The organism is Pseudomonas caspiana (assembly GCF_002158995.1).
Classification (GTDB): domain Bacteria; phylum Pseudomonadota; class Gammaproteobacteria; order Pseudomonadales; family Pseudomonadaceae; genus Aquipseudomonas; species Aquipseudomonas caspiana.
The window spans coordinates 1-57,671 of record NZ_LOHF01000025.1 but is presented as its reverse complement, the minus strand read 5'-3'; the positions used below and the strand labels follow the sequence as shown (position 1 = coordinate 57,671).

The following is a 57,671-nucleotide window of genomic DNA, read 5'->3' as shown; positions in this document are numbered from 1 at the left end:
GAAACGGTGTTATCGGTTGCAATGTCGTCGGCACGAACCAGACCCGCGATGCGCACCAGCTCATCACCGGTGTTCAGGGTCATCCACTTTTCCCCACGAACCGCGAGGATGCCATTGGGCATCACATCAGCAACGGTCACGGTGACCGAACCGGTCAGGCTGTTACTTTGCGCAGCCTTGCCGTCACCCTCAGTGGAACGCGCGCCGTTATAGCCAGCGCTCAGGCTCAAATCGTTACGACCGATCGGGTTGTTGGTAACCAGACTGGAACCGAACAGCGAGGTCAGACCGATATTGGCCGTGCTGTCTTTGGTAATAGCCGAACTGGCTGCCTTACTCGCTGCCATACGCTCGGACAGGGTGATGGTAATGATGTCGCCCACACGGAAAGCCTTGCGGTCGCCATACATGTTCTGCTCAAAACCCGCCTGATAAATCGAACCGTTGTTCGCCGCAGCCGGCAACGGTGTACGCGGCATCACCGGCGCGTAATAAGGGTCATTAGGCTTGGCATTGGGCGCAACGCAGCCTGCCAGCAGAGCAACTCCACAGAATGGCACCACCAACATTGAAAACCGCAGAACAGATAGCCGTTTCATGACACTTAAAACCTCGCGGTGTAGCAGGCGCCGGGCAGACGCCTCATCGAATTGAGCGGGTACAGCAACAGGTCAAACAGATGGATCAAGGTGTTACAGATTCTGCGTCAGGTTTTGCAGCATCTGGTCAGCGGTGGAGATGACTTTGGAGTTCATCTCGTAAGCGCGTTGAGTGGTGATCATGTTGACCAGCTCTTCAACGGTGCTGACGTTGGAAGCTTCCAGTGTGTTCTGCAACGTCGTACCCAGACCGTTCAAGCCAGGCGTACCGACTTGCGGTGCGCCGCTGGAGGCAGTTTCCAGGAACAGGTTGCCGCCTTGAGCCTGCAAGCCGGCCGGGTTGATGAAGTCAGCTGTCTGGATGTTGCCGATGATCTGTGGCGTTGCAGTCGCACCGGCCAGCGTGATCGATACGGTACCGTCCTGGCCGACCGTGAAGGTCTGGGCGTTTTGTGGCACGACGATGGCTGGCTCCAGCGCATAGCCGTTGGCGGTCACGATCTGGCCGTTGCCGTCCAGGTGGAACGTACCGTCACGGGTGTAAGCGATAGTGCCGTCCGGCTGCATGATTTGCAGGAAACCACGACCGTTGACCGCGATATCGAGCGGGTTTTCAGTGGTCTCAAGGCTGCCAGCGGTGAAGCTCTTCTGCGTGCCGACGATGCGCACACCGGTACCCAGTTGCAGACCGGACGGCAATTCGCTGTCCTGAGTCGACTGAGCGCCCGGCTGACGCTTGATCTGATAAAGCAGGTCCTGGAATTCGGCACGATCACTTTTAAAGCCTGTGGTCGACACGTTTGCCAGGTTGTTGGAAATGGTCGTCAGGTTCATGTCCTGAGCGGCGAGACCGGTTTTTGCAACGTACAGTGCTGGAAGCATTCTTGAATCTCCTCGAGCGTCGGATTATCGACGCAAGCTATCAATCGTTAGCCTTGCAAGATGCGAGTCGCGGACTCGTCATTGGTCTCGGCGGTTTTCATCATCTTGACGTGCAACTCAAACTGGCGGGACAGCGCCAGCACGGCGGTCATTTCTTCTACGGCATTAACGTTGCTGGCTTGCAGGAAACCTGACTCGACCTGAACGTTGGCATCTGCCGGAGCAGCAGCCCCGCTCTTGAGGTGAATCAAGCCATCAGGACCTTTCTCCATGGTGGATACGTCAGGTCTGACCAGCTTGATGCGGTCTACCTGAGCCATCACCTGAGCACTTTCACCCAGCGACCGAACGCTGATTGTGCCGTCAGCGCCAATTTCAATCTGCTGCTGAGGCGGCACGGCAATCGGACCGCCGTTGCCCATGACCGGCAAACCGTTGCCAGCACGCAGCACACCAAGCGCGTCAATATTCATGCCTGCGCTGCGGGTATAAGCCTCGCCGCCGTCAGGTGTCTGAACTGCGATCCAGCCGTCGCCTTTGACTGCGATATCCAGTTCGCGACCGGTTTCGATCAATGCGCCGCCACTGAAGTCAGTACCCGGACGTTCGCTCATGGCGTAGGCACGCGAAGGCTGAACCTCGCCAAATACCGGCATCGAACGCGCCTGCTCCAGGTCACGCATGAAGCCATTGGTCGAGACGTTTGCCAGGTTGTTGGCATGCGCCTTTTGCGCAACGGCGTTTTCAGATGCACCGCTCATCGCGACGTAAAGCAACTTGTCCACAGTCATCCTCCTCTGACAGACGCTTGCCGCCTGTAGCTGTTCTGACAGAGAGATAGCAATATCCGGACCAACTTGTCAGACGCGATACAAAGCACTGATTATTCAGCAAAAACGGACACGCCTGAGCCACTCGCCAAAGTCAGTTGCCCGAATGCGGCGGAGGATTGCCACATTTCCAGAAATGCAGCGGACTGGCCGCCAAAAAAACTGCGCTGATGATCCGACCGCGCCAGAAAATGACTCTTAATCCAGCCAGCGTGGTGATAGGCTTGGACCCAACCGAATCCCGAGAACGCCAGACAACCGACATGAAAACTCATGCAGGTTTTGCCCTGATCATCGCTGCAATCCTTGCGATGACCACAAACGTCACCCAAGCCAAGAACGCCCGCTATTACAAATGGCAAGGCGCAGACCGCGTCGTCTGCGCGCAGACCAGCCCCGGCAAGGGCTGGACACGACTCAAAGGCTCCTTTATCAAGTCAGATTGTTCGATCTGATCAGGTCGACTGAATCAAAGGCTGCATCAACGTCACTCAGATGGAATCGCTTTCGAATTGGCCTGACAGGCTGCCTGCGCCTGAATCAGCGCGGTCAACTCGTCAACGAGCGTGACATTGGAACCTTTCAGCACTTTTCCGATAATCCCACCCAGAACATCCGCGCCCGGCGTATCGCAATCCGTCGCGCCCGAAACAACGGGCGGAGTCCAGCAAGCATTACCGTTATCGGTTTTTAGTGATGAGGTTTTATTCTCACCTCATCGTGCGAGGAAAATGTCCGTAGTAAGTGCGTGATCAACCCTCAATTCAAGACTCGCCGTAGGGCCACTTTTTATTATTTAAACGCCCATAAAAAAGCCCCTTCGAAAAGGGGCTTTTGTGCAGCTTAAACAGCGACTTTCATCAAGCCATCTGAATAGTGGTCTGCATAATGGTGCTCTGGGTCGAGATGGTCTTGGCGTTTGCCTGATAGTTGCTCTGCGCCTTGATCAGGTTTACCAGTTCCATGGTCAGGTCGACGTTGGAGTCTTCCAGCGCCTGCCCGGTGATGTCACCCAGGGTGCCCGACTGAGGAGCGCCAGTTACCGCCACACCCGAAGCGAAGGTTTCACGCCAGTTAGTACCGCCCGCAGGGGACAGACCTTGAACGTTGGCGAAGTTGGTCAAGGAAACCTGACCAATCACTTTCGACTGGCCGTTGGTGTAGGTCGCGAACATGTTGCCGGTGGCATCAACGTTCATCGAGCTGATCTGGCCAGTTGCATAGCCATTCTGGCTCTTGGTAATCGCACCCGACACCGACGCGGTTTGAGTGGTCGCCAACATATCCAGCTCAATACCGCCCGTTGCAGCGACAGCACCATTCCCAACCCAGTTCGGAACAGTTGCGGTACCTGTGTTGAGCGCCGGCTTCCAGTTGTTGATCTGGAGAGTGCCGTCAGCATTGACCGAAACGTTGGCCAGCGCTGGCGGGACAGGAATAGGCGACTTCACTGTCGAACTGGTCAGCTTCCCGGCGGAGTCGAAGGTCAATGTAGTCACATCAGGAGTTACCACATCCGGGCTGGTGGTTTCCGGACTGTTAATAGTACGACCGTCAATCAGGGTATACATGTCCCAGGTATTGGTGCCAGTCTTCACGAAATACTGGTTCAGTGAGTGCTCATTACCTTGAGAGTCATACACCGGCGTGCTGAACGTGCTGTTGTAAGACTTGGTATTGGACGGACTGAAAGGGCTGACAGTAGGAGCCACTTCGGTAGAGTTCAGGTTCGACGCAATCGTCACATTGTTGGTCGGGTTAGGTGCCAGGTTGGAAGAGTCGACACGCAGGTTCGACAAAACACCCGTCACGACGTTGCCGTTGGCATCTACGTTGTAACCTTGCAGATTCATACCCGAACTGTTGACGATAAAGCCTTCTTTGTCGGTATGGAATGCTCCAGCACGGGTATACAGACTTTCGCCGTTGTTGCTGAGCATGAAGAAGCCGTTACCGTTGATCGCCAGGTCCAGGCTGTTCGCGGTACCGGTGGTCAAGGTGCCCTGCGTGAACTGCTGGGAAACCGCAGCAGTTCTTACGCCGCTGCCGACGTTGGTATTGCCGGAAGTACCGCGGATGGATTGCGCGTATTGGTCGGCAAACTCCACACGGGAAGCTTTGAAACCCGTGGTCGCAACGTTGGCAATGTTGTTGCCTGCCACGTCGAGGCTTTTATTTGCCGCGTAGAGCCCACTAAGACCGGTATTGAATGACATGTAACACTCCTTCGCCGTCGAGTCGGCTCTAAATTCCGATTGTTTTTACTTGGGACAGACCGATACTTTGGCCGCCGGCCAGATTGAGTACCATTTCTGCACCGTTAACGCCGGTCGTTACGCTATTGACCGTTGCAGGGAGGTAAGTCGCCAGCGAGGTGGACTTGCCTTCCAGAGAACCGTTAGCCACGAAGCTGTAGTTACCCGCAGCCACTTTTTCACCGGCATCATTGGTGCCGTCCCAGGTGAAACTTGCATTACCGGCAGACTGAGTCCCCATATCAATGGTCTTGACCAGGTTCAGCTGAGGGTCATAAATCTTCACACTTGTAACGGAGCTGGCCGACGGCACAACAACCGAGCCAGTCATACCTTTGGTGGTATCGACGGTGGTCGAACCAGCATTGACGATGACCGAACGCCCGACCAGCGAAGAGGCTTGCAGCGCTTGCGACGACTGATAGAGGCCAGCAATGCTGTCGACCGTGGTGGTCAGGTTCTGCATGCTTTCCAGACTGCTGAACTGTGCCAGCTGAGCAACGAACTCACCGTTGTCCTGCGGCTCCAGTGGGTTCTGGTTCTTCATCTGCGTAACCAGCAACTGCAAGAAAGCATCTTTGCCCAGCGCGTCATTCTTCGACGAAGAAGACGCTGCAGGGTTTTGCAGCGCATTTATAAAATTCGTTGAGACATCGTTTTCAACGGCCATTTATTCGCCCCTTATCACTGACCGAGGGTCAGAACCTTTTGCATCATGGATTTGGCGGTGTTCATAATTTCCGCGTTGGTCTGGAACGAACGGCTGGCAGAAATCATGTCGGCCATTTCTTCAACGACATTCACGTTCGGGTAGTACACGTAGCCATTGCCGTCAGCAGACGGGTGATTGGGCTCGTAGCGCGCTTCAAGGTTGGAAGCATCTTCGATGATGCCGTTGACCTGTACGCCCTGCCCGGCTTCACCCTGCTCTTGAAACAAGGAACCGCCACCCTGTTGGCTTTGCTGGAAAACCGTCGCGAACACCGGGTGACGGGCGCGATAGGTTTGATCCATGCTCGAAGACACGGTTTCGGCGTTGGCGATGTTACTGGCAGTGGTGTTCAACCGAGTGGTCTGAGCACTCATGCCACTACCAGCAATGTTGAAGACGTTAGCTAGAGACATGAATTACTCTCCGCGAAGGGCTGCAACCAGCCCCTTGAATTTACTGTTGAGCAGAGTGAAGCTGGCCTGGAAACCTACGGAGTTCTCCGCGTAGTTGGCGCCTTCAACCTGAGCGTCGACGGTGTTCTGATCCAGCGACGGCGCAGACGGTGTGCGGTACATCAACGTACCGTCTGTGTTGCCCAGACCTTCAGCTTCGATATGACGGCTATTGGTCATGTTCAGGCCAAACTTGCCGTTTTTTGCCTTGTCGCTCTCAGCGGCCAGCACGGACGAGAAGTCCAGATCGCGAGCCTTGTAATTAGGCGTGTCGGCGTTGGTGATGTTGTTGGCGAGCACTTCGGCACGCTGAGCGCGGAAGCTCAGTGCCTTTTCGTGAATGCCTAGCGCTTTATCGAAGCTGATGCTCATTTCGGGAAACCTTTACCGGTTGACCAGATTTTCTTGATAGAGACATAGCAATCAGCGTGCCAATCTGTGAAAAGCCCATTTTCAAAGGGCTGCGAGACTGGGAGACGGGCGTGATGCCAGAAAAGCGGCAAGCCATTTCCGCCGAAAGCGGCATAAGCGGCAAGGTGAGTGCCGTAAAGTTGCCAGTTGCCGGGGTATGCCTGCGATTTCCGCTTTAGCCACATCGACGCCTTCGCGGGCAAGCCTCGCTCCGACAGTCGCTATCCGTTAGAGCGAGGCTTGCCCGCGAAGGCAATGGAACAGCTAGCAAATCAACATCTGGCACATCCAGGCTCACCGAATGCGCTCAGTCACTGCAGGGTAAAAACAAAAAAGAGACCCGAAGGTCTCTTTTTCTGAACAGCAAAGAAGCTTATTTGGCCTGGTAAATAATGCCCGGGCTGCATTGCACCATCTGATAATGGTCCGGCAAACCGTTCAACGCCTCGGAAGCACCGAGGAACAAATAGCCACCCGGCTTGAGCGTGCCGTGAATGCGCAGCAGGATGTCCTTCTTCACTTCAGCCGAGAAGTAGATCAGCACGTTGCGGCAAAAGACGATGTCGAACTTGCCCAGGCTTGCGTAGCTGTCCAGCAGGTTAAAGGCGCGGAACTCGACCCGACTCTTGATCGGAGCCTTTACGACCCACTTTCCCGGCCCCTTGACGTCGAAATAACGTTGCAACCGGTCCGGAGACAGCCCCCTGCCGATTGCCAGGCTGTCGTACTCCCCCGACTTGCAGTTGGTGAGCATCAAGCCTGACAGATCAGTGGCAACAATTTGCGCTCCGGACTTGAGCTGACCAGGATTGCTGCGCTCGAACTCATCGATAGTCATCGACAGCGAGTACGGCTCCTGCCCCGAAGAGCAGGCGGCCGACCAGATGCGCAAACGCTGACCAGGGGCCGCCTTGATCGCCTCTGGCAACACCTTGTTCTTCATCACTTCGAACGGATAGGTGTCGCGAAACCACAAGGTCTCGTTGGTCGTCATCGCATCCACCACCTGCTCACGCAAACCGCTGCGTGGCTGAGACTGAATCCGCTGAATCAACTCCCCCAGAGTTTTGATGCCTTGTTGTTCCATCAACTTGTTGAGGCGACTGGAAACCAGGTACTGCTTGTTTTCACCCAAAAGGATGCCACAGGCTTTTTCCAAAAATACCCGGAACTGCTCGAAATCCAAATTACCCGTAGCCAAAATGCCGCCTCTCAAATCATGTAAAACCACCAGGAACGACGCCCCTAGCTGATGTCTGCTGCCTTGATTCTGTCCACGACTCGCGCCGCCAGGTCGTCAGGCCGGAATTTGGCAAGGAAGTCATCCGCGCCAACCTTCTTCACCATAGCCTGATTGAACACACCTGACAGGGATGTATGCAAAACGATGTGCAATTTCTGCATCCGGGGATCGTTACGTATCTCGGAGGTCAACGTGTAGCCATCCATTTCCGGCATCTCGATGTCGGAAATCATCATTAAAAATTCTTCTTCAGGCTTTTTGCCCTCAGCGACCAGCTGCTTCAGATACTCCAGAGCCTGACGACCGTCGTTAAGCGCTACCACCTCCACACCGACGGTCTGCAGGCAACGGCTGACCTGCTTGCGCGCCACCGAAGAGTCATCGACTGTCAGTACCCGCAAGGAAATAGCCTTGTGGTGCGTCTCTTCGTCGATAACGCCAATGGAAACCGACTCCGACATAGGCGCTACTTCGGCGAGGATCTTCTCGACGTCAATAATTTCCACCAACTGGTTGTCGACACGCGTCACCGCCGTGAGGTAGTGATCGCGGCCAGTACCCTTGGGTGGCGGATGGATCTCTTCCCAGTTCATATTCACGATGCGCTCAACCGAGTCCACCAGAAAGCCCTGAACCTTGGTGTTGTACTCAGTGATGATCACGAACGCGTTATCAATCGACATCTGCCCTGGCAAACCGGTTGCCATGGCCAGATCGAGAATAGGGATCGTGCCGCCACGAATATTCGCCACACCGCGTACGATCCGACTCGATTTGGGCATTATGGTGAGCTTGGGGCATTGCAGCACCTCTTTCACCTTGAAGACGTTGATCCCATAAAGCTGTTTTCCGTTCAGACGGAACAACAACAGCTCAAGGCGATTCTGTCCAACCAGCTGCGTGCGCTGGTTCACTGAATCCATTACACCGGCCATGCTCCGACTCCCCTATCAAAGTAACCATCGCCCCAGCACCCGATCAGGTAAGCGGCACGGGCCTTGCTTTTTATACGTCATGAATGCAAAAACGACAATTTCCCGACACACGATTTCAATGAACCGCAGCCTGCTCTGTTCGTTGGCCTTGTTGTGCCTGTCCACCCTGGTCAATTTCGGCCGGGCGGACAGTTTCACAATGCCTGAACAGCTTATCGGCGTCACTCAGGGGTTTCTTGAATTCACAGTCGAAGAGTATTTAGCGACCGCCCAGATCGAAGGTCGCTATGAAATTGAAGTGCGCCAGCTAGACCCGCGCATGCGCATGCCTTTTTGCGACAAGGAATTGACAGCGAGCCTGGAGAGCCCACGCCCCGTAGGCCGGGTCTCAACCCGCGTACGCTGCGATGGCTCGTCACCGTGGACGGTGTTCGTGCCCGCCCAGGTACGCCTGTTTCGCAACGTTGTGACTGCCATTCGCCCGCTCAAGCGCGATGAAATCATTACCGAGCAGGATATCGCCATGCGCGAGCGAGATATCGGCCTGTTGGGTCAGGGCTTTTTATCCTCGGAAGATCAGGCGCTAGGACAGAAAATTCTCCGACCAATGGTCATCGATCAGATCATTGCTCCCAATTTTCTGGAACAGCCGCAGATGGTGCGCAAAGGCGACCAAGTGGTGATTACTGCGCGAAGCGGCTCCATTGCTGTACGGATGCCTGGAGAAGCGCTCTCCGACGGGACTTTCAACGAGCAAATACGGGTGCGTAACCTCAATTCAAAACGAATTATAAAGGCCAATATCACGGGCCCTGGACAGGTGGAGGCACCTATGTGATCCGATAGAACGCTGGCGTCAAACGCTTGTTTTTCCTAGACTGCGAAACAACGTCTGAGGTTTGGGGTCCATTTTCTGCGTATACGCAAATGGATTTCACTTAGCAGGCTAAAGTTTTTCTGCATTTGGTCGAAACCATGGCAAGCGTCCAAACACCAGAGGAGTTTCTATCATGGTCATCGACTTCAACCGACTTAACGGCGGCACAGCAGTAAGCGGCGCAACCCGTACCGGTAGCGCCAAAGAAGCAGGCAAGACAGATGCAACGGTTGCGACCGCCGCATCAGAAAAAACCAGCAGCACCGGCGAATCCGTAAAGCTGAGCAGTGAGGCTCAACAGTTGCAAAAGATCACTGATAAGTTGGGCGACCTGCCAACCGTCAACAGCGCCCGCGTGGCAGAGTTGAAACAGGCAATCGCCGATGGCAGCTATCAAGTGGACAGCAAGCGCGTAGCCAGCAAGCTGCTTAATTTCGAAGCCCAGCGCTAGCCCCATGCTCGCGCTGGATCTTCTGGACGCTTAAAAACCAGAGCATGCGATGCAAGACACTACTTTGCTCCAACTGATGATCGACGACATGGTTCCTGCCCAGCAATTGCTGGAAATTCTGCAGGCCGAATCTCTCGCCCTCCACGGCCGCGACATGGTCGAAATGGAGCATGTGCTTGCCAAAAAGCATGCATTGGTGATTTTACTCGAGCAACATGGCCGCAAGCGCAGCCAGATTCTCAGCGGGTTGGGATTAAGTCAGGATCGTCAGGGCCTCAGCACACTCGCCGAAAATTCGTCTGTGGGCGAGCAGTTGATGAAGGCTGGAGACGAGTTGAGTGCACTGATCAGTCAGTGCCAGCTTCTGAACACTCAAAACGGCAGTTCAATCCAGATGCAGCAGGCCTCTACTGCGCATCAATTACGGATACTGACCGGCGATATGCCGACGCTGTATGACAGCCGGGGATCGACATCGGGGCGTGCAAAACCACGTCCGTTAAGCCAAGCGTAGTTTTCTGTATCAAGGCGCTCTGCATGCTGGCAAAATGCCTGCCATTGCGTTGCTGTCGTATTTTGCCTGGAGATGGAAAAAAGTGAATGGCTCAAGCGCGGAAGATGCTCCGCAGCCTCCGAAGGTACTGAATACGCCTTTGGAAATTGCCGCCAACCTGCGGCTGCTACTTGAAAGTCATGATCCTCTGATCATTACTTTTCATGAGCGCACACAGCGCTTTCAAACTTATCTGATCGAGGTTGATCGCGAGAGCGATGTCATCGCCCTCGATGAGATGATCCCGCGCGATGGCGAAAAATTCCTGGCCAATGGCGAACCGTACCGCATCGAAGGCTTCCACGATGGCGTGCGTATAGCCTGGGAAAGCACTCAGCAGATGACGATCCACGAAGTCAATGGCGAGCGCTTCTACCGCGGCCCCCTGCCAACGGAAGTCATCTACCATCAACGTCGCAATGCGTTTCGTGCGGCACTGAAGCTGGCTCAACTGGTCAGCATCGAGATGGGCGGTGATCGGCTCAAATTCCCGCTAAGCGGCAAATTGCTGGATATCTCGGCGACTGGCTGCAAGCTTCGTTTTGAAGGCGATGTTTCAGAGCGTATGCAATTGGGTCAGGTATACGAGCGCTTTGTCGCTCAGTTGCCATTTGGCACCATGACTGCCCCCGTTGAATTGCGTTATCTGCATTTCGAAGAAAGGGTCAACACTACGTTTGCCGGGATTCGCTTTCACAATATGAGCGGATTGGTGCAGCGCCAGGTTGAACGCTTCGTATACCAACTGCAGCGTGAAGCGCGTCGCTTCGACAAAGACGACTTCTTCTGACAGCGATTTCAAGCTGCTAAAAAGGCGATTGCGCGGTGAGCGTAATCGCCTTTTTTTGTTTATACGAATCTATTGATCAAGGCTTGCCTCTGTAGGAGCGCACGAGCAACGCGAGGCCGCGATGGCGGCGGGTCAGGTATACCGCCATCGCGCCCTCGCGTTGCTCGTGCGCTCCTACAGAAAACATATTTCAATTCAGTTAAAAGAGCCTAGCTTGCTCGCGATCGCGATGATGCAGGGCAATCCTAAGGCCGATTGATTTCTTCGTCTTTCACATCCACCACAGCCTCGTCTTGCGCCCTGGGCTCAACCGGCGGTTCAACTTCAACCTCAGGCTCAACCACAGGTTCAACCGTGGTCTGCATCTGATCCTGAACCACCTGCTCGTCAACCCGCGGATCGAGCGCAACCACCAGCGGCGAACTGGACATGCTGTCCGGCATCGCCACGTGATGAAGCGGCGCATCGTCCACCTGGTGCAAGTGAGTCACAGCTTTAGGCCTGATCAGAAGCACCAACGCCAGCGACGTCAGGCACACGAACGCATAGAGCATGTTGGCCCCGAACGTTTTCATCAGAGCACCAGCGGCCAGCGGGCCGATACTTGCGCCAATACCGAAGGTCATCAATAACATGGCCGTCAGCGAGACACGGCGCTCGCCCTCAACGTGGTCATTGGCAAAAGCGACGGCAAGCGGATAAAGGCTGAACTGGACCAGCGATACTACGAAGCCCACTACAAACAACACTTCCAGCGGCATGCTTGGCAGCAACGCCAGTGGCAACGCCGCCAAGGCCAGAACCCCGGCAAACGCCCGCATCAATTGCGCACGATCATAGCGGTCTGACAGCAAGCCCAGCGGCCACTGCACTAACAGGCCAGCCATGATGCAAAAACCCATGAACATACCGACATGCTCGGTAGACAGCCCCTGCTCCGCCGCATACAGCGGTGCCAAACCGTAGAAAGCGCCGACAATCAGTCCAGAGCCCAGCACAGTGGTCAACGATTGCGGCACCCTGCTGATAAAAAACCGCGGCTCCAGCGGAGCCGGATGCAGTGGCGCCGGGTGAATGCTGCGCGTCATGGCCACAGGCACAAGACACAAGGCAAAGCACATGGCGACCAGCATCAACAACTCAGGCCCTAATCCTGGGTGAACGACCAGGATCATCTGCCCCAGGACCAACCCCAGGTAAGAAGCAATCATGTAGCCGCTGAACACCATGCCGCGCTGCTTGGCAGCAGCCTGCTCGTTCAGCCAGCTCTCGACCACCATGTATTGGCACATCATTCCGAGGCCGACAATCATCCGCAGAAACAGCCACGCCGGCAGCCAGTCAATCAGACCCAGCCCCAACACGGCCGCGCCGACAATCCCCGCACAGGTCGCATAGGCACGAATGTGCCCGACACGACCGATCAGGCGGTGACCGACCTTGCCACCCAGCACCAGGCCCACATAGTTGGCGGCCATCAACGCACCGATCCACAGACCGTCAACCTGATCGGCGGACAATCGCAAGGCAAGGTACGTACTCAGAAGACCGGAGCCGGTCAACATCATCAGGGAGGCGAAATACAGACCCTGAAAGGACTTCCAGATTTGGCGCATCGACTTTCCAAAAATTAGGAGCCGTCAGAATGGACAGCTCCTGAAACACGATTCTTAAGCCTGGGCAGCCAGAATGCGCCGTTCCCAGGGGGTGATTTCATCAAAGAAACTGGTCAGCTCCAGGGTCTTCGATGCGATGTAGCCTTCGATGAACTCAACGCCAAACAGTTCCTTGGCCAACTGACTGCGTTTCAGACGCTCCAGAGCGGCATGCAAGGTACATGGCAATGACAATTCATCCGGTACATGGATATCTCCTTGAGTCGCAGGCGTCGGCTCCAGTTGCTGCTCGAGGCCATGCAGCCCCGCCGCAAGACTCGCGGCTATCGCCAGATAAGGATTGGCGTCAGCACCCGGCAAACGGTTCTCGACGCGTCTGGCCGCCGGTTCACTGGCGGGAATGCGCAACCCTGCTGATCGGTTGTCATGTGACCAGCAGGCATTATTCGGCGACGCAAAAGGATGGCACAGGCGCTGATACGAATTCACATTTGGCGCAAACAGCGCAGTGAAGTCAGCCATGCAAGCTTGCTGACCGGCAATAAAATGCCGGAACAGCGCGGTCGGTTCGCCGTGCTCGTCGCTGAACACGTTCGCGCCTGTCACGCAATCAACAACGCTCTGGTGGATATGCATCGAACTGCCTGCCGTTTGCGCCAATGGCTTGGCCATGCATACCACAATCAAACCGTGCTTGAGCGCAACTTCCTTGAGCAGGTGCTTGAAGAGAAACGTCTGGTCGGCCAGCAGCAACGGATCGCCGTGGAGCAGATTGATCTCGAACTGGCTGACGCCCATTTCATGCATGAAGGTGTCGCGGGGCAAACCCAGCGCCGCCATACATTTATAGACTTCGCTGAAGAACGGCCGTAAACCGTTGTTGGAGCTGACACTGAAGGCCGAGTGCCCGTCTTCACGACGCCCATCGAGACCGCTGGGAGGCTGAAATGGCTTGCCCGGATCAGGATTCGGCGCGAAGACGAAAAACTCCAGCTCGGTCGCCACCACCGGTGCCAGTCCACGCTCGGTATAGCGGGCAATAACCGCTTTGAGCTGTGCGCGGGTCGACAGGTTGCACGCCCCGCCGCTTAGCTCCTCGGTATCGCAGATCGCTAACGCGCGGGGCTCGACACTCCACGGCAAACGATGAATCTGTTGCGCATCGGGGACCATTGCCACGTCACCGTCATCGCTCCCGTAAAAACGCGACGGCGGGTAGCCGCCCATGATGCATTGCAGCAGCACCCCACGCGCCATCTGCAAACGGCGCCCTTCGAGGAAGCCTGCTGCAGTCATAACCTTGCCGCGTGGCACTCCATTCAAATCCGGAGTGACGCATTCGATTTCATCTATGCCCGTCAGCTGTTGCGCGAGATGGGCGTCATAGCCTGTCATCAGTCAATCCTTGAACCGTCAGATCGCCTGCTGGCGAGCTGTACAAAATACGCATCGGCTGTTCAGGATTTCAAGCATCGGATGAAAAAATCTGACCGATCCAGTCAGCGTCCGACATTTGCACAACCACTCCCCAACCACACCCCAATATTGGCCGATTTTTTGCTTTGTTCAACCTGGATTCTTTGGCTGCCATTTTTATGTCAAAGAGCAGGGCCGGAAGATTCGATCGCTGCACTGCCGAGACCGCAAGGTCCACATAATTAGAGATTTGCCCATGAGTAAAACGATTCCGGTTACCCGTCCTCTGCTGCCTCCCCTAGAGGAGTTCATGCCCTATCTGCAGCAAATCTGGGACAGCAATCAACTCACCAATGGCGGCCCCTTTCACCAGCAGCTTGAGCAAGAACTGGCGCAGTATCTGGGCGTAGAACACCTGTCGCTATTTTCCAACGGCACCCTGGCTTTGCTCACGGCGCTGCAGGCGTTGCGCATCACGGGAGAGGTGATCACAACGCCCTACTCGTTCGTAGCCACTGCGCACTCTTTATTGTGGAACGACCTGAAGCCGGTGTTCGTTGATATCGACCCCAACACCTATAACCTGGACCCTGATCGCATTGAGGAGGCCATTACCCCGGCCACTACTGCGATCATGCCCGTGCATTGCTATGGCATCCCTTGCGATGTCGAACGTATTCAACAAATTGCCGACCGCTACGGCCTGAAAGTCATTTACGACGCCGCCCATGCCTTCGGTGTGCGTCATCAGGGCCAGAGTCTTTTACGACATGGCGATCTTGCCATCCTGAGTTTCCATGCGACGAAGGTATTCAATACCTTCGAGGGCGGCGCTATCGTTTCTCACGACGCCAAAACCAAACAGCGCATCGACTATCTGAAAAACTTTGGCTTTGCCGATGAAGTCACCGTCGTTGCGCCTGGCATCAACGGCAAGATGAGTGAGGTCAATGCGGCCTTTGGCTTGTTGCAGCTCAAGTACATTGATGACGCACTGGCCAAGCGCAAACGCATCGACACACTTTATCGAGAAGCACTGGCAGCGATTCCACATGTTGAAGTGGTTTGGGAAACCCAGGATCAGCACAACTATTCCTATTTTCCCGTCCTGATCAAACCAGACTTTCCACTGAGCCGCGATGCGCTGTATCAGCTATTCCGCGATCAGGACATTCTGGTTCGCCGCTATTTCTATCCGCTGATCTCTGAATTCCCGATGTACCGAGGCCTTGAATCCGCCAGGCCGGGACGGCTGCCCATTGCAACGACCATCTCCAGCCAGATCTTGTGCCTGCCCATTTATGACAGCCTCACTGATGACGCCTTCGAGAGCATCATCGCCGTGCTCGTCTCCGCCAGTAACGAGAATAAATAATGCGAACGTGCCCCGTCTGCTCAAACCGCTTCCCGAACTTCTACCCACTGGCAAGACACTATCTAGAGGTCGGCAATCGTCTGAATGTCCATTATTCAGCCGAAGACTTTGAAACTATCAACGTTGGTCAATACAGCTGTCCGGAGTGTTCAGCGTCTGATCGCGACCGACTTTATGCGCTGTTCGCCATGCACTTGCTCAACCCTGCCGCCGGGCAAACGTTGCGCATTCTGGACATCGCGCCGGCACCGGTATTGTCCGCATTTTTGCGCAGCCTGCCCCATGCCCGGTACCGATCGGCGGACCTATTCTCGCCGCTTGCCGACGACATCGTGGACATAATGGACATGCACATCTATGCCGATGAATCCTTTGACTTCATCGTTTGCTCCCATGTGCTCGAACATGTTCGCGACGATGCTCGAGCGATTTCGGAGTTACACCGTGTTCTGGCTAAAGGTGGTTCAGCCATTCTGATGGTTCCGATACTGCTTACCGCTACTGAAACTGATGAAGATCCGGACGAAAAAAGCGTTGATGAACGCTGGGCACGCTTTGGCCAGGATGACCATGTACGCATGTATACAAAACACGATTTTATCGCCCGACTGGAAAAGGGTGGTTTTCAGGTAGACGCCTTGGGCACGCAAGCCTTCGGCGAAGGTGTGTTTAAACAGCACGGTATTACAGAACAGTCAGTTCTATACATCGGCCGCAAATGTTGAGCGGAACGTCTCGACGGCCGGTGCGAACACACCTCGACAGCCAGTCTCTCCTCACCTTTTCAAACTTGGTATCGCGATGAGCTCTTCACGTTTGGTCAGTATTGTTATTCCGGCTTATAAACCAACCTTTTTCGAGGCTGCGCTTAAAAGTGCACTTCGCCAGAACCATGACGAGATTGAGATTCTGGTCTGCGATGACTGCCCTGATGATGCGATAAAACAGATCGTCGACCGACTCAGCCCTGAGAGCCGCTGGCCAATCCGCTATCTGAGAAATGCGACTGCACTGGGAGAAGTGAACAATATTGCGTTTGGCGTTCAGCAGGCACGAGGCGAGTACATCAAGTTTCTATACGACGACGACATTCTACTTCCTGACTGCACGCGACTGCTTTTCGATACGCTACATAACCATCCCGACATAAAACTGGCCTCAGCGACGCGCAAGCGAATCGACGAAGACGGCGAGCTGATGCCAGATAATCTTTACACCCTTAATCCCTTCGGGAAAAACGTCGTCCTGAACGGCCCGGATCTGGTGTCTTTTCTAGCGCAGAATCCTGTTAATTTCATTGGCGAGCCGAGCTCGATGATGTGCCGGCGAGCAGACGTGCTTGAATTTGGCCAGGACCTCATGTCACTCAAGCAGATCGTCATCGTCGGGCTTGGCGACGTCGCGCTGTATCTGAAGCTGTTGCGTCACGGCAACCTGGCACTACTCGCTCGCCCGCTTTCATACTTCAGGGTTTCAAACCTGCAAACCAGTGAAATGCTACGAAGCAATCCTTCAATGTCGCGCGATGGACATGCAAACCACTACCGCCTGACCAGAGAGTTGGGTTGGATACGCCCGGATGGGCTGAACAATAAAGTGAGAATCGCGCCACTCGCCCGCCGTCAGGAAATTCAGGAACTGGACCTACTGGCCCATTTCGATAGAAGGCCTGAAGCCATTCGCCGTAATAACCAGGTCGCTGCCTGGCTGAGCAAGCGTAAGCCCACTCCAGCGGAGCAGCTGCTGCTTAGAGAATATCTTCAAGAGCACAGCGGAGGGCCAGCGATCGCTATTGTGGTTTCCGACTTCAATCAAAATGCGGAAAGCGTTCTGACGACCTTACAGAGCCTGTCTTCTGAGGCGCCGATACTGGAAAATGTAAAAGTCTTTATTGTCGCCGACTACGATAAAGATGCCCAAACACCCCTTCAATCCCAACTGCCGTGGCTACCCGCAACCTTCCAGACCCGAGCGTCTGTAATCAACAGCCTTATGCAGGACACCCCCCATCAGTGGTGGATTCTGGCTGATGCGGGGACTACTTTCACGACCAGCGGTCTGCTGAACGCAGTCATGAATATTATCGACGCACCACAAGCCAGTGCCGTGTTTTGTGATGAAGTCACTCTGAATGGCAACGGGGGAGCGAGCCTGGTATTTCACCCGGACTTTAGCCTTGACTACCTGGTGGCTCACCCTCAAGCGATGGGCCGTCACTGGCTATTCAATCGTGACGCAGTCCTGGCCACTGGCGGCTTCGACTCACAGTTCGCGGATGCAATAGAACTCGATCTGATTCTGCGCTTGATCGAGCATCCAGACTTTAGCGGCTTCCTCCACTCATCCGAACCGCTGGTTATTGCACCTGCCCAGGAACCTCGCGACAGCCCGGATCAGGTTCAAACGCTTCAGCGACACCTGAAGGCTCGTGGATTCCCGAACAGCTCGATTCAAAGCAGTGAACCCGGCGTTTATCGAATCAACTATGGTCACGATGATCAACCGCTGGTGTCGATCATCATCATTTCCGACAATGATGTGGCGATGTTGTTGCCCTGCGTCGAAAGCCTGCTGGAGAAGAGCACTTACCAGAACTATGAAATTCTGATCGCGGACAACAACAGTCAGAACGAGGAAACCGTTCATTGGCTGAAATCCGTGGATGCCATGCAATCTGAAAAAATCCGGATTCTCTGGCACGACCAAACCTTGCGCCACTCTCCACTCCTGAATGCTGCTGCCCAACAAGCGCGGGGTGATTACCTTTTGATCCTGGGTAGCGATACCTTGATCATTCAAGAGGACTGGCTCCAGAATTTGCTCAATCATGCACAGCGTCCCGAGGTGGGCATTACCGGCGCAAAGGTGCTTGGTACGGATGGAAGCGTGAAGAGCGGCGCAATCATTCTTGGCATCCAGGGAACCGCAGCGGCCGTTTCCTCGAAAGAGGCAGCTTCATCCACGAGTTTTAACAAGCGCCTGGATGTGGACCAGAATTACAGTGCGGTAAGTGGCAACTGCCTGATGATCCGGCGCTCACTGTTCGACGATGTAAAGGGCTTCGATGAGCACCTTTTTCAGGACCACTTTTACGATATTGATTTGTGCCTGAAAGTACGTGACAGCGGTCACCTGATCGCCTGGACACCACATTGCGTTGTCGTTGGCAGGGACAGCGAGGTCTTTACTGACTCACAAGCTCATGAGTTCGCCGCACTAGGTCTACAGCACCGATGGCTGCATTACCTTGCATGGGACCCGGCCTACAACCGAAATCTGGCATTGCAGGGCACACCCTTTGCGCCCCAGGCAGATCGTGAACTGAGTTGGCGGGGATTGCTTCATCGTCCCTTGCCCGTCGTGTTGATTAACCCTGCCAATCGTGGCGACGCAGGTCGCCGTATCGCTGCCCCGCTGACAAGCCTGCGCGAACAAGGCACAGTTGATGGCATTATTAGTCACACCCGTCTGATCCTTCCCGAACTGGCGCGATTGAGTGCGGATACTGTGGTGATACAAGGCTCTGCAAGTCAAGCAGACGCTCACCTGATGAGCACTGTCAAAGCGCATACCAACGCCCGGATAGTCTATGACCTAACGGAACTACCGGATGTGGTGGAAGGCGCGGATAACAAGCTAAGTTCGCCTACTGCAATTCAGGTTCTGATGCATCAGCATTTGGCAAACGCCGATAGAGTTACCGTACCAACCGCAGGGATGGCCGAGCTGCTGACAGGTCTGCACCAGCACGTTCAGGTTATAGAAACCCGGCTTTGCCCACACACCTGGCTTCACTTGAGACATGAACGCGTATTGAAGAAAAAACCTCGCGTGGGATGGGTAGGTACGTCACGACAAGCATCGGAGCTGGAGATTTTGACCGACGTTATCAAGGCGCTGGGTGATGACGTCGAGTGGATAATCATGGGCCCTTGCTCCCGCTGGATTGAGCCGTACATTCACGAAGTGCATGCAACCCCCGAGGAATCACTTTATCCGGGACTATTAGCCGAGCTGGATCTGGATCTCGTGCTCGTGCCTGCTCACCCCACACTCACGAATCGGGTCAAGGATCCGGTTTCCCTGCTTCAATTCGGCGTTTGCGGTTATCCGATAATCTGCAGCGATACGCTTTACCATCACAATCTGGGAGTCACCCTCGTCAGTAATCAGACTGGTGCCTGGATCGAAGCGATCAGGTCACATCTAGACCAGCCAGAGGCCAGTGCTCATTTCGGTGAGAAGCTCAGAAATGAGGTGCTCCAGAACTGGATGCTTGACAACGACGCTTCGCTTGAATGGAGAGATGTCTGGAGCCAATAAAGCCGAGCAGGAAACCAGCTGGCACTGCTTGCTCAAATGAGCAGTGCTGCCTGGATATGGCCAGTTTTTTGCTTTAGACACCCTGAGTTACCATAGCGCCATTTTCGTGGCAGAAATCAAGCCACGTTCAATGGCCTGTGCAATGGGATACTTACGAAAATCAGTCTCGAACTTGAGCCATGTCCTCCATGCCAAATCCGCTGACTCTTGAATTAACGCCTACCTTCCCATCAGAAATCGTGGTGCCAAACCACGTTGACTGTTTATCAAGTGCGCGCGAGGAATAAGGCCGTGATTGCTGAAAGCGAAATGTATACGTCCTGGCAATACAACGTCCTGTTCCCGAAGCCAAACACGATGTGTAAGCACTTGAATTTGACGGACACTGATTCTAGCGTTCTGGGAGGGCATCTTACGCAGGCAAAATATCGCGTTTACTTCAAACCCTCTATCCAGGTCATTCAAGCGCGCGTGGCTGCCCCATTGCATCAACTGGTGGCGACCGACGTCTTGAGTCACCTGGCGCCCAGGCAAGCCTCGCTGTGATGGAACGCCAACCTACAGACCTCGAGGCAAGAGCGCTTCGCATACACTTTTCGCATGTGATATCTTGCACTGATTATTTAATTACTTTATACGTGAAGTTAAGGTATTTTATATGGGCTTTCTAAATAAAACACAAATCGAAAAAATGGGCTTCGCAAGTGTCGGAGAAAACCCTCAACTTTCAGATAAAGCCTCATACTATAATTGTGCCAAAATCATAATCGGTGACAATGTTCGTATCGATGATTTTTGCGTACTGTCTGCCGGGGCAGAAGGAATAGTACTTGGGAATTATATTCATATCGCTGTTTCTAGTTTACTGATAGGTGCAGGAAAAATCACCATGCGTGATTTTAGTGGCTTATCATCAAAGGTTTCTATATATAGCAGCACTGATGACTACAGCGGTATCTCGATGACTAATCCGACAGTTCCTGATGATTTTAGGAAAGTAAAAAACGCGGATGTCAATATCGGCCGACATGTCATCATCGGCGCAGGAAGCGTTGTGCTCCCTGGGGTTGTTCTTGAACAAGGCGTAGCAGTGGGAGCGTTAAGCCTGGTTTCCAAAAGCTGCAAAGAATTTGGTATTTATTCTGGGGTGCCCGCCAAGAGAATTAAAGAACGAAAACGAAATCTACTGGAACTGGAGCAACAATTCATCGCAGAAAGAGAATCTGAACTCAGAGTTCAGATGCATTAACTTTAAAGCGGCCAATACTATTAACGGGCCGCTGCAATGGATGATTATCCGTCAAGAAAAAGCATACGGCTTTGCAGAGTTAACCTACCCAATATCCGCTCAACGCCAGCTTCGCATGATGAGCGGGCTCAAAATCGGGCAATACTATTCCCCGCACTAGTGCCCACCTGTGAGCAAGGCAGCTGCCCTCGTGCCAGCCAGCTCTGACAATTTTTGACGCGCTCATGCTTAACGAGGTGCAAGCTGTTTCAGCGTGGGTTCATCGGGGTGAATACCATTCCTCATAGCCCTTACCGCACATAAAATTGCGCCCCTATTATGTGCCGCACAGCCAATGGGCGAGACACGAACCTTAAGGCGTTAAAGGATGAGCGCTGAAATCCCCCGCAACCGCGACTAGTGGAAGTCTGCATTATCCCATCAAGGCAAGAAGATACTAAACACGCCCCCGCCCAAACGCCCACCATTCGCCAGCTCAATACGTCCATGCACGCCGTTACGCTGATGCTGCTCAGCAATGCGTGCCGCGAAATAAAGTCCCAGGCCCGTGCTGCCGCTGACCTGGTTGATACCCAATGCATAATCCGCCTGCTTTTCAATCATGCTGGCCGGATAGCCTTCGCCGTCATCATTGATAACGATGCAAAGCTGCCCCTCGTCTTCTCTGACGCTGACGGCGATGGTTTTGTCCGCGTGGCGAATAGCGTTCACCAGGATGTTGCCCACCACTGTGCCAATCAGCTCACGATCAAAGAAACCCAGCGGGATGAGCGCATCCACTTCACTGGTGGCGACGATACCGCGACTGTTCAGCACTTCCTGATGATGCGCCAACTGGCTTTCGATGAAATCATCCATCTCGTGGTAATCAGGACGCAGCGGCAGCTGATTGACGCCCAGCTTGTAGAGGCCAAGCAGTTGCACGAGCATGCCGTTGAGCCGGGCAAACTCGTACTCGATGACGCCATGCTCGGGAGTATCGCGCTGCTCCTCGGTCAACTGTTCGAGCCACCGGTTATGGGACTGGCTCAGTGTCGACAGGGAGTTCTTCATGTCATGCACAGTCGAGGCAATCACCATGGAGAAATCCATACTTGCTTGGTTGTCGCTCATACTCCAAACGCCTTGCTCTGCAGTTTTTGATAGCGCTCGAAACGCGGATCGCTTTCGGGCATCTTGCCGACCATTTTCAGGCAACTGCGACACTCTTCCAGCTTGGCTGCATTGGGAGCCGATGCCATGGAGTGAAGTAATGCTTGCGCCAGGTTCAAGGCAATACTGATGTTCTGGGCCTGCAGCGCCAATGCGCGACGGAACAGGTCCTGAGCCTCGTTAAGATTGCCAGCCTTGTAGGTGCGAACGCCCTGAATATTGAGTTCAATGGCGGCCTTGTTGGCACCGAGGATCGCCGGATCGTCAGTTTGCTTGGCGATGCTTTGCATCACCGATGGATCATCACCGTAAATCTCGGCGCAGCTCTTCAACACATCTGCACCTGCCTCGGCCTGACCAAGGCTCTGCAACTGGGAGGCGACAGCCAAAGCGGCATCAGCACTGAGAAATTGCTCCATGTCCTGCAACCGGCCCACCGCATCTGCGGTCAGCTTGGCGGCCATCTCTGGATCGGAATGCTTCACGCTGGCAGCTTTCATCAGCCGTGTGCGGACTTGCAGCCCCTGATCTGCACCGTTTTCTTTGGCAACCTCACTGAGCGTCTGGTTGATCTCTACCCGTGTACGCGCATCAAGCCCCTGATCGCCGCCCCGGGAAATCAACGCCTGAGCAAAACCAAGATTGGTCTCAGGGTTTTTGAAGCGAGAGAACTGGCCTTGATTGACCGCCTGACGATAGGCCTTGGAAGCCCCTTCAAAATCGTTGTTATCCAGCGCCAGCTTGCCCAGCAGCGTTTGCCGGCGCACTGCCAGAGGCGAAATTTTCACCGCGTCTTCCAGCACCTTTTGTGCGCGGACTACATCGCCGCGCGCAACCAGCGCTTCGGCAAGGCCGTCGTAAAGGATTGGCATGCCCGGAAAGGCTTTTACTGCCGCATCGAAAACCGCTTGCGCATCGGCGTGCTTGTTGCGCTTGAGCATCAAATTGCCGAGCGCGGCATACGCCCAAGGCGCAGGGCGATCGGCAAGAATGGATTTGAGCAACGCTTCAAGCGGCTCATATTGCTTCAGGTCACGCAGCGCATCGGCTTTATAGCGCAGGCACAGCGGCGCATAACGCGGGTCCTGTTTGGTCAGCGCCACACAGGCGGCAAGTACTTCGGCAGGCTTGCCGCGGTCGAGCGCTTGCAGGATTGGCTTGAGCAAGCCCTTGCGCTGCACCAGTTTTTCAAGACGTTGCGCCAGCCCTGCACGGTTGAACGGTTTGGTCAGGTAAGCATCCGGTTCCCATTCCAGCGCGCTCATCACCATCGCCTGGCTGTTCTCGGCCGTGACCATGACAAACACGCTTTCGTGACTCAGCAACCGGTCAACCATCAGATCTTCGAGTACATGCTGGCCGTTTTTCTTGCCGTCACCGAGATTGAAGTCATGCAGGACAAAATCGTAGCGCTTTTGCGAACACATCTTCAGCGCCTGCTCTCCGGTGTCGGCGGTGTCCACATCCCTCACCCCCAGTTCGCGCAGCATAGAGCGCACCGAACTGCGGAAGTCGGAGAAGTCGTCGACGATCAGAAAACTCTTTTGGTTGTACGCCAGCATCAGGGGTCCTGTCGGGGAAGAAAGAAGATGAGCCCAAAGGCAAACATATAGACGGGTCCAGCTTCGCTGCCCACTTTTGGCGTGCAATAACCACCCAATAGCACTAAGCCATCACGTAAATTCTACACCAAAGCCTTGTTCCATGGCTCTGACCGGCACCTTGCAGCCCCTGCTCATTTCACTCATATCAACGTCGCGTGAAATATAGCGGGTTATCGCCGATAGGGAGTTTATCGGCAACGTGCCAGTTTTCTGGAGTCAGAATAATGACTGCGGATGATGTTTGATGGATATTCCTGACGGGGGCAGATGAAATCATGCAGGGCCCTGATCCCTGAATCTCACACAGGTCAATTGTCTGCGTGCCAGCGCTGTACCGAGAACACCAGGCGATAGCCCTTTAAAAACGCCATGCAGGCCACTGATTTTCTGTTAGAGCTGCCGCAGGCTACGATGCAATTTTCTTGACACACGCCATCGCAGCCTTCGGCAGCTCCTACAGGCCCAAGTATTCGCTGTGCGGTAGCGCTGAGCGAGGGACACCGTGGTCCCACCAACAAAAAGCTGCCCCTCAAAAAAGCTCCTTCGAAAAAATTTGCATAAACCCTGTCCCCTTTTTTCGTCTCACCGGTCATCACAGGTAAGTGAACAAATATGAGAGCTTACTTCCATGCCCCCAGCGTCGCCTTATCGTTTGCGCCCCTTGCTGCATTTCAGTCTTTTGCTGACTTTGAGCTCCAGCCCGCTTTTCGTCTCGTCCAGCTGGGCCGAAGGCACAGACCGTCGCACCTACGAGGTACCAGCAGGCAGCCTGAGTGCTGCGCTGAACCGTTTTGCAGGTCAGGCTGGCGTCAACCTGTCCGTGGATCCGGCACTGGTCAGCGGTCGTAACAGCGCCGGGTTGTCTGGCGACTTCGCGGTGGAAGAAGGCTTCTCGCGCTTGCTGCAAGGGTCTGGCCTGCAGCTGGTTCCGGTGGCCGCTCAGTCTTACACCTTGATCCCCGCGCCGGAGGGTAGCAGCCTGCAACTGGCCCCCACCTCGATTCTCGGTACCGCAGGCTCGACAGGTGAACAGGCTTATGCCGGTGGCCAGGTCGCTCGCAATGGTTCGCAAGGTTTGCTGGGTTCGCGGGACTTCATGGAGACGCCGTTCAGCATGACCACCTACACCAGCAAAACGGTGAAGGATCAACAGGCAAGAACCTTGGGCGATCTGATTGCCAGCGACCCTTCGGTGCGTGCCACCAACCCGGCAGGCGGGCGCTATGAACAGTTCACCATTCGTGGCTTGAGCCTGTTCAACAGCGACGTTTCCTATAACGGTCTCTACGGCATTTTGCCGACCTACACCATCGACATGGAAATGGCCGACCGGGTCGACATCCTTAAAGGTCCGAGCCAGTTGATTAATGGCATCTCACCACGAGGCAGCGTCGGTGGCGGCATCAACGTGGTGCCCAAGCGTGCCACGGAAAAACCCATCACCGAGATCACGGGCAGTTACGCCTCCAACAATCAGTTGGGAACGGCGGTGGATGTTGGCCGCAGGTTTGGCGACGAAGACAAATTCGGGATTCGCTTCAACGGCGTAAAACAGTCGGGTGATACCGAATGGGACCACCAGAGCGTCGACCGTGAGATGGCCGTTTTAGGCCTGGATTTTCGGGGTGATCGCCTGCGTCTCTCGACAGATATCGGGCACACCGAACGCGACACCGATGCGCCGCAGGAACGTGTGCAAATCGGTGCAAACGCGAACGTGCCAAACGCCAATGATGTTCGTCGCAATTACGCTCAGGCCTGGAGCAAGGCGCGTACCAAAGATACATTCGGAGCAGTCAATGCCGAGTATGACGTTAGCGATTCAGTGATGGTGTATGGCGGCGTAGGCGCCCGTAAAAGTAATCACGACTTCCTTCGCCACGCTGTTTCAATCACTAATAACGCCGGGGATTTCAGCGTCCAGCCACGCGACTTCACCCGTGATGAAAACGTCCGTACGGCCACTGCCGGTGTGCGCAACTGGTTCCAGACCGGTCCTGTGAGCCATGAAGTCAATCTGGCCGCCAGCTACTTCTACATGGATTTCGAAAATGGCGGCGCGCGCTATGCCGCGTCACCGAGCAATCTGTTCGATCCAGTCGACACGCCGACACCCAGCAACCCCACTCGCCAGGACGACAAGGTCTATACCGAGAACCGCTACAGCGGCCTGGCCTTGTCCGACACGCTGGGTTTCTTTGATGACCGCTTGCTGTTGACGCTGGGCGCACGCTGGCAGCGGGTAAAAGTCGATGACTGGACTAACAACGTCAAAGGTGACACGGCCTACGACGAGGAAAAGATCTCACCGTCGGGCGGCATTCTGTACAAGGTGACCGATCAATTGTCGGTCTATGCCAACTACATGGAAGGCCTGAGCCAAGGCAAGATCGCACCGTCCACCTCGATCAACGAAGACGAGATTTTTCCACCCTTCATCAGTCGTCAGGTCGAGGTCGGGGCCAAGTATGACCTGGGCACCTTCGCCTTCACCGCCAGCGCCTTCAGAATCAAACAACCGGCTTACGAGACTAACGCGACGACTCGAGTCTTCGGGCCAAACGGCAAGCGCGAAAACAATGGCGTGGAATTGACCATGTTCGGCGAACCGCTCAAGGGCTTCCGCCTGCTTGGCGGTGTGATGTATATCGACAGCGAACTGACTGACACCCTCAACGGTACTTTCGACGGTAAACGCGCCCCCGCAACACCCGAATACAACGTTAATCTGGGTGCTGAATGGGACGTGCCAACGGTTCAAGGTCTGACCCTGACCACCCGCGGCATTTACTCCAGCTCACAGTATCTGAACCAGGCCAACACCAAGGAAATCGATTCCTGGGAGCGGTTTGACGTAGGCGCACGTTACGCGTTCAAGGTCGACGACAAGGACGTGACTCTGCGCGCCAACATCGAAAACGTCATGGACAAACGCTTCTGGAGCTCAGCGGGGGCGTCGGATGACAGCGAGCCAGGTTTGACGCTGTCTACGCCACGGACTTATCTGGTTTCGGCGACTATCGGGTTTTAAGCGACCCATCCTGCCAAGCGCCCAAGGACGGGCGCATGCAGATCGATCTTTTTTGCTCGCACGTCTTATCCCCCACACATCCAGCTCCGTTTTCCTCGATCTGCCAGTGTGTTGACTATCGCGCCAGCAAAGATCGTCTTCCACTCACTTGCCTGACGGGCCGCGTCATCACCACGTCGCTGCCATGGCGCAATCCACGCATCTGCCATCTCTGTGATCCCATACCGTGACTTTGCTGGTTCCCTTCCCATCAGATAACGAATTTCACCTTATCCAATAAAAACAACACGGGTTCGACAAACACGATATGGAAAAGACATGCAGAGTATTTCCCTCACGTTCGCCCGTGCCTTGGCAAGCGCGCTATGCACCGGCGACGAGCGCATGCGCTCAATCGCAGTAGAGTTTGAAAAAGAAGCTGCTTCATGTGCGGCTACGCATCTACCGATGAGCGAGCTCTGCCGTTTTTTTGACCAGACACAATTACGGAGTGGTAATGAGGACCTGGGATTGCTGGCTTATCAAAAAGCCCATCCGGGCCATCTTGGAGTACTGGGCTACGCAATCATGTCCAGCCCCACACTCGGTGACGCCATGACACGCATGGTCGAACATCACTCCATGATCGGCACTGGCTTCTGCATGTTTCTGGACAGCAGTGCAACCACCCTCAGGATCGCCGGATTATCGGCCGACACGCAAAGCGATATTCTGCCCAGAGCCTTTGTCGACGCCGTGGCCGCTATTACCCTGGGCCTGCTGCATTGGCTAACCCCTTCTGTACTGATCAGGCCGGTCAGAGCCGAATTCACCTATGAAAAACCTCGGGATACGCGACAACTGGAGCAACTGTTTGGCCCCGACCTGAGGTTTTCCTGCGTCGTAAACGCGATGACCTTTCAGAGAAGCGACGCAGATTTTGCCGTCGCCACCTTCGATCCATCTCTGCAACAACTGCACGACAATTACTTGAAGCGACGCCAGGACGAGCTACCCACCGACAGCACCGTTGTGAAAATCAAACGTGCGATCTTGCAACACCTCAATCAGGCAAAGCCAATCGGCATGGCAGACATCGCTCAAACGCTGGGGATGTCCACTCACCAATTAATCAGGACACTGGAAAAAGACGAACAGAGTTTTCAGAAACTGGTAGACATCGTTAAAAAACAACACAGTCACCAACTGCTGATGAATACAACACTCAGCCTTAAACAGGTTTCTTACAACATAGGCTTCAAGCACCCCAGTGCCTTCAACAAAGCCTGTGAGAGATGGTTCGGAATGTCCCCTGGGAGTTATCGCTCAAGCAAACAGCTGTGAGGGTTGGCGTGGTTTCATTCACGGGTACGTATCGTCGACCACGGCTAAGGCCGCGTTTAAGCCACGTGTCACCTGCGCGCCTGTATCTAGGACAGCTCTTTTTGGGGATGAAGAGTAGCGGCTAGACATCGGGCACCTCGTATAGATAGAACAGAGGCAGGTACTTCACTCCATCTCACTCAAGACCTGCCTACGCCAGCCGAAACCACCGTAAGTCCGCCGCCTAAAAAAAATCATCGCCTTAAAGACTCAGTCTGCGCAGTCGATAACCAATGAATGGCCAGAGCGGGCAGCGTTTTAAGTGCCCGGTTGAACAGCACTTCGCTTCAAATCAGGTTTCTCTGAATGTACCGAGCACGAAAGCTTACCTGTGAAACAACTGCACTAAATACGCGATCCATTTCATCCAGGTTTTCCAGGTATTTGGTGTTTATGACGCTGACGATCAGCAGCCTGCTGTTCGACACATCTACAGCCCATGCACTGTCTGCGAGCTGTGCGACGCTCAATGGATTGAGTGGCTCGGGCTCCTTTTCCCGCTCCTTTGCTGCTGGATCCTTTGCCGCAGGTGAAAGTGTCTCGGTGACGTTCAGCGATAACGGCGGCAACGTAGGTAACAACAATCCGTCGTCTGCCGATAGCGTGATCATGCGCAATCCGACCACGTTCACGCCTTATTTCGATTACCGCAGCAACACCGGCAGCGCGGGCAGCCACGCTGGCAGCGCCTCGGCTGCGAATCTGACCAATGGCTTGTTCATTAGCACCAAGGTCGGCACCTATCTGAGCACAGTAACCATCAACTGCGGTGCAGCAGTCTCCAGTGATGCCACTCTGTCGAACTTGATCGCGTCATCCGGCACGTTTTCGCCTTCATTTTCATCGGGCACCAGCAGCTACAGTGTGGCGGTCGCCAGCAACGTATCGTCGATCACTTTTACGCCGACTGCCAGCGACAGCAACGCCACGATCACGGTCAACGGAATCACCGTCGCCTCGGGCGCCACATCGCCAGCGATCACTTTAACTACAGGCCAGAACACGATCAGCGTGACAGGTACCGCCCAGGACGGCAGCACTACCCAGCTGTACACCATCACGGTTACCCGGGCGCTCGCTGCACCAGATGCGAACAATGTCACCGCAACCGTGGCCGCCAACAGTTCCGGCAACCCGATTACCCTCGCGCTGACCGGTGGAACGGCAACATCCGTCGCCGTCGCATCCAACCCCTTGCATGGCGTCGCTACGGCTAACGGCACGTCCATGACTTACACACCGACCGCAGGCTACTCGGGCACAGACAGCTTTACTTACACGGCGAACAACGCGACGGGCAGTTCTTCGCCCGCGACAGTTTCTATCACCGTGACGCAGCCAACGCTGGCATTAACACCATCGTCCTTGCCTGGCGGCCAGATTGGCACTTCCTACAGTCAATCGTTCAGCGCAGCAGGCGGAACTGCACCTTACAGCTACGCGAGTTCGGGCACTGTTCCGACAGGGTTGAATTTCGATTCAGCCAATGGCGTGTTGAACGGAACGCCCACCAGTGTCGGCAGTTATAACTTCACAATTACCGTTACTGACCATCATGGTGCGACGGGCAGTACCGCCTATTCGGTCAATATTTCCGCAGGGGCGTTGCCTGTTGCAGGTGCTGTGTCTGCCACCGTTGCTGCCAACGCAAGTACTCCGGTCATCCTTGCCCTGTCTGGGGGGAGCGCCAGCTCGGTCGCTGTTGCCTCTGCCCCGTTACACGGTTCAGCGATCGCCAGTGGCACTTCTATTACCTATACACCCATGACAGGTTACTCAGGCACAGACTCTTTCACTTACACAGCCAGCAATGCGTCGGGTACCTCCTCCTCTGCTACGGTTTCCCTTACCGTGACGGCCCCCACACTGGTGCTGACCCCAGCTGCCGGTACATTGCCCAGCGGCCAGGCCGGAATGACCTACAGTCAGTCACTCAGTACATCCGGGGGATCCGCGCCCTACAGATATGCTGGCACCGGAGTTCCCACAGGGCTGAGCCTCGATAGCGTCAATGGAACCCTGAGCGGGACGCCCGTCAGCGCCGGCACCTACAACCTTTCAGTTAGTGTGACCGATCAACATGGCGCTGTAGGCAATGCCAATTACAGGCTGAACATCGCTGGCGGGCCACTACCTGTGGCGAACCCGGTTTCTGCAGCCATCGCAGCTAACAGCAGCGCCAGCGTTGCGCTGTCACTGGCGGGCGGGACGGCCACGTCGGTCGCCGTCGCTTCGGCGCCGACGCACGGCACTGCAGTCGCCAGTGGCTTGACGATCACCTATACGCCTGTAGCCGGCTTTTCCGGTGCGGATAGCTTCACCTACACCGCCAGCAACGCCTCGGGCACCTCGCCAGCAGCAACGGTCAACGTGACAATTTCTGCCGCGTCTCTCATCGTGTCCCCCGCCCCTGGTTCGCTCCCGGCGGCAACGGTCGGTGCGAGCTATGCACAAGCGCTGAGCGTGAGTGGTGGAACCAGCCCATATCGTTTCAATGCCACCGGTCTGCCGTCGGGGCTGAACATTGACGCCTCCTCCGGAACGATCTCCGGTATACCTTCGAATGCCGGGCCGGCTACCTTTACGGTGCAAATCACGGACGCCTCCAGTGCAACGCTCAATGTCACCTACAACCTGAGCATCGCAGGCACGCTGCCTAACGGCGCCGATCGCAGCGCCTCTTTGAATGCTGGGCAGACCGTCACCGTGGAACTGGCCGATGGCATCAGCTCAGGGCCTTTCACTGGTGCGACGTTGCTGGATATACCTTCCAAATCCATCGGGCAAACTACTCTTAGCGGCACGAGTCTGACGTTCGTGGCAGCCGCAGAAGCTTCGGGTGCAGCAATCATCCGCTATACCTTGAGCAATCGCTGGGGCGCCTCGCAACCCATTACCCTTACGCTCCAGATCACGGGGCGTTCTGATCCCGGCAAAGACCAAGAAGTGGTCGGTATGCTCAGCGCCCAGGCACAAAGTGCCGGACGTTTTGCTCGCGCGCAGATCGACAACTTCAATGATCGCCTTGAACAACTGCACGATAATGAGCACCGCCGCGGCAGCAACTTCAACCTGCAACTCGGTTTGCCGCAATCACGCCAATCGCGCATCGGTAACACCAGTGCTTCGGACATGTATCAGGCACTGTCGTCACTCGGTGGTCCCGATCGTTCAGCCTCCCCGCAATTATCCGCAGCACCTGGCTCAAACTCCGGCTGGCTGGGAGACGATAATCTGTCGCTCTGGAGCGGTGGCTACGTCAACGTCAGCGATGCCCGCCGTGACGACGTCAAACTCGATAGCACCATGGTCGGCATCAGTGCCGGTGTCGATTATCGCTTCTTCGACACGTTCACGGCCGGCATCGGCTTTGGCTATGGCAGGGACTCCAGCGATATCGGCTCCGAAGGCAGCCACAGCAAGGGCGAGTCCTTCAGTGGCGCCCTGTACGGCAGTTTTCACCCGGGAGGCGTATTCATCGACGGTTTGCTCGGCTACAGCAACCTGTCGTTCGACAGCCGCCGCTACGTCACCGATAACGGCGGATACGCCAAGGGCTCGCGTGACGGCAATCAGTTGTTCGGCTCGCTCAGTTCGGGTTATGAGTTCAGAGAGGAAGCCTGGCGCGTCGCTCCCTATGGACGTGTCGATGTTTCGTCGACAAAACTCGATGGTTTCCGCGAGTCCGGCAGCGGCGCATTTAACCTGGCATACGCCGAACAACGAATGAACGTCATGTCCGGAAGCGGTGGTCTGCGGGGGCAATATGGTCTGTCGCTGAAGCCGGCCGAAGTGACCTTGCGCGGTCGCATCGAATACAGCCACACCTTCAGCGGTGACAGTACGGCAAGAATGGGTTACGTCGACATCAGTGACTCCACCTACGGCGTTTCTACTCAGGGGCAAAGCGAGAACCTGATGACCGTTGCACTGGGAGCTGATTTCGCCCTGCCCGGTGGCGTAACGACTGGCTTTACCTATCAAGGCTCTTACGGGATGGGAGACGACTCCAGATCTCATGCGCTGATGCTCAGGCTGGGCAGTCGATTCTAAAGATGACGATTCGCTGCTTAAAAGATTTGACCAGGAGTGAAAGATTTAGCCAGAGAATCGCAGACAGGAACGCAGAAAATAGAGTGTGGCGATTACTAAATAAAGATAACCAGGAGGTGCCATGGAGTACGAGGCTAAAACCATTATAGATTGTCTGAGGCGCGTGCTCGATAAGGAAGTAGACAAACCTATACTTTGTGAAAGCGAGAAAGAAGACAAGGTCCTTGATCATGATTTTTTATGGACAAGCGACATATCAGCTCTGTACAAAAATTGCAGACTAAAAGCCACTGGGGATACACATGACCTGAATTCAAAATTGACATCACTGAAAATCAACTGCAGCGACCCGCTCGGCACCTGGATACTCGCTAAAAAGCCCGACAATACGACAAGAGCATACTGCACCAGTGACTTTTCGTACTTCTATATACCTGTAACATTAACATTCCCCGCCAAGCGCAACAAAGGCGATTTGCTGACAATCTTTGCGAAAATAGCAAAAGAAATTGACGATCATTATAAAGCCAGCATCGAAACCTGTCGCAATGACCTTATCAATCAGATAAGTGCAAACAATCCGCCTTCATTTAACGCTGATGACATTGTACACATTCCATTCTACGGTCTAGTGGGGCTTAACGGCTCTGGCTTTAAGGTTTTTGATATTTTTAATCGTGAAAACATTAGAGGCATCCAAAAAAATGACGTTCTTAAACTAAACATTGGAAATTGCCCGATACTGTTTGCTGTCAAGGACAACAAAATTCAGCTGAAATCAGATTATAGTGTAAATAATATATCGGACAACGAAGAACAAGACGCAAGGCCATTCAGACTATTCCTTAATAACTTTCTGACTTACGAGCCAAGATTTCGCCAAAATCACGACCCCATCAAACATGCCTCCCGCCCCTCTATAATATCCAGTGACAATGGTCCCACTTTTTTAGAAGTTTTACGTTTAAAAAACAACTCCGTCGAGCACTTCTTGATGCCCGCTGCCGTTATGAACAAAGGTGGAGGTTTTAATCTTATCGGCAGGGCTGATCCTTTAGAGGATGTCGATTATCGATTTTTTTCGCGAAATTTCGATGATCTTCCGAAGGACTTGAAAATAAGCAGAGAAAATTTCTGTCTACTCGATGACGAAACAATCCGCGATCTTGATACTTACATAGGCCACACCACTTTTCCAAATAGAGCGGCCAATGATCGAGCAGACATTCTCACCCGCCTCAAAACAAAACTAAACCTTACATATTTCCTGACCGACTCGACGCGAATTAAACGCTACAAAACTGGCAAGCAGAACGACGAACTCTACACGCTCATTTATTACGCAAAAAATGCCGTTTCAGCAGATAGAAGAAACAAACCAAAGCAGAATCCCTTGCCATCTTTTCCAAGTCATAATTACAAAGATGACGCTATCGGCGTGCGAGCTTTTTTAAACAAAGCACATGCTCACATTGCCCGGCAAAAACCAATAGACAGACACACCCAGAAACGTGAAGTCGCCCTTGAATATCTGGACAGGGCTCGAGAAAGTGTAAATCTCAGCAAAATCATCCGTGAGAGCCTTTTCGAACTAGGGGATCACCTGAAGGAACAAAGGGGTCACCTGAAGGAACTAAGTGCTACGGATATGATTAGACACGCCTATTCTATTCCAGAAGCGAAACACTTCTATAAGGCGTATAAAACTGAGTGCCTCAGAACGGTGCCGAAAGATCTCCCCGAATGGCCAAGGGCCGACCAAGAGTGGTGCCATCTCATTGCTCATAAAGACAGCTTGGGAAACAACAGCGCCAAAAACCTGGTCGCCGGCAGCTATCATGCCAATACCGAGCAGTGCGCCATTGAAAGCGCTATCCGTGCGAGTAAATACTACAATTCGATAGGGTTGAAAATCACTGCTTACCTCGTACCAAACGAACTATGGGTAAGGTCGTTCCCCGCAGGGGAACTCTATAACTACCTCCAAGAACATCCTCTGCTGAACACTGGTGCGCCCCCCTCCCCTGCAGTTGAAATAGAAAATGCTGAAAACGGCCCTATGGAGGAAGAGAAAGATGATGGAACAACGACGCAAGGCGATTCAATCTCCCCCGAAAACCTATACAAATTAATAATGTACGGTGAACCTCTACCGAACACAAACAACGATCGAGAGAAATTTATCTACGCCATCTGGAGAGAGCTGCAAAGTCGAGGAAAAACAGATTTCACAGCTAAAAATTTAGTTGGTTATTACTCACATCAACAAGAAGACAACAACGTAAAACTTAAAAATGCGCTAAGAAGCGTGTTTGACGATATCAGCAGCAAATACTATCTACACCCTCCTGCCGCTGCTTTTATCAGGTACCGCATTTTCGTTAACGGAGTCCGAAAAATCGACTACGTGGTCGATGCTATGCGTGACGAGTTTGATGTCAATGAATATCGACTTACACGCTGGCTCATTAGTACTGCTCTCAAAGAAGATCTGAATGAACTCAACGAATACGAAGACATCGAAGAGTCTGACTTTGTACCTGAAGAAACCGACATGGATGCGGGAGGTAATCGCCCTCCCAAGACCGATGGGACTGAAAACCAAAAAATTGGGAAAAAGACCATAGCAAAGATAAAAAAAACAACCCATACAAAATATTCAACCAAAATATCAACAGCAAAAAAAAGATCAACACAGAAAACGCTTAACTTAGCCAACGTATAACCAATAACAAATTCAAGGTATTTATTCAGTCGACAGCAATAGCTACTTGGTGAGCAAAAATGGAATTTAAATTTCTGGACACTGCACATCTCCCTGACTTCCCCACTGAAAACGGTGGCCTTGATGATGCTTTTTTGCGTGCTCACAATCTTATGGATGAGAATTGCGAGCTTATTAGAGATCTGGCCTCAAGTACTTCACTCTTCGATGCCCCCTCCATTCGACTCTTCAACTGCGACCCGTCCGCCCCTGACGTGGTTGACTGGGTAATTGAATTTGGCAAGGCGCCTGCTGGATGGACACCCAAATCGGCCTATCCAAGTATCGACTGCGATGAAAGCGTTCTGGCCTCAGCACTTGGGTTGACGGATATCAAACTCTGGTATTCCTCTGTGGATTTCGAGGCGCAAAGCTGGTTCGCAGGATCCAACGCCGATAGGCTGCTGATTCGATCGTGGGCTCAAGACATCGCACCCGATTGGCCCACTGACCTCGGATTAATGCGGGCCGGGGTCAACTTCACTGCGAACGCGATGCTTCTGGACTCACTTGATCAGCAGGTGCGCCAGCACTTTGGGCTGCGTGACAACCTGCGGGTCAATGGCGCTGTCGGCGTTGACGAAGATGGGATATTCATCGAGCTGGAAGGAAGTATCAGTACTTTCGAGTATCCGATGCTCAGTGGAAAATTGAAGCCCAGCTTGACGGGTTTGCGCGTACGAGTCAGTGGTCTTAATGAGACTAATAGCCTGCCGGTGCTGCAGTTTTCGTTGATTGGGGAGTTGCAGGTCGAGGGCAATAAAGCCAATGTCACGCTGGATATCTCAAGCAACGGCAAAATGCTGGATCTCTTCATCGAGACAGGGAGCCCCGACCATTCCTGCAAAGGTTGGCTAGCAAGCCTTATTCCGGACTTCGAACTTGATTTAAGTGATCTGGCAACAGGGGCTAAGAACTGGATACCTAACTTGCGGAGTTTTCACACTCGCCTACCAATGAAAGGTAAAGAAAGCACCTCGGCGACAATTGAACTGGGCTTCAACGACGATCTCGTTCTGTTCGACGAAATGGTCAATCTGAAACCCTCTCTCATACTGCGCACGGACTTTACGGCCAAGGGAACGGAGGTTGTTTTGGCCAGCCAGTGGATCATTGGCCCGAACGATGATGAAGCCGTATTCGACCTTTCAATTACCTTGCCTTCGGGTGATGCGTACATGGCGTTGGCCCCTGGCTGCACGCTGCATCTGCCCGAAAAGATCACTCAATTGCTCTCCCCGCTTCGACAAGACCAGGAAACGCTGCACATTGCGCATCTGGAACTCGAGGGCAGTGTGAAAGATAAGTTTTTCTCGCTGGAAATCCTGACGATGGGGTTTCTTGCATTCAAGATCAATGACAGTGCCTTTGAAGTGGGAGATGTCGAGCTGACGCTCGAGATTGATGATGGGCACTGGTACAGCCGGCTTCAGGCCACACTGGCTATCGGGCGATATACGTTCTTGCTGTCGGCACACTTCGATAAGACCGCGAATTTCATGGTCGAAATTCCAAGCTTGTTTCTTTCTGATCTGGCCAACGACCTCTTCAAAATCGAATTGCCCGCTGAACTCGCCGACGCGCAAATCAACGCTTTTAAGATGAGCCTGAGTATTGGCACTGATACCCAATTCAAGTTCTCAGCAACGTCAAATGCCGTACTGAAGATAGGCGGTGCCGCCGTCCATTTGAAAAGCCTTGAAGTCAGTTACACGCGAAACCCCGGTCATTCATTCGAGCTGAACGGTAAGGCCGCGATCAAAACCGGTCAAACGAGTGCCGACCTCGATCTTGTCTACCAGGCGGGAACCTGGCACCTGACCGGTGATATCAAAACCCGCATCGACCTGGCAGCCTTGCTCAATGACATGGCGAGCGAGATTGGCTTCCAATCACCGCTGGGGCAGAGCACGGTCACGGTCAGCTCACTTTACCTCGACATCCGCCTCGGAAAAGCCGGCACTCGTTTGGGGATTCGTTGCGAGGTCGAGATCAATGACGCCCGATACTCACTGGTGTTGATCGCCGCCAAGCCGATTGCCGAACACGGTACGACGACTGCTTGGCAACACTTCTTGCAACTGGATGTGCCTACCCTGGATCTGTTCAAGCTGCCTCTGGTGGGGGGCCCGATGAAAGCAGCGACTCACGCAGTTCGGTCGATCACTCAAGAGGCTGGGAAGGTCGATGTCGCCGCCATTGATGACCTGAGCTTGCGCTTGTCCAGCACTTGCAACGACGTCGAACTCGGTACCTTGTTCAAAGGACTCGACGACCAAGTGTTTCCCGCCCCGAAAAAGCTGGGAGGCAAAGCTTCGGTGCGGGCGAATCTGACGCTGATAGATTACAAAAAAGTGATCGATTACCCCGTGGAGAAAGAAAAGCCTGCCCCGTCAGAATCGCTGGCCCCTGTACCAGAGGACAAAGCTGCGAAAGTGCCCGTCGTATCGACAACGCCTGCCACCGCCGTGACAGACCCGGAGATACCCACCAATCCATCAAAACCCGTCACAGCCCCAGGGTTTACGCCACCCGTGGGAGCCGACCGGGGATGGTGGCTGCCATTGGGGCGAAATCTGGGGCCCGTCACGTTCGAGCGTCTGGGGATAGCAACTGATATCGCGAGCGTCAGCTTCATGCTTGATGCCTCCGCCCGCCTTGGCCCGCTCAAACTGGGATTGCTGGGTCTTGAGATGAAAACCCGGATCGGTTTGCCGATAAAACCAGACTGGGGCCTCAAAGGGATGACAGTCAGTTGCACGACCGACGCCTTGAGGGTGTCCGGCGGGCTGGTGAAAAGGCAAGAGAACGACTACGCGGGCACTGTGATGATCGGCTTCGGCCAAGTCACACTCAGCGCAATCGGCTCCTACTGCCAGACACCGGCAACTGACAAAGAACTGGCAACCACCCACGTGGCCATTTTTACCGTACTCGACACGCCCCTGGGCGGTCCGCCCATGTTTTTCGTGACCGGACTGGCCGGCGGTATTGGCTACAACCGAGACTGGAAGAACGTGAGTCTGGCGCAGGTCGCCAATCACCCAATGATTACCGCCCTGGAAAACGGTACCGTCGATAACAGTGCCATCGACCGGTTTGAAAAAATCAGCAGTCCGTCCAGGGGCGATCACTGGGTGGCAGTCGGGGTCAGGTTCACCTCGTTCAAGATTCTCGAGGGCAAGGGACTGTTGGTGTTGTCGCAGGGTGAGCAAACCCAGGTCAATGTGATGGCCAAGCTTGACCTCAACTTCCCCCCTGCCAAAACCGCTGGTTTAAGCCTCGCACCTCTGGTGCATGCTGAAATCCTGATGCAGGCCCAGTACCACCCCGCAGTGGGCGAGCTGAAGGTCGACGGGATGCTTGCGCCCGGCTCCTTCCTGCTAAGCAAGGATGCGGTCATCAGTGGCGGCTTCGCCTTGTATTGCTGGATGCAGCCCAGTCAGTACGCTGGCGACTTCGTAATGACCCTGGGCGGCTACCACCCTGGCTTCAAAATTCCGGCCCATTACCCTCGGGTAGGGCGACTGGCGCTCAACTGGCAAGTCTGCGATCAGGTACAGATCAAAGGGGAGCAATACTTCGCACTGACGCCTTCAGCGGTAATGGCCGGCGGACTGTTGCAAGTCGACTATCGCTCCAGTTGGGGCACAGCAACGTTCAAGGCGCAGGCGGATTTCATCATCTTCTTCCAGCCCTTCGCATACGCCGCTAACGTCAAGATCGCCGTACATGTAGAGGCAGAAATCGAGGTCTGGCCCATCACGCTTAAACTGGCTCTGGACCTTGCGGTGTTCATGGAGATTTGGGGGCCTCCTTTTGGCGCGCTGGCAAGGGTCAGTTTTTATGGACTCAGCAAAGACATTTTGATCGGTGAATCTAAAGCTCTTGCCCTGCCCGAGGTAAGCTGGAGCGATTTTCGCGGCAGCTTCCTGCCATTAGCCAACGCTGGAGAACGGAAAAATGAAAAGCCCGAGGTGGTAGGGACGACGACCGTCACTGACAGCCTCATAACACTCACCGCGCGTTCAGGGCTATTGGGCAAAATCGATCCACTCACGAATCTGCCGCTCGGCCCGGATGCAAATGCCGAACAAAGCGCTGCTGCCCACTGGCTGGTAGATCCTGGGACGCTGGAGATTGATCTGACGTTGTGCATTCCCACCAGGACCCTTGATGTCGACGGGCAGACACACGGGCCAGGTCATGAATTCGGCATCGGACCGATGAACATCGCCGCGCAGGATCTGGAAGTCGTTGTCACGGTACAGACAGCGAATGCCGGCCACTGGGTGGTTTGCCCGACACTCACTTCGGTCGCGATGGGCCTGTGGAATCCATCGGGGCGCCCTGCCCCCGGAACCTTACCCAAAGACCAAATCCTGACCGATTTGCTTACGGGTGCACTGCTGACGCTTGAAAAGACGCCTGCGGCCGAGCATGCGCCTGTTGTTGTGAGCGATCTCAGCGAGCATGACAAGCAAGCCTTCTGGGTACGCCCCGTGCACCGTCCTGTCGTTGCAAACCCTGACATGAGCCAGTTGAATGACTCGATCCATGCACCGAACGTTGCAACTCGACGCATGGAGCTGCTTCGGGCCATTGCTGTCGTGGATCAGCAGGTCGCCAATGACCTGTCCAAGCGGGCCTCTCGTGATGGCGCCATCGTGCAAGCAAGCATCCCGGTGCGCAAGACGCCCACCCTGGCGGACAACGCAGTCACCACGCCATCACGTCTACTGGTCGATGCACCGCGTATATGCCGCTGGAGGATTCAGTAATGGACAATTCAAAGAAAAAAACGGTTTACCTGCCCTCTATCCGGCCAACGCTTGTGTCAGGCAAACACACAATCAGAATTCGGCAAACCGTCAAGGACACGCGAGGATCGGTCAAACCACTGGAAGTTTTCGAACGTTCACAAACCATCGTCGTGGAGACGCTCAGACACCAGATCGATCCGCAAGGGGTCCACGCCTGTTACCCACCGGACGGACATCAGGGGCGTTTTGAAGGAACGCTTCCGTATGTGCTGTTGAATCAGGCAACCCTGCCCTGGCAATTAAGTGCCGACGCCTGGCCCGGCCCTGAGAGCCCGCCGTGGCTCGCACTGTTGGTGTTCGACGAACTGGACCCGCCACCTCTGACACGCCTCGCGATGCCTGAAACCCCGGTAAAACCTAAAGCTGGCGAAGCCGAAATCAAACCGTCCGGACAGATCATAACCCTTTCAAAAAGTCAGTTCGAGCGTCTGGCGCCGACACTCGATGACTTGCCTTGGCTCGCACATGTGCGACGGGTTTCAGTCGCCGATAAGGCGGCAGCCAGCGATGATTCGCCCGATAGCGAATATGCGGTAGTCGTCGGTAACCGGCCCTGTCAGGCCGGCCGCCGTTACGTTGTGCACCTGGTGGCGCTCAATGGCCTTGGCAAGTTTTTGCCTGGTGGTGAAACACAAGACGGTGAAATCGAGTTATCAAGCTTGTTGTCCTGGAGTTTTGGTTGTGCGGATAACGATCACGATTTTGCCAGCCTGCTCAAGAACGTCGATCACGGCCCAATGGCGCAGCCTGTCAGCGTACCGCAAGCGGATGACTCGCCAGATGTAAGCCTGGTCAAGGAGTCCTACGCCAAAGGGTACAGCGCGCTGGATCATCAACTTCGCGATGGGATCAACACGGTTTCTTGGTATCGCGGGCCGCTACTGCCAATACGAGCCAATCCCCTTGAAGTTGCCGTCTCGACCAATAGCGCTGACGCCCTGCTGCGCTACGACCCTGAACTTGGCATGTTTGACACCGGATACGCCGCGGCTTGGCAGTTGGGCCGACATCTGGGGTTAGCGAACAATGCGTTCAGCAACGCTCTGCATCGCTGCAAGATCCAGTGGTATCAGAACTCCGATCTCAGCGCTTTTCAGACACAGCCGACTGAATCGCCTGAGCGTATGCCGGGCATTGAGTCCGGCGAGATGCCAAGCAATGCAGTACTGCCCCGATATTCGATAGCAGCGAATATCTACGATGTGACGTTTGATGCAAAACAACTCAGTTGCTGGCTGCGCACTCCGACCAATGTGAATACCGAAAAAGGCATCAGCGCGGATCAGATCATCGTCCAGAACTGGCTCAGCCATTGGCTCCTGCTCTATGGCGTACCGCTCGGCTACCTCATTCCGGAGCCGGCGATGGTGCCGCCGGAGTCACTGCGTTGTTTCAGAGTTGATCGCAACTGGCTCCGAGCCCTGCTGGATGGGGCCTTAAGTCTGGGGGGCGATGACCCAGCTCGTGAGAAAGGCTTGCGCACTGTCTTGATCGAGAATGCGCTGCAAGAGGTTTACACGATTCGACGCTCGCTGATCGACGAAAGCAAAGACGAGGATGGCTCCGAAACCTCGACAGATGTTATCAGTGGCTTCATCCTTCGCTCCCGTGTGGTATCCGCCTGGCCTGGCATTGAGGTCAGGGGCTTCTCGTCAGCCGACAGTACCGAATCGCTGCCACTGCTTCGGGCGGAGAACCTGACGCCTGACCTTCTTTTGTGTCTGTTCGATGGCCAAATGCGCCGCGTTGAACTGATCGAGCCTGCCGAAAGCCAAGGCTTCAATTTCCCGAAAAATGCTGTCCTGCGCGGTCCAGTCCTGGCTGCCGCCGAATTTGCTAAATGTCTGGGCGCAAAAAACTCAGCCGATTTCGCCGCAAGGCTCGCAAGTAATAACGGCATCGTCACGTTCAGAATCAAGGATCAGAGAGCATGAACCAGGACAATCCTACTTCTAATTTACCTACGTTGATTGTTCCCATGGATCTGGAACTGCTGCGCGTTGGGCAGTTCGACAGCAAATACGAGGTGCTGGGCCCGACGTATGACTTCATGCATTTATCCGGCCCCTCTCAACCATCAGGCCAACGGCGCCCAAACCTCACACAGTCCGTGCTCGAAAGCGGACACCCCTTTGCGCAGGGCAAAGGTGCGCTGGTGGGTATCCACCTACACTGGACCTTGCCTGAGGCGCTGCGTCATGCAGAGCAGGATGCGGCCCCGACAGGGAGAGCCCGCAAGGGCGGTGGATTTCCGAACACGCCAAACCGCTGGTTGATCACACGTGTGTTGTTCAAGCCGGACGGTGCCTGCGAGTCGCGGCGCTGGGTGGTTGAAAGTGACCGCCTCAATAATGCGCCGCCTGCTGGTCTTGGACTCATCCACCCGTCAGTACCCGTCGACATGGCAACGCGAACCCAACGCAATCAATACATTGGTCAACATTTTCCAGGTGACGACTGGTGCGAAACCCCTGGGAGTAAACGTTACGCTCCGCTGACCGCACTGGGTTATGGCGATCCGACATTCGCGTCGTTCTATCCCAATAGCGCTAGCGTATTTGGCTTCTATGACGATATGAAAGGCCTGCCCGTCGGTAAAAACAAACTCGCGTATCACGTAGTGGGTTGGTATAGCCCGGAAATCAGTAGCCCTCTTTCCACGGATTCCGGGCTTGGACTGATCAAACGCTTTTGCACGTGGCAGGGCTATGAAAAAGAAAACGTACATCCCCACCAGATGCTGTGCAACAGCGCGCTACAGGAAGTTGAGTGGGATTTGAGAAACCGTTATTTCGAGACGCTTAAACAACAGCCACTGAGCTGTTCGATTGGCACATCGGCGCCCGAAGCCCTGTCTGTATTGGTGGCGACAGTAGCCAGTACTCCTGAGCTTGAGGGCGGTCTCAATGCGTTGCAATTTGGCCAGGTGCAAGCGTCTATCGAGCGCCCCGACGGCGCGGACATCTTTGCCAATCAGATGCACGAGGCGGGTTTTACCAGCAGCTCCGGCGGTAGTTTGTGGACGATCCTCCCACCCAAACAAACCGACAAAGCGACGCAGACCATCGCTTCTTTGTCCGAGGAAATCTCCAGGTTGCTGGATGATCTCTGCATTGAGCAGCAGGCATTGGATCGCCGCCGCGGCGAACTCACCCGCGCGCGACGCCAGTTGTACGCGGATTGGTACACATACCAGCTTGCCATCTATGCGCCAACGGGCGACCTGAGTGCCGAGACAATATTCCCCACGCTCATGGCACAGGCGAAGCAGATCCTGCTCGAGTCCCGGCAAGTTGATCAGAAAAAAATCCAGCTTCGTGAAAACGTGCAACACATCAAGCAACTATTGCCTTCCGGGTATCGGCTGGAAAGCCAGGCCGCGCCGCGATTCTGGCGAGCTCAGGACCCGTCGTTGATGTTGCTCGGCCATGAGCTGGAAACCCGGTCGTTGTCCACTCCCTTCGACTATACGGAGGGCCGACAGCTGCCATGTCGTCTGGGCGATCAGATTGTCACAGGAGTTACCTTGCCCGTTGAGGAGAAAGAATTACACCTTGAAACTCAACAATGGCTCGCACTGACGGCGAGCCCGGGTCTGCCAAAGGAGCTGGCTGCACCGATTAATGCTTTGGCAGCAGAGGCCGTTTTGTTTTCTTCCGAGGCGCCATCTCTTGTCCGTAAGCATCTAACAGAGCAGCAAGGTGAAACACCAGGCTTCGCGGAGGCGGCCTCTCAACTGTTTGACGAACAAGCCCAAGCCTTCTTGCTCGACGCTACGGCAGCTTCCTTCACTTTTCGATCAAAATTGCCGCCCCAATCGCCCAAACAGATGGGCAGACTGTGGGCTTCCTGGCTTCCCTGGCAGTTCCAGTATGAAGTCAGTCTCAAGCAACCCGGCGCAGACGCTTTTGGTCAGCCGGCGCTGATTAATCATCTTGGGTGGAACCAAGAGCACGATCTGCGTATAGACAATGATCTGGTCAAGGATGCCCCGGCCTGGCAATACAGGGGGACTGGCATGCTCGCCCACCACGGCACTCTTCAGTTAATCAATACAGTGCAGACAGTGCTCAGTCGTCAACCCGACGCTCCGGGGCTCGCTGACCTGCTTGAATGGATCGGCACACTGCCGCTGGCTACCCAGACGATGAGTGACTTCGGCGCCGGGCTATTGATGATCAGCCCGTCCGGGCAACTACCGGTCTACGACCCTTATCAGGATACGGATGACACCCTCAAGCGTCGTGATGACATCAGGCAGATCGCCGAGGCCGTTGGCAGGGAAAACTGGTTCGCCCCCTTGCAAGATAATCCGATGAATCCGTTAAGAGCGGGTGCGCTTGAGTTACAGAGACTGCGAATCGTTGACCGGTTCGGACGCTTTCAGGATCACTCGGCCTGCGATCCTGATTCGCTAGAGGTTCTGATCTGCAAACGTCTATTGCCAGAAACACAGTCAGATAATGTCCTACCCGTCGCTTCACTTCCCGTCAGAATCACGCGCCCCGCACGGCTTCAGTTTCGATGGATAAGCGCCAAGTCAGACACCGTACAAAGCAACTCCCACCCTTCCACTTCCCCCATCATGGGCTGGGTGGTACTCGACAATGTCGACGGCGGTATTTCCTTCTTTCAAGCGAATGGTGATTCATTGGGCACACTTCGCTGCAGTGCTGGCGCAGATGCTCGGGTGCTGTGGCAATCACCGCCGCCGAATGCCCGTTTTCTCGACGATCCAGGGGAATCACTCAGGCCTGCTCACCCTGAGCTAACTGCGTTCGTACACACACTTCGCGAAAGTGGCGTGGAAGGCATCCGCAGGTTTCGTATAGAGACCAAGGCACAGTTGCATAAGATCCAGCCTGACTCGAACAATGCAGATGACGCCATCGCCCTGTTGTTGGGGCGCCCTTTGGCCTTGGTGCGTGCCACACTTGCACTTGAGCTCAAAGGCGGCCCGGCAGTCGATCATTCGTGGGATGCGTTGCGACGCCGTATTGAAAACACCATCAGCCAGCAGAACGAGGGCATTCGTGCCGTGGAGCTTCCTGTTCATTTGGGCGCATCCGATCACATCAAGGATGGTCTTGTGAACTACTGGCCAGTGGCAAACGGCGTCACCGATTTCAATGCACCTCATGTCTCAGCACACGCGTTGGCGGGCTCTCCCGCTCAGCGATCGCTGGTAATACGAGCGGAGGCAGAGCAACCGGTAACGGTGACCATGTTGATTGATCCGCGAGCGGTCGTGCACGCCACGACCGGCGTTCTACCTGTAAAGGCCATCACACTGCCCGCAGCTCACTTCACCAGCGCATTGAGTCGAATGAAAGTTTTCCTGCGCACCGGCCCCCTCTTGAAAGCGGCTGGCTCCAGGTTATCGTTGACGCTTCCCGATACCACGCATGGTAAATGGGTCTGGCATTCCGCTAACAGCACGACGCAGCAGCTTTCACGGGATATGAACAATAACGATCAATTACAACCAGTTCGGCAGGAGATAATCGACGGTTGGATCTCTCTCCAGGAGTAGGTCGTGCACAAGGGCGACGAGTTCACCGGCCGGATGCTGGGGCGATCTACTCGATGGAGATGGAGATGATGGCAGCGATCGCTCGAATGGATTATGAGCAGCGCCGCGAGCGCCAGGCGCAGGGTATCGAGAAGGCGAAGGCCGCTGGCAAGTACCAAGGCCGCCGGGTCGACGCCGATCTGCACAAGCGCGTGAAAAATTTGCTTGGTGCCGGCCTAGGTATTCGCGCAACTGCGCGACACGCATACAGTTCAACCACGACTGTGCTCAGAATCAAAGATATGGAAATCTAATACTTCACTAAATTTTCTTCTGTACTCCACTTGGAAGCCGCACCATCGACGTTCATCTCATCAATGACCGCTCTTCCTGCGCCATCCGTTGTGGGGTAGACATAAGCACCACTGAACCCTGCAATGGTGCATAGCCTGAGCAAGCTGGAAACCTCAAATACAGGAAGCGTAATTTTCAACAGCGGCGACTCAACGGTATCGAAGAGGTACTCCTCAAGCCCCTTGATTAAAAAAACTCCCTCTACGCTCTCCTGAATGCGGGTGTACAGAAAACAGACCTCCTTGGGCGGCAAGGTGCCAGCTTATCGATCCAGGAGAACGGTGCAAGACGATCTCAGAATGACGGTGCGCGCGATCAGTATTCAGCGCCCAAATCGCAAGCCGGTCATCCTCCTTCCAGTCTGCAAATCTGCTTGAAATTGAACCTGCAGCGAAATACGCAGCTGCATAAGCCTTTGTTGTCCAGTCCAGAAGGCGAGTAGGCACTCCGTGATGCTGCGCCATGGCCATTAGTCTCGTAATCTTTCATCAGACCAGAGGGCAGGCTCCTCGATGAAACGAGAGGGCTTGGAGGAAATCAGCACATCCTTGCGAAACTGCTGAGAGTCATTCGGAATCGCAATCCCCAAAGAGTCACATTGCTTCGCAAAGTTAGCCAAATAAAGCTGCTCGAGATGCACCATCATGCCGGCATCGACTTTTCGATCGCTGGAGATGACAGGTGGTTGATTGCGAGCACGAAGAATCGAAGGAATCAATGGCCAGGTTGCGTCAGCTTGGTCTCTGAATATCTAACTCACGCCGCCATTCAGAGGCTGGTTTTTCGGGGACAGTTCATCCCAAACCTCATCGGCTTTGTCGAACCTGAGTTCTTTAAAAAGGGGAAATTCTCTCTTCACGCTGGCTGACTTCCTCGGAGGCTTGGACGCTGCGAGGCTCTTTGCACCTTCCTGCCCACATGACCGGAAAATGAATTTTCGAAAAACGCTGAAAGCGTTGAATTAAATGGTGTCCCAGGGCAGGTTCGAACTGCCAGCCTTCCCCTTAGGAGGGGGATGCTCTATCCAATTGAGCTACTGAGACACAGCGGGCCAGCACACAGATTGGTGCCAGCGAGGACGGCGTGCATGTTAACGACACAGGAGCACTTTGTCATGTCGTCTTTGGCTTACACGGCTGTGGTCAAAATCCGTTTATTTTGCCGGAAATCTACACAACCATGCATTTTGCAATGCACCACATCGCCACCATTGCAAAACGCATGCAGCGCGGCCACTCAATCAATTTTAACTACTTGATTTATAAGGATTTTATACATTATGCGAGTTGGCATGCAGACTGCAATACCTCATACGGTAGAGCCCCTTCCTTAAGAAAGTTCCGTTGGAGGTAATTGAAAATGAACATCGCCCTTTCAGTGTTGAACGTTGCAGCGCTAGTTACACTGGTGGCTTTTCATTTTCAAGACGACGGTAAAGCAGAGCAGACTGCTCTACAGGCTCAGCCGCACCACCTGCTGCGTCAGGCTCCTCAGCTGGCGATCATGACCGATCGCAGTAATCACCCTCAAGCGGTCACACTCGCCAATGACTCCGAGGCAGCTGCTTCGAACTCAGCCAGCGTGAGAGCAGAGCCTCGCTGGGTTTTTTAAAAGACGTTCTGAGCCTCTGATTGCCCCAACGAAACCACGGAAAAGAGAATTACCATGTCCAAGTCAGCTTTATCGTTCATCACCCTGGCCCTGTTGGCTGTAGTGTTCGATTACCAGCTGCCCGCCACCGCTGAAGACTTGAGCAGCGCTGCAAAAATCGCAGCCGGAGTTTTCGGCGTATTGTTTGTGGTAGCACTGGTTCTCGGTCGCCGCATCAAGTTTGATCCCGTTCTGCGCTAAGAATCACTCCTCTCTGACGGCTCACCCGAGCCGTAATTCCGCGACTTGATCAAAGCTCCAGTGGACTATCGTCACGTCCGTCGGCCAGCGCTCGTATTCCGTGGATATCCTTCTAAGCTGACAAATAGCCATCATGGCAGTCTGAGCCCCGGTAAATCGGCACGAAATCGAACCTGGCTGATGAGTGGATGGATAAGCGCTTTGCAAATTCGTTCGCAATTCTGATAATCGGTGCTGGCTAATCGCCTTTATCTGAGTCAATATTTGTCACAGAATTGACGCCAAGGATCTGGCAGATTGGGGCATGATGCTGGCCTCGTTGAGAATACGGTTGAACATTTCGCTAAATGGGCTGTCTCAGATTTACATCCATGCGGCGACTTGCAAGAACCGCTCCCCTGAACTAACCGGTTAAATATATGAGCCCTATGAAACAGGCTACTTATTCCAGCCGCACGGCTGACAAGTTCGTTGTACGTCTACCAGACGGCATGCGTAATCGTGTGCAAGAGGTAGCTAAAAACCACCATCGCAGCATGAACTCAGAAATCATTGCTCGCCTCGAACAAAGCTTGATTCAGGAAGGTGCTCTGGGCGACGAACCTAGCCTGCGCCTTGATAGCCCTGAGCTGTCACTGCATGAACGTGAGTTGCTGCAGCGCTTTCGTCAGCTGTCGCACCGTCAACAGAACGCATTGGTGTCACTGATTGCACACGACACCGAGCTGGCTGCAGACAACGAAGACTGATCGCCACATCGAAGTTTTCAAGCCAGCTTAATTGCTGGCTTTTTTATGCGTGGTCTTTTAGTTGTTTTTATTTGCGCAGTACCGCGCCGCAAGGCAAAAACGCTGCGCACAAAAAAACCGCCTGCCAGGGCGGTTTTTTTATGCAGGCTAAACAACTAAAGCAGGAAGATAGTGGCGAGCCCGAGGAAGATAAAGAAGCCACCGCTGTCGGTGACAGCTGTAATCATGACACTCGCTCCCATCGCCGGGTCTCGTCCGAGCTTGGAAAGCGCCATCGGGATCGTGACCCCCATCAGTGCCGCCAGCAGCAAGTTGAGTGTCATGGCCGCCGTCATCACGACGCCCAGCGACCAACTGCCGTAGAGCAGATAAGCCACAACACCGATTACGCCTCCCCAGACCAGACCGTTGATAAGCCCCACTGCCAGCTCTTTGCGCAGCAGGCGCTTGGTATTACCGGTATTGACCTGGTCGAGCGCCATAGCGCGCACAATCATCGTAATGGTCTGATTGCCCGAGTTACCGCCAATCCCGGCCACAATCGGCATCAGGGCTGCCAGCGCTACCAGCTTCTCGATAGAACCTTCGAACAGGCCAATCACACGTGAAGCCAGGAATGCAGTGATCAGGTTGATCGCCAGCCACGCCCAACGGTTATGCAGTGAGCGCCAGACGGAAGCAAAAATATCTTCCTCTTCACGCAAACCCGCCATGTTGAGGACTTCGGTTTCGCTCTCTTCACGAATGAGGTCAACCATTTCGTCGATGGTCAAACGGCCGATCAGCTTGCCGTTCTTATCCACCACCGGTGAGGAAATAAGGTCATAACGTTCGAACGCCTGAGCGGCCTCATAGGCATCGCCATCCGGGTGGAAACTCACCGGATCATTTGCCATGACCTCCGACACCTGCTTCTCGGGGTCATTGACCAGCAGACGTTTGATCGGCAGCACGCCTTTGAGTACGCCATCGTAATCGACCACGAACAACTTGTCGGTGTGCCCTGGCAACTCTTTCAGGCGACGCAGGTAGCGCAGAACAACTTCAAGACTCACATCCTCACGGATAGTGACCATCTCGAAGTCCATCAACGCGCCGACTTGCTCTTCGTCGTACGACAGGGCAGAACGGACACGCTCACGCTGCTGAGTGTCCAGAGCTTCCATCAGCTCATGAACAACATCACGAGGCAGCTCGGGAGCAATATCCGCCAGTTCGTCGGCGTCCATTTCCTTGGCGGCAGCCAGAAGCTCGTGATCGTCCATGTCGGCGATCAGCGTTTCCCGAACGGAGTCGGACACTTCCAGAAGAATATCGCCGTCGCGCTCAGCCTTGACCAACTGCCAGACCGTCAGACGATCTTCAAGCGGCAAGGCTTCCAGGATATAGGCGACGTCGGCGGAGTGAAGATCGTCGAGCTTGCGCTGCAATTCGACGAGGTTCTGCCGGTGAACAAGATTTTCTACACGGTCTTGATTCTGACCTTCCTGACGGTGGGTCAGATCTTCAACGACACGCTGGCGCTGCAGGAGCTCGATAACCTGAGCCAGACGATCCTGCAAACTATCCTGCGTTTTCTTTACTTCAATTTCGGACATAGGCGAACTCCACTCCCAGCAGCGGAGCACGCCGGGAGATCAATCAATTAATGCATGATTGCTTAAAAAATCGGTTGAGTAACTACTGGGTAAGTCCATGGAGGTTTTCCACAAGCCCCGGCGGGGCTGACGGGCGCAATCATACACCGCTTGCCCCTATTGCACGCTACAAAATTCTGGTCAGAACAAGCGCTTGCAACACAAAGTTAATGATCTGTGCGGCAATAGACGTTGGACGACACATCCCGCCAACAAAACACCCCACTCAATGAAATGACCTTGGCTAGGCTTTTACGACACTGGTCATGGAAGACGCCAAAATGCGCCACAAGCCCGCCTGTCTTTTGGGGTTCGCCCTGCTCTGTTCATCCACCCTGCTTCAAGCGACCAGCGTTCTGCGCTGCGAAGACGCCACCGGCAATATCACCTTCACCACCCTCGGTTGCCCGAGCGGACAGGATATGCGACGGCAAGAGGCTTACAACGCACCGCCCGGCAGCTCAACGCCCCTACTTCCCGGCGCGGAGCAGGCGGATAGATCTGCTCGCAAGCCAGTACCACCAAAAGAACTGGTGATTGTTGGTCAGCGTGACGACGGATGCGGCAATCGCCTGAGTGCCGAACAGCGTCGACGCGCAATCATCAATCAGCAAACGCCACCCGGCATGACACGCAAGGATGTAGAGAACTTGCTGGGCAGCCCCGACAAGGTCGTGAGCAGAAATGGAGAGACGCGATACGTGTATAACGAGAAGAAAGGCCGCAGTAGCCAGGTCACATTCGACGAGCATGACTGCGTAAAAGGTAAACGCTAGAAAGCAAAAAGCCCGTATCAGACGATACGGGCTTTTTGGTGTTTGGTGCACTCGACAGGATTCGAACCTGTGACCGCTCGGTTCGTAGCCGAGTACTCTATCCAGCTGAGCTACGAGTGCATTAGCGCTTGATAAACCAGATCACCGCTGGTTGAAGCAAGTTATCCGCATTACTGCAAACAACCTTTAAATGGTGCACTCGACAGGATTCGAACCTGTGACCGCTCGGTTCGTAGCCGAGTACTCTATCCAGCTGAGCTACGAGTGCATTTGTTGCCGCGCATTATAGGCCGTCGAATCTTTTGGTCAAGAACTTTTTTCTAGTAAATTCAACAACTTACCGATTAAAGCCAGATACAACGTACTACGCAAATAATGGCGGAGAACGGGGGATTCGAACCCCCGACACCCTTGTGAGGTGTACTCCCTTAGCAGGGGAGCGCCTTCGGCCACTCGGCCAGCTCTCCGCAACACGGGGCGTATAATAACCACCCTTTTCCCCGTTTGCAAACCAAAAATTCAATAAAAATTAATGGCTTGGTTCTTCGTCCTTCTCTTTCTTGATGCGCAGGTAAATCTCTTCACGGTGAACAGCGACTTCCTTGGGCGCGTTGACACCGATACGCACTTGATTACCTTTGACGCCCAGCACGGTCACGGTGATTTCGCCATCACCAATGATCAGGCTTTCTGCGCACCGACGAGTCAGAATCAGCATACCTTTCTCCTCACGCAATACATTCAGGGACAACAGTCTGCAAATCGAACGCGACACCCGCGAGTAGCGCGGCTGTAATCAGAGTATCGACCGGGGAAAGTAAAAGAACAGTTTTCGCCCGGCAAGAACGCAAAGGGCGCAGTCAGACCGCGCCCCTGCCGATACATCACTCGCCCTGTCGAGGCGCATCCAGCTCAAACGCCGTGTGCAGTGCACGCACCGCCAGCTCCAGATACTTCTCTTCGATCACCACCGAAACCTTGATTTCCGATGTCGAGATCATCTGAATGTTGATGCTTTCCTTGGCCAGCGATTCGAACATACGGCTGGCAACACCGGCATGAGAACGCATGCCCACACCAACGATCGATACCTTGGCGATCTTGGTGTCGCCAATCACTTCACGGGCATTGATTTCACGCGCGGTGTTTTCCAGTACCTGCGAGGCAGCCTGGTAGTCATTGCGGTGGACCGTGAAGGTGAAGTCGGTGGTGTTATCGTGCGCAACGTTCTGCACGATCATGTCGACTTCGATATTCGCGGCGCTGATCGGCCCGAGAATTTTGAACGCCACACCCGGGGTGTCTGGCACGCCACGGATGGTCAGCTTGGCCTCATCGCGGTTGAAGGCGATGCCGGAAATGATCGGCTGTTCCATGGATTCCTCTTCATCAATGGTAATGAGGGTCCCTGGACCCTCCTTGAAGCTGTGCAAAACGCGCAGCGGGACGTTGTACTTGCCGGCAAACTCCACCGCGCGAATCTGCAATACCTTGGAACCGAGGCTGGCCATTTCCAGCATCTCTTCGAAGGTAATCTTGTCCAGACGCTGAGCCTGGGAGACCACGCGTGGATCTGTGGTGTAAACACCATCGACATCGGTGTAGATCTGGCACTCATCGGCTTTCAACGCCGCAGCCAGCGCCACGCCGGTGGTATCCGAACCACCACGACCCAGGGTCGTGATATTGCCGTTCTCGTCCACACCCTGGAAACCGGCGACCACAACGACACGGCCAGCCTTCAGGTCAGCACGAATCTTCTGGTCGTCAATCTGCAGAATACGCGCCTTGTTATGCGCGCTATCCGTCAGGATGCGGACCTGATTACCGGTGTACGACACTGCTGGCACGCCACGCTTCATCAGCGCCATCGCCAGCAGAGCAATCGTCACCTGCTCACCCGTCGAAACGATCACATCCAGCTCGCGAGGAACCGGTTGATCGCTGATCTGCCTGGCAAGGTCGATCAGGCGATTGGTTTCGCCACTCATGGCAGAAAGCACAACCACGAGGTCATCGCCCTGCTCACGGAATTTCTTGACCTTGTCGGCAACCTGCTCGATACGCTCAACAGAGCCCACCGAGGTGCCTCCAAATTTCTGTACGATCAAAGCCATCTCAAAGCCGCCTCTGCCCCCTTGAGGGCGCCCATTAAACGTTAAATCCAAGCGCCGGGCTGCCGCACCAGTGCGCGGCAGCTACGGAAGGTCGACTTAAATACCCTGCTCGACGAAAGGCACGGTCAATGCCAGCGCTGCATCCAGCGCACCTGCATCCACACCACCACCTTGCGCCATGTCAGGACGACCGCCGCCTTTACCACCTACGGCCGCAGCGGCCTGTTTCATCAAATCACCGGCTTTGAGTTGGCCAGTCAGGTCCTTGGTTACGCCTGCAACCAGTACGACCTTGTCTTCATGCACACTGCCGAGCAGGATCACTGCGCGGCCGAGTTTGTTCTTCAACTGATCGACAAGCGCCAACAGCGCTTTGCCATCCTGACCGTCCAGGCGCACGGCCAGCACTTTCACGCCTTTGACATCCAGTGCCGAGGAAGACAGATCGTCGCCCGCTGCGCTGGCCGCCTTGGCCTGCAATTGCTCCAGTTGTTTTTCCAGCAGACGGTTGCGCTCAATGACAGCCGTCAGCTTGTCCAACAGATTCTCGCGGTTGCCTTTGACCAGGCTCGCGGCTTCCTTGAGCTGATCTTCTGCAGCATTGAGGTAACCCAGCGCCGCTGCGCCGGTGACCGCCTCGATGCGTCGTACGCCAGCGGCGACGCCGCCTTCGCTGACAATCTTGAATACCGCGATGTCGCCGGTGCGATTGGCATGAATACCACCGCACAGCTCAACGGAGAAATCGCCACCCATGCTCAGCACGCGCACGCTGTCGCCGTATTTCTCGCCGAACAGCGCCATTGCGCCACGCGCCTTCGCGGTTTCGATGTCGGTTTCGACCGTCTCGACTGCGGTGTTCTTGCGAATTTCGGCGTTAACGATGTCTTCCAGCGCTTTAAGTTGCTCAGGCTTGATCGACTCAAAATGGCTGAAGTCAAAGCGCAGGCGCTGACTGTCGACCAAAGAACCTTTCTGCTGGACGTGCTCGCCCAGTACCTGACGCAAAGCTGCGTGCAGCAAGTGAGTCGCGGAGTGGTTCAACGCCGTAGCGTTACGCACTTCAGCATCGACTTCGGTGTTGACCGAAGCGCCGACCGTCAATGTGCCGGAAGCCACAACACCGTGATGCAGGAACGCGCCACCGGTTTTGGTGGTGTCACGGACATCAAAACGCACCTCACCAGCACTGAGGTAGCCGCCGTCACCAATCTGACCGCCGGATTCGGCGTAGAACGGCGTGGTATCGAGGACTACAACGCCCTCTTCACCTTCGTTCAACTGCTCGACTTTCTGGCCCTCTTTATAGAGAGCGACGATCTTCGCTTCGCCACGGGTTGCCTTGTAGCCGGTGAACTCGGTCGCCACATCAACCTTGACGAGGCTGTTGTAGTCCATACCGAACGAACTGGCAGAACGGGCGCGAACACGCTGAGCATCCATCTCGCGCTCGAAACCTTCCTCATCAAGGGTCAGGTTGCGCTCGCGAGCGATGTCGCCGGTCAGATCCATCGGGAAACCGTAGGTGTCGTAGAGTTTGAACACCACGTCACCCGGCACCACGCTGCCTTTGAGTTCAGCCAGATCCTGCTCGAGGATTTTCAGGCCCTGCTCCAGCGTCTTGGCGAACTGCTCTTCCTCAGCTTTAAGCACGCGCTCGATGTGCGCCTGCTGTTGAACCAGCTCAGGGAACGCAGTGCCCATCTCGGCCACCAGCGCCGCGACGATCTGGTAGAAGAAGCTGCCCTTGGCACCCAGCTTGTTACCGTGACGGCAGGCACGACGAATGATGCGGCGCAGCACATAACCGCGACCTTCATTGGAAGGCAGCACACCATCAGCAATCAGGAAGCCGCAAGAACGGATGTGGTCAGCCACGACTTTCAACGAAGCCTGACCGTCGTTGCTGCAACCGATCGCTTGGGCCGAAGCCGCCAGCAGGCTCTGGAACAGGTCGATTTCGTAGTTGGAGTTCACGTGTTGCAGAACGGCACTGACGCGCTCCAGGCCCATACCGGTATCGACCGACGGCGCAGGCAGCGGGTGCAGCACACCGTCAGCGGTACGGTTGAACTGCATGAAAACGTTGTTCCAGATTTCGATGTAACGGTCGCCGTCTTCTTCCGGCGAGCCCGGTGGACCACCCCAGATTTCAGGGCCGTGATCGAAGAATATCTCGGTGCAAGGACCACACGGGCCTGTATCGCCCATGGTCCAGAAGTTGTCGGACGCATACGGCGCGCCTTTATTGTCACCGATACGGACCATGCGCTCGGCGGGTACGCCGATGTCTTTGGTCCAGATATCGTAAGCCTCGTCATCGCTGGCGTAGACCGTTACCCAGAGTTTGTCCTTGGGCAGGTTCAGCCATTTTTCCGAGGTCAGAAAGGTCCAGGCGTAGGTAATCGCATCACGCTTGAAGTAATCACCGAAGCTGAAGTTGCCCAGCATTTCGAAGAATGTGTGGTGACGCGCGGTGTAGCCGACGTTTTCCAGGTCGTTGTGTTTGCCACCGGCACGCACACACTTCTGGCTGGTCACTGCACGGGTATAGGCTCGCTTTTCCTGGCCCAGGAAGCAGTCCTTGAACTGGTTCATACCTGCGTTGGTAAACAGCAGGGTCGGGTCATTGCCCGGAATCAAGGAGCTGGAGGCGACACGGGTGTGGCCTTGCTCTTCGAAGAAGCCAAGGAAGGCTTCACGGATTTCTGCGCTTTTCATAGGTTCTTCCACGGAGACTGCGGCCAGAGGCAAGTGCAAAACGTCATGTGACGTAGCGACGGCAAAGGGCCGCATTATATAGGCGTTGCGTCAACGGTACAGTCTGTTTGTACGATAGAACAAAGCTACTGGACTATCGGCGCCTCAAGTGCGGGAAAAGTCAGCAAATGCTGTGATTACGCTCTCCAGCTGCTGACGGGATATATCCAGGTGAGTGATCATCCGCAAGCGCGGCGCAGCGCTGAGCGTAATACCACGCTCGGCACAGAACGCCTTGAGCGCCTGAGCGCGATCACCGATCTGCACATAAACCATATTGGTCTGCACCGGCTCAACCGAATAACCCAGCTCTGCCAGTGCAGCACCTAAAAACGCTGCGTTGGCATGATCATCAGCCAGTCGCTCAACCTGATGCTCAAGCGCATACAGGCCGGCCGCCGCCAGCATCCCGGCCTGACGCAAACCGCCGCCGACCATTTTGCGCAAACGACGGGCTTTGTCGATAAATGCCTGAGAGCCGCACAGCACTGAGCCAATCGGCGCACCTAGCCCTTTGGACAGGCACACCGACACCGAATCAAAGTGCTGAGTGATCTCGCGTGCGTCAACACCCAGCTTCACGGCGGCGTTATACAGCCGGGCACCGTCCAGATGCAGCGAAAGGCCATGTTCTTGCGTGAATTTGCGGGCTGCGACTAGATAGCTCAACGGCAGCACTTTGCCCTGCATGGTGTTTTCCAGTGCGAGCAAACGGGTGCGGGCAAAATGAAAGTCGTCTGGTTTAATGGTTGCAAGCACTTGATCCAGGTCCAGCGAACCATCAGCCTGATTTTCCAGAGGCTGCGGTTGAATGGAACCAAGGACGGCCGCGCCGCCACCTTCATATTTATAGGTATGAGCCTGCTGACCGACGATGTACTCGTCGCCACGCTCACAATGGGCCATCAAGCCCAGCAGGTTGCTCATCGTGCCTGTCGGAACGAAAAGGGCAGCGGCGAACCCGAGGCGTTCCGCCAACCAGCCTTCAAGACGATTGACCGTCGGATCTTCGCCATACACATCATCCCCCAAAGGCGCCTGCGCCATAGCGGCACGCATTCCGGGAGTGGGCTGAGTCACTGTGTCGCTGCGCAAGTCGATAACCGTCACGATAAAGCTCCCTGAAGAAGACGAACCTCAGTTGTGAGGTTACGGGTAGGAATAATCAAGGTGCTGACGTGGAATTCCAAGGCTTACTTATAAGAAAAAGTCAGGACGACTGTAGGAATACGTCCAAGCACATTCCGCAAAACTGTGATAAAAAATGCCCGCCGCGGAAATATTTCAGCGGCAACGTTCTCAGGGCGGGGTGCAATTCCCCACCGGCGGTAATGACGCGCAATGCGTTTAGCCCGCGAGCGCCTGCAAACGCAGGGTCAGCAGACCTGGTGAGATTCCAGGGCCGACGGTCATAGTCCGGATGAAGAGAGAACGGGATTGGCACCACCGCAATGCATCGCGCATCGTCAAGAACGGATTTCGTTCACCTGACTGCCGGGCTTAGCCTGACCTTCCCATTCGATCCAAAGCGCCCTGTTTTTTTATAGACAGGAGACAGAACAGATGCAACCCACCGCAATCGACAGCAAAAGCAAAAGCCACGCAAACGAGCGCATCGCTTTTATCCAGGCCTGCTGGCACAAGGATATTGTCGATCAGAGCAAAATCGGCTTCATCGCTGAAATGGCTAACCACGGCTACACCGAAGCAGACATCGATTTCTTCGAAGTCGGCGGTGCTTTTGAAATCCCTCTGCATGCCAAACTGCTGGCCAACAGCGGCCGTTACGCAGGCGTCGTCGGCGCAGCCCTGGTTGTCGATGGCGGAATCTATCGCCACGAGTTCGTCGCCCAATCGGTAGTCAGCGCACTGATGCAAGTGCAGCTGGAAACTGAAGTGCCAGTGTTCTCGGTGGTACTGACCCCTCACCACTTCCATGCAGGCGAAGAACACCTGAAGTTCTTCTTCGAACACTTCCTGCACAAAGGCCAGGAAGCAGCAAAAACCTGCGCTGATACCGTCGCCAAAGTGCGTGCGATTCGTCGTATTGAAGGGCAGAAGAAAGTCGGCTAACTGCGATCGGCGACAAACCCTGTGGGAGCAATTCATCCCACAGGAATTACTGATGACGTGGGACCGGCTTCAGCCGGGAAGAGG

Annotated in this window: 43 protein-coding genes, 4 tRNA genes, 1 pseudogene and 1 riboswitch (1 of these 49 running past the window's edge); of the genes and pseudogenes, 22 read left to right on the top strand and 26 right to left on the bottom strand. The window is 54.7% G+C overall.

Annotated features, from left to right (window positions below; genetic code table 11):
* From flgH to AUC60_RS22910, 3 genes are all read right to left on the bottom strand, one after another.
* A protein-coding gene (gene flgH / locus AUC60_RS22920) for a flagellar basal body L-ring protein FlgH (protein WP_238599626.1) crosses the window boundary here: on the bottom strand, positions 1-569 show its 5' portion. 115 nt of this gene lie to the left of the window's left edge; the window shows 569 of its 684 coding nt (coding positions 1-569); its start codon is at positions 567-569; its stop codon lies beyond the left edge, outside the window.
* 123 nt (positions 570-692) lie between these two features.
* On the bottom strand, positions 693-1,481 hold the full coding sequence (gene flgG, locus AUC60_RS22915) for a flagellar basal-body rod protein FlgG (RefSeq protein WP_087273159.1): 789 nt from the start codon (positions 1,479-1,481) through the stop codon (positions 693-695).
* Between the two features lie 47 nt (positions 1,482-1,528).
* Entirely contained in the window at positions 1,529-2,266 is a 738-nt protein-coding gene (locus AUC60_RS22910) for a flagellar basal body rod protein FlgF (protein WP_087273235.1), read from the bottom strand.
* A 308-nt stretch (positions 2,267-2,574) separates the two neighbouring features.
* Here AUC60_RS22910 and AUC60_RS22900 point away from each other — a divergent pair, with 308 nt between their 5' ends.
* A complete protein-coding gene (locus AUC60_RS22900) occupies positions 2,575-2,766 on the top strand; it encodes a hypothetical protein (protein WP_087273154.1) in 192 nt (63 codons plus the stop codon).
* Between the two features lie 32 nt (positions 2,767-2,798).
* On the opposite strand, the gene AUC60_RS22895 is transcribed toward AUC60_RS22900, so the two are convergent.
* From AUC60_RS22895 to AUC60_RS22865, 7 genes are all read right to left on the bottom strand, one after another.
* On the bottom strand, positions 2,799-2,900 hold the full coding sequence (locus AUC60_RS22895; RefSeq protein ID WP_405622909.1) for a flagellar basal body rod C-terminal domain-containing protein: 102 nt from the start codon (positions 2,898-2,900) through the stop codon (positions 2,799-2,801).
* A 271-nt stretch (positions 2,901-3,171) separates the two neighbouring features.
* The gene (gene flgE, locus AUC60_RS22890; protein WP_087273149.1) at positions 3,172-4,527 is read right to left on the bottom strand and encodes a flagellar hook protein FlgE; all 1,356 of its coding nucleotides are present in this window, start codon (positions 4,525-4,527) and stop codon (positions 3,172-3,174) included.
* 28 nt (positions 4,528-4,555) lie between these two features.
* Positions 4,556-5,236 carry a flagellar hook assembly protein FlgD gene (locus AUC60_RS22885; protein WP_087273146.1) on the bottom strand — a complete coding sequence of 227 codons (681 nt, stop codon included), beginning with the start codon at positions 5,234-5,236 and terminating at the stop codon, positions 4,556-4,558.
* Between the two features lie 14 nt (positions 5,237-5,250).
* Positions 5,251-5,691 (bottom strand): flagellar basal body rod protein FlgC, encoded by a 441-nt coding sequence (flgC, locus tag AUC60_RS22880; protein WP_087273143.1) that lies wholly within the window; start codon positions 5,689-5,691, stop codon positions 5,251-5,253.
* Positions 5,692-5,694: 3 nt separating this feature from the next.
* Complete coding sequence (gene flgB / locus AUC60_RS22875; RefSeq protein ID WP_087273141.1) at positions 5,695-6,102, bottom strand: flagellar basal body rod protein FlgB; 408 nt, start codon at positions 6,100-6,102, stop codon at positions 5,695-5,697.
* 412 nt (positions 6,103-6,514) lie between these two features.
* Complete coding sequence (gene cheR, locus AUC60_RS22870; protein ID WP_167384390.1) at positions 6,515-7,342, bottom strand: protein-glutamate O-methyltransferase CheR; 828 nt, start codon at positions 7,340-7,342, stop codon at positions 6,515-6,517.
* A gap of 44 nt (positions 7,343-7,386) precedes the next feature.
* The gene (locus tag AUC60_RS22865; RefSeq protein ID WP_087273137.1) at positions 7,387-8,319 is read right to left on the bottom strand and encodes a chemotaxis protein CheV; all 933 of its coding nucleotides are present in this window, start codon (positions 8,317-8,319) and stop codon (positions 7,387-7,389) included.
* 79 nt (positions 8,320-8,398) lie between these two features.
* Here AUC60_RS22865 and flgA point away from each other — a divergent pair, with 79 nt between their 5' ends.
* The 4 genes from flgA to AUC60_RS22845 all read left to right on the top strand — a co-directional run bounded on the left by flgA (position 8,399) and on the right by AUC60_RS22845 (position 10,990).
* Positions 8,399-9,157, top strand: a complete 759-nt coding sequence (flgA, locus tag AUC60_RS22860) for a flagellar basal body P-ring formation chaperone FlgA (protein ID WP_087273134.1) — start codon at positions 8,399-8,401, stop codon at positions 9,155-9,157.
* 172 nt (positions 9,158-9,329) lie between these two features.
* Positions 9,330-9,647 carry a flagellar biosynthesis anti-sigma factor FlgM gene (flgM, locus tag AUC60_RS22855; protein WP_087273131.1) on the top strand — a complete coding sequence of 106 codons (318 nt, stop codon included), beginning with the start codon at positions 9,330-9,332 and terminating at the stop codon, positions 9,645-9,647.
* 49 nt (positions 9,648-9,696) lie between these two features.
* Positions 9,697-10,161 carry a flagella synthesis protein FlgN gene (locus AUC60_RS22850; RefSeq protein WP_087273128.1) on the top strand — a complete coding sequence of 155 codons (465 nt, stop codon included), beginning with the start codon at positions 9,697-9,699 and terminating at the stop codon, positions 10,159-10,161.
* Positions 10,162-10,243: 82 nt separating this feature from the next.
* Positions 10,244-10,990 (top strand): flagellar brake protein, encoded by a 747-nt coding sequence (locus AUC60_RS22845; RefSeq protein WP_087273232.1) that lies wholly within the window; start codon positions 10,244-10,246, stop codon positions 10,988-10,990.
* Between the two features lie 245 nt (positions 10,991-11,235).
* On the opposite strand, the gene AUC60_RS22840 is transcribed toward AUC60_RS22845, so the two are convergent.
* Positions 11,236-12,606, bottom strand: a complete 1,371-nt coding sequence (locus AUC60_RS22840) for an MFS transporter (RefSeq protein WP_087273125.1) — start codon at positions 12,604-12,606, stop codon at positions 11,236-11,238.
* 54 nt (positions 12,607-12,660) lie between these two features.
* Positions 12,661-13,902, bottom strand: coding sequence for a glutamine synthetase family protein (locus AUC60_RS22835; protein WP_167384391.1), 1,242 nt, complete (start codon positions 13,900-13,902; stop codon positions 12,661-12,663).
* 376 nt (positions 13,903-14,278) lie between these two features.
* On the opposite strand from AUC60_RS22835, the gene vioA reads away from it, so the two are divergent.
* From vioA to AUC60_RS22810, 4 genes are all read left to right on the top strand, one after another.
* Complete coding sequence (gene vioA / locus AUC60_RS22830; protein WP_087273119.1) at positions 14,279-15,397, top strand: dTDP-4-amino-4,6-dideoxy-D-glucose aminotransferase VioA; 1,119 nt, start codon at positions 14,279-14,281, stop codon at positions 15,395-15,397.
* Complete coding sequence (locus AUC60_RS22825) at positions 15,397-16,122, top strand: methyltransferase domain-containing protein (protein WP_087273116.1); 726 nt, start codon at positions 15,397-15,399, stop codon at positions 16,120-16,122. Before vioA ends, AUC60_RS22825 begins: the two co-directional genes overlap by 1 nt.
* A gap of 76 nt (positions 16,123-16,198) precedes the next feature.
* Complete coding sequence (locus AUC60_RS22820; RefSeq protein WP_087273113.1) at positions 16,199-19,720, top strand: glycosyltransferase; 3,522 nt, start codon at positions 16,199-16,201, stop codon at positions 19,718-19,720.
* A 658-nt stretch (positions 19,721-20,378) separates the two neighbouring features.
* Complete coding sequence (locus AUC60_RS22810; RefSeq protein ID WP_087273107.1) at positions 20,379-20,969, top strand: acyltransferase; 591 nt, start codon at positions 20,379-20,381, stop codon at positions 20,967-20,969.
* A 420-nt stretch (positions 20,970-21,389) separates the two neighbouring features.
* On the opposite strand, the gene AUC60_RS22805 is transcribed toward AUC60_RS22810, so the two are convergent.
* The gene (locus tag AUC60_RS22805; RefSeq protein ID WP_087273104.1) at positions 21,390-22,082 is read right to left on the bottom strand and encodes a sensor histidine kinase; all 693 of its coding nucleotides are present in this window, start codon (positions 22,080-22,082) and stop codon (positions 21,390-21,392) included.
* Positions 22,079-23,683: a response regulator gene (locus AUC60_RS22800; RefSeq protein ID WP_087273102.1), complete on the bottom strand. Its 1,605-nt coding sequence runs from the start codon at positions 23,681-23,683 to the stop codon at positions 22,079-22,081. The genes AUC60_RS22805 and AUC60_RS22800 overlap by 4 nt, the downstream gene beginning before the upstream one ends.
* 670 nt (positions 23,684-24,353) lie before the next feature.
* Here AUC60_RS22800 and AUC60_RS22795 point away from each other — a divergent pair.
* From AUC60_RS22795 to AUC60_RS22760, 8 genes and pseudogenes are all read left to right on the top strand, one after another.
* Positions 24,354-26,756 carry a TonB-dependent receptor gene (locus AUC60_RS22795; RefSeq protein WP_087273099.1) on the top strand — a complete coding sequence of 801 codons (2,403 nt, stop codon included), beginning with the start codon at positions 24,354-24,356 and terminating at the stop codon, positions 26,754-26,756.
* 318 nt (positions 26,757-27,074) lie between these two features.
* A complete protein-coding gene (locus tag AUC60_RS22790) occupies positions 27,075-28,079 on the top strand; it encodes an AraC family transcriptional regulator (protein ID WP_087273096.1) in 1,005 nt (334 codons plus the stop codon).
* A 432-nt stretch (positions 28,080-28,511) separates the two neighbouring features.
* Positions 28,512-32,171 (top strand): autotransporter domain-containing protein, encoded by a 3,660-nt coding sequence (locus AUC60_RS22785; protein ID WP_158099150.1) that lies wholly within the window; start codon positions 28,512-28,514, stop codon positions 32,169-32,171.
* A gap of 121 nt (positions 32,172-32,292) precedes the next feature.
* Positions 32,293-34,896, top strand: a complete 2,604-nt coding sequence (locus AUC60_RS22780; RefSeq protein WP_087273090.1) for a hypothetical protein — start codon at positions 32,293-32,295, stop codon at positions 34,894-34,896.
* A gap of 59 nt (positions 34,897-34,955) precedes the next feature.
* A complete protein-coding gene (locus AUC60_RS22775) occupies positions 34,956-39,716 on the top strand; it encodes a DUF6603 domain-containing protein (protein WP_087273087.1) in 4,761 nt (1,586 codons plus the stop codon).
* Positions 39,716-41,692 (top strand): hypothetical protein, encoded by a 1,977-nt coding sequence (locus tag AUC60_RS22770; protein WP_087273084.1) that lies wholly within the window; start codon positions 39,716-39,718, stop codon positions 41,690-41,692. The genes AUC60_RS22775 and AUC60_RS22770 overlap by 1 nt, the downstream gene beginning before the upstream one ends.
* Positions 41,689-45,291 (top strand): hypothetical protein, encoded by a 3,603-nt coding sequence (locus tag AUC60_RS22765; protein ID WP_087273081.1) that lies wholly within the window; start codon positions 41,689-41,691, stop codon positions 45,289-45,291. The genes AUC60_RS22770 and AUC60_RS22765 overlap by 4 nt, the downstream gene beginning before the upstream one ends.
* A 9-nt stretch (positions 45,292-45,300) precedes the next feature.
* Positions 45,301-45,584: pseudogene (locus AUC60_RS22760) on the top strand (recombinase family protein); the annotation flags it as partial.
* Here AUC60_RS22760 and AUC60_RS28205 read toward each other — a convergent pair.
* From AUC60_RS28205 to AUC60_RS22750, 4 genes are all read right to left on the bottom strand, one after another.
* Positions 45,581-45,877 (bottom strand): hypothetical protein, encoded by a 297-nt coding sequence (locus AUC60_RS28205; RefSeq protein WP_238599627.1) that lies wholly within the window; start codon positions 45,875-45,877, stop codon positions 45,581-45,583. The pseudogene AUC60_RS22760 and the gene AUC60_RS28205 overlap by 4 nt on opposite strands.
* Positions 45,798-46,088: an FRG domain-containing protein gene (locus AUC60_RS28200; RefSeq protein ID WP_238599624.1), complete on the bottom strand. Its 291-nt coding sequence runs from the start codon at positions 46,086-46,088 to the stop codon at positions 45,798-45,800. The genes AUC60_RS28205 and AUC60_RS28200 overlap by 80 nt, the downstream gene beginning before the upstream one ends.
* 5 nt (positions 46,089-46,093) lie before the next feature.
* On the bottom strand, positions 46,094-46,342 hold the full coding sequence (locus tag AUC60_RS28195) for a hypothetical protein (RefSeq protein WP_238599623.1): 249 nt from the start codon (positions 46,340-46,342) through the stop codon (positions 46,094-46,096).
* A gap of 248 nt (positions 46,343-46,590) precedes the next feature.
* Positions 46,591-46,667 (bottom strand) — tRNA-Arg (locus tag AUC60_RS22750).
* A 316-nt stretch (positions 46,668-46,983) separates the two neighbouring features.
* On the opposite strand from AUC60_RS22750, the gene AUC60_RS22745 reads away from it, so the two are divergent.
* The 3 genes from AUC60_RS22745 to AUC60_RS22735 all read left to right on the top strand — a co-directional run bounded on the left by AUC60_RS22745 (position 46,984) and on the right by AUC60_RS22735 (position 48,224).
* Positions 46,984-47,235, top strand: coding sequence for a hypothetical protein (locus AUC60_RS22745; RefSeq protein WP_087273078.1), 252 nt, complete (start codon positions 46,984-46,986; stop codon positions 47,233-47,235).
* Positions 47,236-47,289: 54 nt separating this feature from the next.
* A complete protein-coding gene (locus AUC60_RS22740) occupies positions 47,290-47,475 on the top strand; it encodes a PA3371 family protein (RefSeq protein WP_087273075.1) in 186 nt (61 codons plus the stop codon).
* A gap of 419 nt (positions 47,476-47,894) precedes the next feature.
* Positions 47,895-48,224 carry an Arc family DNA-binding protein gene (locus AUC60_RS22735; RefSeq protein WP_027900088.1) on the top strand — a complete coding sequence of 110 codons (330 nt, stop codon included), beginning with the start codon at positions 47,895-47,897 and terminating at the stop codon, positions 48,222-48,224.
* 155 nt (positions 48,225-48,379) lie between these two features.
* Here the strand turns inward: AUC60_RS22735 and mgtE are convergent, their stop codons facing one another.
* Positions 48,380-49,822 (bottom strand): magnesium transporter, encoded by a 1,443-nt coding sequence (mgtE, locus tag AUC60_RS22730; RefSeq protein WP_087273072.1) that lies wholly within the window; start codon positions 49,820-49,822, stop codon positions 48,380-48,382.
* Between the two features lie 320 nt (positions 49,823-50,142).
* Between mgtE and bamE the strand changes: the two genes are divergently transcribed.
* Positions 50,143-50,637 (top strand): outer membrane protein assembly factor BamE domain-containing protein, encoded by a 495-nt coding sequence (gene bamE, locus AUC60_RS22725; protein WP_405622959.1) that lies wholly within the window; start codon positions 50,143-50,145, stop codon positions 50,635-50,637.
* A 43-nt stretch (positions 50,638-50,680) separates the two neighbouring features.
* Here the strand turns inward: bamE and AUC60_RS22720 are convergent.
* From AUC60_RS22720 to ltaE, 7 genes are all read right to left on the bottom strand, one after another.
* Positions 50,681-50,757: transfer RNA gene (locus AUC60_RS22720), tRNA-Arg, on the bottom strand.
* 71 nt (positions 50,758-50,828) lie between these two features.
* A tRNA-Arg gene (locus AUC60_RS22715) sits at positions 50,829-50,905 on the bottom strand.
* A gap of 108 nt (positions 50,906-51,013) precedes the next feature.
* A tRNA-Ser gene (locus AUC60_RS22710) sits at positions 51,014-51,104 on the bottom strand.
* A 62-nt stretch (positions 51,105-51,166) separates the two neighbouring features.
* Positions 51,167-51,355, bottom strand: a complete 189-nt coding sequence (csrA, locus tag AUC60_RS22705) for a carbon storage regulator CsrA (protein WP_002554426.1) — start codon at positions 51,353-51,355, stop codon at positions 51,167-51,169.
* Between the two features lie 166 nt (positions 51,356-51,521).
* Positions 51,522-52,754: an aspartate kinase gene (locus AUC60_RS22700; protein ID WP_087273066.1), complete on the bottom strand. Its 1,233-nt coding sequence runs from the start codon at positions 52,752-52,754 to the stop codon at positions 51,522-51,524.
* Positions 52,755-52,850: 96 nt separating this feature from the next.
* On the bottom strand, positions 52,851-55,475 hold the full coding sequence (gene alaS, locus AUC60_RS22695) for an alanine--tRNA ligase (protein ID WP_087273063.1): 2,625 nt from the start codon (positions 55,473-55,475) through the stop codon (positions 52,851-52,853).
* A gap of 144 nt (positions 55,476-55,619) precedes the next feature.
* Positions 55,620-56,624, bottom strand: a complete 1,005-nt coding sequence (ltaE, locus tag AUC60_RS22690) for a low-specificity L-threonine aldolase (protein WP_087273060.1) — start codon at positions 56,622-56,624, stop codon at positions 55,620-55,622.
* A gap of 181 nt (positions 56,625-56,805) precedes the next feature.
* Positions 56,806-56,951, top strand: a riboswitch (FMN riboswitch).
* A 126-nt stretch (positions 56,952-57,077) separates the two neighbouring features.
* Here ltaE and AUC60_RS22685 point away from each other — a divergent pair.
* Positions 57,078-57,587, top strand: coding sequence for a 6,7-dimethyl-8-ribityllumazine synthase (locus tag AUC60_RS22685; RefSeq protein ID WP_087273057.1), 510 nt, complete (start codon positions 57,078-57,080; stop codon positions 57,585-57,587).
* The last annotated feature ends 84 nt before the right edge of the window (positions 57,588-57,671 follow it).

Coding starts and splice junctions, on each gene's coding strand:
- flgG (WP_087273159.1), bottom strand. CDS start 1,481: ATGCTTCCAGCACTGTACGTTGCAAAAACCGGTCTCGCCGCTCAGGAC.
- AUC60_RS22900 (WP_087273154.1), top strand. CDS start 2,575: ATGAAAACTCATGCAGGTTTTGCCCTGATCATCGCTGCAATCCTTGCG.
- flgE (WP_087273149.1), bottom strand. CDS start 4,527: ATGTCATTCAATACCGGTCTTAGTGGGCTCTACGCGGCAAATAAAAGC.
- AUC60_RS22885 (WP_087273146.1), bottom strand. CDS start 5,236: ATGGCCGTTGAAAACGATGTCTCAACGAATTTTATAAATGCGCTGCAA.
- flgC (WP_087273143.1), bottom strand. CDS start 5,691: ATGTCTCTAGCTAACGTCTTCAACATTGCTGGTAGTGGCATGAGTGCT.
- flgB (WP_087273141.1), bottom strand. CDS start 6,102: ATGAGCATCAGCTTCGATAAAGCGCTAGGCATTCACGAAAAGGCACTG.
- AUC60_RS22865 (WP_087273137.1), bottom strand. CDS start 8,319: ATGGCCGGTGTAATGGATTCAGTGAACCAGCGCACGCAGCTGGTTGGA.
- flgA (WP_087273134.1), top strand. CDS start 8,399: ATGAATGCAAAAACGACAATTTCCCGACACACGATTTCAATGAACCGC.
- flgM (WP_087273131.1), top strand. CDS start 9,330: ATGGTCATCGACTTCAACCGACTTAACGGCGGCACAGCAGTAAGCGGC.
- AUC60_RS22850 (WP_087273128.1), top strand. CDS start 9,697: ATGCAAGACACTACTTTGCTCCAACTGATGATCGACGACATGGTTCCT.
- AUC60_RS22840 (WP_087273125.1), bottom strand. CDS start 12,606: ATGCGCCAAATCTGGAAGTCCTTTCAGGGTCTGTATTTCGCCTCCCTG.
- AUC60_RS22835 (WP_167384391.1), bottom strand. CDS start 13,902: ATGACTGCAGCAGGCTTCCTCGAAGGGCGCCGTTTGCAGATGGCGCGT.
- vioA (WP_087273119.1), top strand. CDS start 14,279: ATGAGTAAAACGATTCCGGTTACCCGTCCTCTGCTGCCTCCCCTAGAG.
- AUC60_RS22825 (WP_087273116.1), top strand. CDS start 15,397: ATGCGAACGTGCCCCGTCTGCTCAAACCGCTTCCCGAACTTCTACCCA.
- AUC60_RS22820 (WP_087273113.1), top strand. CDS start 16,199: ATGAGCTCTTCACGTTTGGTCAGTATTGTTATTCCGGCTTATAAACCA.
- AUC60_RS22810 (WP_087273107.1), top strand. CDS start 20,379: ATGGGCTTTCTAAATAAAACACAAATCGAAAAAATGGGCTTCGCAAGT.
- AUC60_RS22805 (WP_087273104.1), bottom strand. CDS start 22,082: ATGAGCGACAACCAAGCAAGTATGGATTTCTCCATGGTGATTGCCTCG.
- AUC60_RS22800 (WP_087273102.1), bottom strand. CDS start 23,683: ATGCTGGCGTACAACCAAAAGAGTTTTCTGATCGTCGACGACTTCTCC.
- AUC60_RS22795 (WP_087273099.1), top strand. CDS start 24,354: ATGCCCCCAGCGTCGCCTTATCGTTTGCGCCCCTTGCTGCATTTCAGT.
- AUC60_RS22790 (WP_087273096.1), top strand. CDS start 27,075: ATGCAGAGTATTTCCCTCACGTTCGCCCGTGCCTTGGCAAGCGCGCTA.
- AUC60_RS22785 (WP_158099150.1), top strand. CDS start 28,512: ATGACGCTGACGATCAGCAGCCTGCTGTTCGACACATCTACAGCCCAT.
- AUC60_RS22780 (WP_087273090.1), top strand. CDS start 32,293: ATGGAGTACGAGGCTAAAACCATTATAGATTGTCTGAGGCGCGTGCTC.
- AUC60_RS22775 (WP_087273087.1), top strand. CDS start 34,956: ATGGAATTTAAATTTCTGGACACTGCACATCTCCCTGACTTCCCCACT.
- AUC60_RS22770 (WP_087273084.1), top strand. CDS start 39,716: ATGGACAATTCAAAGAAAAAAACGGTTTACCTGCCCTCTATCCGGCCA.
- AUC60_RS22765 (WP_087273081.1), top strand. CDS start 41,689: ATGAACCAGGACAATCCTACTTCTAATTTACCTACGTTGATTGTTCCC.
- AUC60_RS28200 (WP_238599624.1), bottom strand. CDS start 46,088: ATGGCGCAGCATCACGGAGTGCCTACTCGCCTTCTGGACTGGACAACA.
- AUC60_RS22745 (WP_087273078.1), top strand. CDS start 46,984: ATGAACATCGCCCTTTCAGTGTTGAACGTTGCAGCGCTAGTTACACTG.
- AUC60_RS22740 (WP_087273075.1), top strand. CDS start 47,290: ATGTCCAAGTCAGCTTTATCGTTCATCACCCTGGCCCTGTTGGCTGTA.
- AUC60_RS22735 (WP_027900088.1), top strand. CDS start 47,895: ATGAGCCCTATGAAACAGGCTACTTATTCCAGCCGCACGGCTGACAAG.
- mgtE (WP_087273072.1), bottom strand. CDS start 49,822: ATGTCCGAAATTGAAGTAAAGAAAACGCAGGATAGTTTGCAGGATCGT.
- bamE (WP_405622959.1), top strand. CDS start 50,143: ATGCGCCACAAGCCCGCCTGTCTTTTGGGGTTCGCCCTGCTCTGTTCA.
- csrA (WP_002554426.1), bottom strand. CDS start 51,355: ATGCTGATTCTGACTCGTCGGTGCGCAGAAAGCCTGATCATTGGTGAT.
- AUC60_RS22700 (WP_087273066.1), bottom strand. CDS start 52,754: ATGGCTTTGATCGTACAGAAATTTGGAGGCACCTCGGTGGGCTCTGTT.
- alaS (WP_087273063.1), bottom strand. CDS start 55,475: ATGAAAAGCGCAGAAATCCGTGAAGCCTTCCTTGGCTTCTTCGAAGAG.
- AUC60_RS22685 (WP_087273057.1), top strand. CDS start 57,078: ATGCAACCCACCGCAATCGACAGCAAAAGCAAAAGCCACGCAAACGAG.